General features: G+C 63.1%; 52 protein-coding genes (1 of these 52 running past the window's edge). 29 read left to right on the top strand and 23 right to left on the bottom strand.

Going from position 1 to position 57671, the window contains the following annotated elements; all coding sequences use genetic code 11:
- Positions 1-166: 166 nt before the first annotated feature.
- A complete protein-coding gene (locus tag PTE30175_RS18965) occupies positions 167-478 on the bottom strand; it encodes a hypothetical protein (protein ID WP_150698634.1) in 312 nt (103 codons plus the stop codon).
- A gap of 183 nt (positions 479-661) precedes the next feature.
- Here PTE30175_RS18965 and PTE30175_RS18970 point away from each other — a divergent pair, with 183 nt between their 5' ends.
- The 5 genes from PTE30175_RS18970 (at position 662) to PTE30175_RS18990 (ending at position 7562) form a co-directional block, all read left to right on the top strand.
- Positions 662-1972 carry an MFS family transporter gene (locus PTE30175_RS18970; RefSeq protein ID WP_150698635.1) on the top strand — a complete coding sequence of 437 codons (1311 nt, stop codon included), beginning with the start codon at positions 662-664 and terminating at the stop codon, positions 1970-1972.
- Positions 1973-2282: 310 nt separating this feature from the next.
- Positions 2283-5555, top strand: coding sequence for a bifunctional diguanylate cyclase/phosphodiesterase (locus tag PTE30175_RS18975; protein WP_150698636.1), 3273 nt, complete (start codon positions 2283-2285; stop codon positions 5553-5555).
- A gap of 172 nt (positions 5556-5727) precedes the next feature.
- On the top strand, positions 5728-6255 hold the full coding sequence (locus PTE30175_RS18980; RefSeq protein WP_150698637.1) for a DUF4142 domain-containing protein: 528 nt from the start codon (positions 5728-5730) through the stop codon (positions 6253-6255).
- Positions 6256-6263: 8 nt separating this feature from the next.
- The gene (locus PTE30175_RS18985; RefSeq protein ID WP_420819659.1) at positions 6264-6608 is read left to right on the top strand and encodes a cupredoxin domain-containing protein; all 345 of its coding nucleotides are present in this window, start codon (positions 6264-6266) and stop codon (positions 6606-6608) included.
- Positions 6609-6797: 189 nt separating this feature from the next.
- Positions 6798-7562: a ParA family protein gene (locus PTE30175_RS18990; RefSeq protein WP_150698726.1), complete on the top strand. Its 765-nt coding sequence runs from the start codon at positions 6798-6800 to the stop codon at positions 7560-7562.
- 36 nt (positions 7563-7598) lie between these two features.
- Here the strand turns inward: PTE30175_RS18990 and bluB are convergent, their stop codons facing one another.
- Both bluB and PTE30175_RS19000 read right to left on the bottom strand, forming a co-directional pair.
- Entirely contained in the window at positions 7599-8231 is a 633-nt protein-coding gene (gene bluB, locus PTE30175_RS18995; protein WP_150698638.1) for a 5,6-dimethylbenzimidazole synthase, read from the bottom strand.
- A gap of 33 nt (positions 8232-8264) precedes the next feature.
- A complete protein-coding gene (locus tag PTE30175_RS19000) occupies positions 8265-8984 on the bottom strand; it encodes a FadR/GntR family transcriptional regulator (RefSeq protein ID WP_150698639.1) in 720 nt (239 codons plus the stop codon).
- Positions 8985-9403: 419 nt separating this feature from the next.
- On the opposite strand from PTE30175_RS19000, the gene PTE30175_RS19005 reads away from it, so the two are divergent.
- From PTE30175_RS19005 to PTE30175_RS19045, 9 genes are all read left to right on the top strand, one after another.
- A complete protein-coding gene (locus PTE30175_RS19005; RefSeq protein WP_150698640.1) occupies positions 9404-10237 on the top strand; it encodes an NAD-dependent epimerase/dehydratase family protein in 834 nt (277 codons plus the stop codon).
- Complete coding sequence (locus PTE30175_RS19010; RefSeq protein WP_150698641.1) at positions 10234-11232, top strand: SMP-30/gluconolactonase/LRE family protein; 999 nt, start codon at positions 10234-10236, stop codon at positions 11230-11232. Before PTE30175_RS19005 ends, PTE30175_RS19010 begins: the two co-directional genes overlap by 4 nt.
- 55 nt (positions 11233-11287) lie before the next feature.
- Positions 11288-12466 (top strand): porin, encoded by a 1179-nt coding sequence (locus PTE30175_RS19015; protein WP_150698642.1) that lies wholly within the window; start codon positions 11288-11290, stop codon positions 12464-12466.
- A 65-nt stretch (positions 12467-12531) separates the two neighbouring features.
- Positions 12532-13686 carry a mandelate racemase family protein gene (locus tag PTE30175_RS19020; protein WP_150698643.1) on the top strand — a complete coding sequence of 385 codons (1155 nt, stop codon included), beginning with the start codon at positions 12532-12534 and terminating at the stop codon, positions 13684-13686.
- A 65-nt stretch (positions 13687-13751) separates the two neighbouring features.
- Positions 13752-15362 (top strand): ABC transporter substrate-binding protein, encoded by a 1611-nt coding sequence (locus PTE30175_RS19025; RefSeq protein ID WP_224788861.1) that lies wholly within the window; start codon positions 13752-13754, stop codon positions 15360-15362.
- A gap of 48 nt (positions 15363-15410) precedes the next feature.
- Positions 15411-16460, top strand: a complete 1050-nt coding sequence (locus PTE30175_RS19030; protein WP_150698644.1) for an ABC transporter permease — start codon at positions 15411-15413, stop codon at positions 16458-16460.
- Entirely contained in the window at positions 16457-17377 is a 921-nt protein-coding gene (locus PTE30175_RS19035; RefSeq protein ID WP_150698645.1) for an ABC transporter permease, read from the top strand. Before PTE30175_RS19030 ends, PTE30175_RS19035 begins: the two co-directional genes overlap by 4 nt.
- Positions 17378-17397: 20 nt before the next feature.
- A complete protein-coding gene (locus PTE30175_RS19040; RefSeq protein ID WP_150698728.1) occupies positions 17398-18255 on the top strand; it encodes an ABC transporter ATP-binding protein in 858 nt (285 codons plus the stop codon).
- 15 nt (positions 18256-18270) lie between these two features.
- Positions 18271-19014 carry an ABC transporter ATP-binding protein gene (locus tag PTE30175_RS19045; RefSeq protein ID WP_224788872.1) on the top strand — a complete coding sequence of 248 codons (744 nt, stop codon included), beginning with the start codon at positions 18271-18273 and terminating at the stop codon, positions 19012-19014.
- Between the two features lie 55 nt (positions 19015-19069).
- Here PTE30175_RS19045 and PTE30175_RS19050 read toward each other — a convergent pair whose 3' ends face one another.
- From PTE30175_RS19050 to glnA, 3 genes are all read right to left on the bottom strand, one after another.
- Positions 19070-21820 (bottom strand): UPF0182 family membrane protein, encoded by a 2751-nt coding sequence (locus tag PTE30175_RS19050; protein WP_150698647.1) that lies wholly within the window; start codon positions 21818-21820, stop codon positions 19070-19072.
- A gap of 10 nt (positions 21821-21830) precedes the next feature.
- On the bottom strand, positions 21831-22274 hold the full coding sequence (locus PTE30175_RS19055; protein WP_150698648.1) for a cupin domain-containing protein: 444 nt from the start codon (positions 22272-22274) through the stop codon (positions 21831-21833).
- A gap of 110 nt (positions 22275-22384) precedes the next feature.
- Complete coding sequence (gene glnA, locus PTE30175_RS19060) at positions 22385-23887, bottom strand: type I glutamate--ammonia ligase (protein ID WP_150698649.1); 1503 nt, start codon at positions 23885-23887, stop codon at positions 22385-22387.
- 423 nt (positions 23888-24310) lie between these two features.
- On the opposite strand from glnA, the gene PTE30175_RS19065 reads away from it, so the two are divergent.
- The 4 genes from PTE30175_RS19065 (at position 24311) to PTE30175_RS19080 (ending at position 28410) form a co-directional block, all read left to right on the top strand.
- Positions 24311-24838: a hypothetical protein gene (locus tag PTE30175_RS19065; RefSeq protein ID WP_150698650.1), complete on the top strand. Its 528-nt coding sequence runs from the start codon at positions 24311-24313 to the stop codon at positions 24836-24838.
- Between the two features lie 180 nt (positions 24839-25018).
- Positions 25019-25459 (top strand): archease, encoded by a 441-nt coding sequence (locus tag PTE30175_RS19070; RefSeq protein ID WP_224788862.1) that lies wholly within the window; start codon positions 25019-25021, stop codon positions 25457-25459.
- 30 nt (positions 25460-25489) lie between these two features.
- Positions 25490-26920 carry an RtcB family protein gene (locus PTE30175_RS19075; RefSeq protein WP_150698651.1) on the top strand — a complete coding sequence of 477 codons (1431 nt, stop codon included), beginning with the start codon at positions 25490-25492 and terminating at the stop codon, positions 26918-26920.
- Positions 26921-27030: 110 nt separating this feature from the next.
- Entirely contained in the window at positions 27031-28410 is a 1380-nt protein-coding gene (locus PTE30175_RS19080) for an FAD-containing oxidoreductase (protein WP_150698652.1), read from the top strand.
- Between the two features lie 51 nt (positions 28411-28461).
- Here the strand turns inward: PTE30175_RS19080 and PTE30175_RS19085 are convergent, their stop codons facing one another.
- Positions 28462-30285 (bottom strand): ABC transporter transmembrane domain-containing protein, encoded by a 1824-nt coding sequence (locus PTE30175_RS19085; RefSeq protein ID WP_150698653.1) that lies wholly within the window; start codon positions 30283-30285, stop codon positions 28462-28464.
- Between the two features lie 192 nt (positions 30286-30477).
- On the opposite strand from PTE30175_RS19085, the gene PTE30175_RS19090 reads away from it, so the two are divergent.
- Entirely contained in the window at positions 30478-31164 is a 687-nt protein-coding gene (locus PTE30175_RS19090; RefSeq protein WP_224788863.1) for an intradiol ring-cleavage dioxygenase, read from the top strand.
- A 62-nt stretch (positions 31165-31226) separates the two neighbouring features.
- On the opposite strand, the gene PTE30175_RS19095 is transcribed toward PTE30175_RS19090, so the two are convergent.
- The 4 genes from PTE30175_RS19095 to PTE30175_RS19110 all read right to left on the bottom strand — a co-directional run bounded on the left by PTE30175_RS19095 (position 31227) and on the right by PTE30175_RS19110 (position 36886).
- Positions 31227-32270 (bottom strand): lipocalin-like domain-containing protein, encoded by a 1044-nt coding sequence (locus PTE30175_RS19095; RefSeq protein WP_150698731.1) that lies wholly within the window; start codon positions 32268-32270, stop codon positions 31227-31229.
- 38 nt (positions 32271-32308) lie between these two features.
- The gene (locus tag PTE30175_RS19100) at positions 32309-34834 is read right to left on the bottom strand and encodes an FtsX-like permease family protein (protein ID WP_150698654.1); all 2526 of its coding nucleotides are present in this window, start codon (positions 34832-34834) and stop codon (positions 32309-32311) included.
- A 3-nt stretch (positions 34835-34837) separates the two neighbouring features.
- The gene (locus tag PTE30175_RS19105; RefSeq protein WP_150698655.1) at positions 34838-35551 is read right to left on the bottom strand and encodes an ABC transporter ATP-binding protein; all 714 of its coding nucleotides are present in this window, start codon (positions 35549-35551) and stop codon (positions 34838-34840) included.
- A 120-nt stretch (positions 35552-35671) separates the two neighbouring features.
- Positions 35672-36886 (bottom strand): DUF1214 domain-containing protein, encoded by a 1215-nt coding sequence (locus tag PTE30175_RS19110; protein WP_224788865.1) that lies wholly within the window; start codon positions 36884-36886, stop codon positions 35672-35674.
- Between the two features lie 385 nt (positions 36887-37271).
- Here PTE30175_RS19110 and PTE30175_RS19115 point away from each other — a divergent pair, with 385 nt between their 5' ends.
- The 3 genes from PTE30175_RS19115 to PTE30175_RS19125 are packed head-to-tail and all read left to right on the top strand — an operon-like array spanning position 37272 to position 39557.
- Positions 37272-37874, top strand: a complete 603-nt coding sequence (locus PTE30175_RS19115) for a DUF1326 domain-containing protein (protein ID WP_150698656.1) — start codon at positions 37272-37274, stop codon at positions 37872-37874.
- Positions 37871-38689, top strand: a complete 819-nt coding sequence (locus PTE30175_RS19120) for a DUF2182 domain-containing protein (protein WP_150698657.1) — start codon at positions 37871-37873, stop codon at positions 38687-38689. The genes PTE30175_RS19115 and PTE30175_RS19120 overlap by 4 nt, the downstream gene beginning before the upstream one ends.
- Positions 38682-39557, top strand: a complete 876-nt coding sequence (locus tag PTE30175_RS19125) for a DMT family transporter (protein WP_150698658.1) — start codon at positions 38682-38684, stop codon at positions 39555-39557. The genes PTE30175_RS19120 and PTE30175_RS19125 overlap by 8 nt, the downstream gene beginning before the upstream one ends.
- 99 nt (positions 39558-39656) lie before the next feature.
- Here PTE30175_RS19125 and PTE30175_RS19130 read toward each other — a convergent pair whose 3' ends face one another.
- The 4 genes from PTE30175_RS19130 to PTE30175_RS19145 all read right to left on the bottom strand — a co-directional run bounded on the left by PTE30175_RS19130 (position 39657) and on the right by PTE30175_RS19145 (position 42580).
- The gene (locus tag PTE30175_RS19130) at positions 39657-40481 is read right to left on the bottom strand and encodes an SDR family NAD(P)-dependent oxidoreductase (RefSeq protein ID WP_150698659.1); all 825 of its coding nucleotides are present in this window, start codon (positions 40479-40481) and stop codon (positions 39657-39659) included.
- Positions 40482-40483: 2 nt separating this feature from the next.
- Positions 40484-41356, bottom strand: a complete 873-nt coding sequence (locus PTE30175_RS19135; RefSeq protein ID WP_150698660.1) for an SDR family NAD(P)-dependent oxidoreductase — start codon at positions 41354-41356, stop codon at positions 40484-40486.
- Between the two features lie 301 nt (positions 41357-41657).
- Positions 41658-41846 (bottom strand): DUF4411 family protein, encoded by a 189-nt coding sequence (locus PTE30175_RS29265; RefSeq protein WP_224788866.1) that lies wholly within the window; start codon positions 41844-41846, stop codon positions 41658-41660.
- Positions 41777-42580, bottom strand: a complete 804-nt coding sequence (locus tag PTE30175_RS19145) for an XRE family transcriptional regulator (RefSeq protein ID WP_263596289.1) — start codon at positions 42578-42580, stop codon at positions 41777-41779. The genes PTE30175_RS29265 and PTE30175_RS19145 overlap by 70 nt, the downstream gene beginning before the upstream one ends.
- Before the next feature lie 299 nt (positions 42581-42879).
- On the opposite strand from PTE30175_RS19145, the gene PTE30175_RS19150 reads away from it, so the two are divergent.
- The 3 genes from PTE30175_RS19150 to PTE30175_RS19160 all read left to right on the top strand — a co-directional run bounded on the left by PTE30175_RS19150 (position 42880) and on the right by PTE30175_RS19160 (position 44577).
- Entirely contained in the window at positions 42880-43155 is a 276-nt protein-coding gene (locus tag PTE30175_RS19150; RefSeq protein WP_150698661.1) for a hypothetical protein, read from the top strand.
- Between the two features lie 413 nt (positions 43156-43568).
- Positions 43569-44183, top strand: coding sequence for a nucleotidyltransferase domain-containing protein (locus PTE30175_RS19155; RefSeq protein WP_150698662.1), 615 nt, complete (start codon positions 43569-43571; stop codon positions 44181-44183).
- Entirely contained in the window at positions 44140-44577 is a 438-nt protein-coding gene (locus PTE30175_RS19160) for a DNA-binding protein (RefSeq protein WP_150698663.1), read from the top strand. The genes PTE30175_RS19155 and PTE30175_RS19160 overlap by 44 nt, the downstream gene beginning before the upstream one ends.
- Before the next feature lie 73 nt (positions 44578-44650).
- On the opposite strand, the gene PTE30175_RS19165 is transcribed toward PTE30175_RS19160, so the two are convergent.
- From PTE30175_RS19165 to PTE30175_RS19180, 4 genes are all read right to left on the bottom strand, one after another.
- Positions 44651-45184 (bottom strand): outer membrane lipoprotein, encoded by a 534-nt coding sequence (locus tag PTE30175_RS19165; RefSeq protein WP_150698664.1) that lies wholly within the window; start codon positions 45182-45184, stop codon positions 44651-44653.
- A 711-nt stretch (positions 45185-45895) separates the two neighbouring features.
- Positions 45896-46240, bottom strand: coding sequence for a cupin domain-containing protein (locus PTE30175_RS19170; protein WP_150698665.1), 345 nt, complete (start codon positions 46238-46240; stop codon positions 45896-45898).
- Between the two features lie 22 nt (positions 46241-46262).
- Positions 46263-47735: an NAD-dependent succinate-semialdehyde dehydrogenase gene (locus PTE30175_RS19175; RefSeq protein ID WP_150698666.1), complete on the bottom strand. Its 1473-nt coding sequence runs from the start codon at positions 47733-47735 to the stop codon at positions 46263-46265.
- A gap of 2 nt (positions 47736-47737) precedes the next feature.
- Positions 47738-48826, bottom strand: coding sequence for a tartrate dehydrogenase (locus PTE30175_RS19180; RefSeq protein WP_150698667.1), 1089 nt, complete (start codon positions 48824-48826; stop codon positions 47738-47740).
- A gap of 116 nt (positions 48827-48942) precedes the next feature.
- Between PTE30175_RS19180 and PTE30175_RS19185 the strand changes: the two genes are divergently transcribed.
- Positions 48943-49857: a LysR substrate-binding domain-containing protein gene (locus PTE30175_RS19185; protein ID WP_150698668.1), complete on the top strand. Its 915-nt coding sequence runs from the start codon at positions 48943-48945 to the stop codon at positions 49855-49857.
- A 74-nt stretch (positions 49858-49931) separates the two neighbouring features.
- On the opposite strand, the gene PTE30175_RS19190 is transcribed toward PTE30175_RS19185, so the two are convergent.
- The 4 genes from PTE30175_RS19190 to PTE30175_RS19205 all read right to left on the bottom strand — a co-directional run bounded on the left by PTE30175_RS19190 (position 49932) and on the right by PTE30175_RS19205 (position 53964).
- Complete coding sequence (locus PTE30175_RS19190) at positions 49932-50426, bottom strand: Lrp/AsnC family transcriptional regulator (protein ID WP_150698669.1); 495 nt, start codon at positions 50424-50426, stop codon at positions 49932-49934.
- Positions 50427-50554: 128 nt separating this feature from the next.
- Positions 50555-51961, bottom strand: coding sequence for an aspartate aminotransferase family protein (locus PTE30175_RS19195; RefSeq protein WP_150698670.1), 1407 nt, complete (start codon positions 51959-51961; stop codon positions 50555-50557).
- A 181-nt stretch (positions 51962-52142) separates the two neighbouring features.
- Positions 52143-53069: a 2-hydroxyacid dehydrogenase gene (locus PTE30175_RS19200; protein WP_150698671.1), complete on the bottom strand. Its 927-nt coding sequence runs from the start codon at positions 53067-53069 to the stop codon at positions 52143-52145.
- A gap of 13 nt (positions 53070-53082) precedes the next feature.
- Positions 53083-53964 carry a GNAT family N-acetyltransferase gene (locus tag PTE30175_RS19205; RefSeq protein WP_150698672.1) on the bottom strand — a complete coding sequence of 294 codons (882 nt, stop codon included), beginning with the start codon at positions 53962-53964 and terminating at the stop codon, positions 53083-53085.
- A 253-nt stretch (positions 53965-54217) separates the two neighbouring features.
- Between PTE30175_RS19205 and PTE30175_RS19210 the strand changes: the two genes are divergently transcribed.
- From PTE30175_RS19210 to PTE30175_RS19220, 3 genes are all read left to right on the top strand, one after another.
- Positions 54218-55696 (top strand): aldehyde dehydrogenase family protein, encoded by a 1479-nt coding sequence (locus PTE30175_RS19210; protein ID WP_150698673.1) that lies wholly within the window; start codon positions 54218-54220, stop codon positions 55694-55696.
- A 331-nt stretch (positions 55697-56027) separates the two neighbouring features.
- Positions 56028-56696 carry a haloacid dehalogenase type II gene (locus PTE30175_RS19215; protein WP_150698674.1) on the top strand — a complete coding sequence of 223 codons (669 nt, stop codon included), beginning with the start codon at positions 56028-56030 and terminating at the stop codon, positions 56694-56696.
- 56 nt (positions 56697-56752) lie between these two features.
- Positions 56753-57671: the 5' portion of an NAD(P)/FAD-dependent oxidoreductase gene (locus PTE30175_RS19220; RefSeq protein ID WP_150698675.1), read on the top strand. 359 nt of this gene lie beyond the right edge of the window; 919 of the gene's 1278 nt are visible here — the first part of the coding sequence; the start codon lies at positions 56753-56755; its stop codon lies off the right edge, out of view.

The raw sequence follows: 57671 nt of genomic DNA on the forward strand, positions 1-57671 counted from the left end.
AGTTCAATGACGGACTGGCACCGGCTGTTGCGGAAGAAAAACTTAACGCAGTGTCCGGGATGAGTTGACCACTACACTTGCCCTTCTTTTGCAGCCGGTCGCCAAGGTGGGCAATGGCGGACAGCCGTCCCGCACCCCGTCACTGAGCAACCGCCCCAACGCTCGATCAGGCCGTCACGAAATGGCCCTTGCCCAACTCTAACTCTAACCTTGTTGGCGGCTTGCGCCTTCGTCCATTACGGACATCCGGGCCGCTAGGCGTTTCCAAAACGATGGGAGATTCCCGCTGGATGTGGGTTTTCAGAGTGTGATTTGCGGCGTTTTGGAAACGCTGGAATGATGCTAAGTGCTTGAAACAGTGGATGATTGCAAAGGCTTTGTAATCATCAGGTGGCGGGTTCGAGTCCTGCAGCCGCACCAGTAAAATCAAGGGGTTACGAGAGAAATCTTGTAACCCCTTGTTCGTTTTCAGTGCCACGTAACCCCCTATGTGCCTGAACTCGATCTACATCAATCCATCCGGGTTAGCCCGGGCTTGATGAACCGATTCCGGTGCACGTGAAAACCGGCGACTGGCGTTATCATTCAATCCCGAAGGGTAGCTGAGCTGACCAGCCCCACCATATCGAATCAGCCAACGCAGCCACATATATTGACCCCAATGACTAATCTCTCCCCATCTACTGCGGATGCTCCCCCAACAGCCGGGGAGGAGCGCAAGCGCATCTTCGCCATCGTTGCGGCCTCGTCCGGCAACCTTGTCGAATGGTTCGACTTCTACATCTACGCTTTCTGCGCTATCTATTTCGCATCGTCCTTCTTTCCAAAGTCTGACCCGACGGCACAACTCCTGAATACCGCAGGTGTGTTTGCGGCGGGATTCCTGATGCGGCCAATTGGCGGGTGGTTATTTGGCCGGTTCGCTGACAAGCATGGGCGCAAGACGTCGATGGTCATCTCGGTATCGATGATGTGCTTCGGTTCCCTGCTTATCGCCAGCCTGCCTACCTACAACAGCATCGGCGCTTGGGCACCCGCGCTTCTGTTGGTCGCGCGCCTGTTGCAAGGCCTCTCGGTGGGGGGCGAATACGGAACAACAGCAACCTATATGAGCGAAGTCGCGCTAAAGGGCAGGCGGGGTTTCTTTTCGTCGTTCCAATATGTCACCCTGATTGGCGGCCAGTTGCTTGCCGTGCTTGTGGTCGTTGTGCTCCAACAGTTGCTCGACGAACAAGAACTGAAAAGGTGGGGCTGGCGAATCCCGTTCGTTATTGGCGCCGTCACCGCCGTCGTTGCCCTTTTTCTCCGCCGCACGCTTCAAGAGACAACTTCTGCCGCTACGCGTGGCAGCAAGGGAGCGGGTAGCGTGGCCGAAATATTCCGAAATCACAAAGCGGCATTCTTTACGGTCCTTGGGTACACGGCGGGTGGTTCATTAATTTTCTATACGTTCACGACGTACATGCAGAAATACCTCGTGAACTCCGCCGGAATGTCCATCAAGACCGCCAGCTACGTGATGACGGGGTGCCTCTTCCTCTACATGTGCATGCAACCGCTTTTTGGCGCCCTCTCCGACCGCATCGGACGGCGCAGCAACATGCTCATGTTTGGCGCTTTGGGCGCAGTGTCTACCGTACCAATCCTCACAGGTCTGGGAGCGGTCAATAGCCCGCTTGCTGCGTTCGCGCTGATTACCCTTGCGCTTGCTATCGTCAGTCTCTACACATCAATCAGTGGCATTGTGAAGGCTGAGATGTTTCCGACTGAAGTGCGTGCGCTGGGTGTCGGCCTGGCGTATGCCGTTGCCAATGCTATCTTTGGCGGTTCGGCCGAGTATGTCGCGCTCGGGCTGAAATCAATCGGTCACGAATCAAACTTCTACTGGTATGTCACGGCAATGATGGTCATCGTCTTCCTGGTCAGCTTTCGCTTGCCGCGACAGGCGAAGTATCTACACCACGAACCCTGACGGGACACTTCGCGGACAGTGGCTACCCGCTACGGTTCGATCCGGCTTGTCCCGAGCAGCAGATACCCGAATATGGTTTGTTCTAACTTACACTTTGCTTTGAACGCCTATATTGGAAGCGCTGATAGCGTGCGGTAGCGAACACTTGACGCATCGACACATTAGATAGTACAACGATGTCGTTCAATGTCGCTATTTCAAGGGGGGGCGCTATCAGGCACGAGGATGTCCAAAGCGCTCGCCCGGCAACAGTCGAGCACCGTTTTGGCATGCCATTGGTCAACCAGCGTACGCATTCCGGGGGGAACGTATGCGGCTGCGCTCCCGCCTACTTTCATTGCTGCCCGCCTGGATCGTTCTGGTGCTTGCGGTGGCCTCCTCCGTCGCCCTGTACCGGGTCAGCGGCCGCCTGGTCGAACGGGAAGTGCTCCTGAAGTTCGACAACCACGCCGGCGACGTTCAGGATCTGATCGAAACGCGCGTGCGACTCTATTCCGACGTGTTGGTGTCGCTCCAGGCGTTCTTCGCTGCGCGCGAGCACGTCTCGCGGCAGGAATTTCACGATTTCTATAATGGCCTGAACCTGTCCGAGCGCTACCCCGGATTCCAGCTCGTCAACTACGCAAGGTACGTGCCCGCATCTGAATTGGAGGGTTTCCTGGCCGGCCAGCGGGACGACCCGGTGCTGCGCGCGGCAGATATTTCCTTCATCGTGAAGCCGCCGGGCGCCCGTCCGGCTTACAACATTCTTACCTATGTCGAGCCGCTTGAATCGAATCTTGCGTCGCTCGGCGTCGATGTGGCGGCCGAACCGGCACGCTTGCGCGCCCTCGAACAATCGCGCGACACTGGCCAACTGCTCAGCAGTGGGCGCACCATTCGGCCGCAAGGCCCCCGCGCGACCACCGGCATCGCCCTGCGTCTGCCTGTCTATCGTAAGGGCATGCCCATCGGAACGGTCGAGCAGCGCCGGCTCGCCTACGTGGGTTCGGTCGGCGCCGGTATCCGCGTCGACGATTTGATGCGGGGCCTGCTGGATAACGTGCAGTTGCGTGAACTGCACTTCAAGATTTACGACGTCGGTCCGCTGGAAGCTGCCCCGCAGCCGCTGGGGGAAAGTCGCCTGCTGTTCGACAGCACGAACCTGCTTCCCAAGGAAAATCCACCGCGCCAGCTCGCCCAAGGCCGAACTATCAAGCGTCAGATGCCCCTGCGCTTCGGGGGACGCAGGTGGATCATAGACTTTTCCGCCCAAGCGCCCAGCCTCATGGGGTCGGACCGCTATATACCGGATATCACGCTTGGCTGCGGCTTGGCGATCGCCATTCTGTTAAGTGTGCTGACCCACGTGCTGACACGCTCACGCGCCCGCGCCCTCGTGCTGGCCAATCAAATGACATACAGCCTGCGCGAGAGCGAGGTGGCGCTCGCCGAAGCGCAGCGTATTGCCCACTTGGGAAGCTGGAGCTATGACCCGCGCGATGGTGTCGTATCGTGGTCCGACGAATTGGCCAGGCTGCTCGGCAAGTCCAAAGGCAGAACGACGCTCGAGGATTTTCTCAGCTCGATCGATGTGGGCTATCGGACGCAACTGCTCGCGCGCATCGACGCCGCGCTATATGCGAATCAAGGGTTCGAGGTGGAAGTCCAATACCATGTCGCCAATGGCCGTGTCGGCTGGCTGCATCTGATCGGCCGCCCACCTGCGAGCGGCCAGCGTCACCTATTGCGTGGTACTGCGATGGAAATCACGCACCGAAAACTGGCCGAGCGGACATATCAGCTCGAGCACGCGGTGACGCTCCAACTCGCGATCGCCCGAACTGATACGGACATCATCGAGCCCATTGTCAAGACCTTATGCAACGGCATGCACTGGGACGCCGCGTCCTTCTGGCCCACCCGCGCGGGCGAAATCCAGGCCATGCCTCAGGCGCGTTTTACAGACCATCCGGGTCTGGGCCCGTGGTTGTCCCGAGGCCGCTCGCCGCTCGGCGATGATGCCCAGCAAATACCGGATAGCCCGAAATGGCGCAATCGCAAGACCGAACTGGCGGAATTGCCGCACGCCGAATGGCTTGCCGCGCAGGGCATCAGCACCATGCTTTCTTTCCCGCTACGCCTGGAATCGACGCTGCTCGGCGTGATGGAGTTCTATTCGCGCAAACGGTTGCCGGCTGACCGGAGCGCGCTTGCCGCTGCGGAATCCATCGTCAATCAGATCGAGCAATACATGCGCCGCCGGCGTGCCGAAGCGGACCTGCGCTATGTCGCGACCCATGACTCGCTGACCGGATTGCCGAACCGGCTGTTGTTCAACGATACATTGCAAGCCGTGTTGGCCAATGCTGCCCGGCAAGGCACGTCGTTCCACGTGATGTTCATCGATATTGATCAATTCAAGAACATCAATGACACGCTGGGCCATGATGTCGGCGACGAACTTCTGAGATCCTGCGCCGACCGCCTGCTTGGCGAGTTGCCGCACGTGGAAATGCTGGCCCGCCTGGGCGGCGACGAGTTTATCGTGCTCCTGGCGGATTCCCCCGATCGGCCTGGCCTGGTCGACACGCTCAAAGCGATCCTGGCGGTTTTCTCGGCGCCGGTCCTGATCAAAAGCACGGAAATGCAAGTCACGGTCAGCATTGGCGTCAGCACCTTCCCGCAGAACGGCACCGATGCGTCGTCGCTGCTCAAGCATGCCGATATCGCGATGTACCGCGCCAAGGAGCAAGGCAAGAATACCTACCAGATCTACGCCCAGCCGATGGGCGCCATGCTGCAGGAGCAGGTGAATCTCGAATCGCACCTGTGGCGCGCGCTGGCGAACAAGGAGTTCGAGCTGCACTATCAGCCCCGCCTGTCGCTGAAAACCGGCGAAATCACCGGCGTGGAAGCGCTGATTCGTTGGCGCCACCCGACGCTCGGCTTGGTGCCGCCGCTGCAGTTCATCCCGATCGCGGAGAAATCCGGCCTGATCGTGCCGATCGGCGCATGGGTCCTGCATGAGGCGTGCCGCCAGAACGCGGCGTGGCGTGCGCGAGGCCTGGCGCCGTTGCGGGTCGCCGTCAACCTTTCAGCGCGGCAGTTTATCCGCAACGATCTGATGCAGGGCGTGCTGTCGGCCCTGCGCGAGGCCGGCTTGCCCGCCGATGCGCTGGAGCTCGAGATCACCGAAAGCCTGATGATGAATCAGCCGGAACAAGTCAGCAAACTGCTGTCGCGCCTCAAAGCCAAGGGTGTGTCGGTCTCGGTGGACGATTTCGGCACAGGGTATTCCTCGCTGGGCTATCTGAAGCACTTCCCCGTGGACACGATCAAGATCGATCGCTCGTTCATCACGCACATCCCGGACAGTGAAAGCGACAAGCAAATCACGGCCTCCGTGATTGCGCTGGCGCATTGCCTTCATCTTGACGTGATCGCAGAGGGCGTGGAGACGGATGCCCACGTGACTTTCCTGCGCGAACACGGCTGCGACGAAATTCAGGGGTATCACTTCAGCAAACCACTGACAGCGAATGACATGACCCACCTCCTCGGGTCCCACAAAGCATCGGCCCTGAGCTCGGCCCTGGGCTGACAGGGATAAGCACCACCACGGTGCGTGTATCTCCATTGAGAAATATTCCCCATGAATGGCGCTCAATCCACGTTCGAACAGCAATGCTGCGATGTTGCGCAGACGGCTCGCCAATGTGTCAAAGTTTTCTATACTGCTTAGTGCCATCTCAATCCGAGGAGGACAACACGCCATGAAAATTGCAAGTATTGCACTCGCTAGCGCCATGCTAGTCTCGACGGGGGTAGTGCTGGCTGAGGATGCGCCTAACGATGCACAAATTGCCTCAATTGTTGTCACGGCGAATCAAGTCGATATTGACGCCGGCAAACTGGCCAAATCGAAGGCCTCCGCCAAGGACGTCAAGGCCTTTGCGCAACAGATGATCACGGACCACACCGGCGTCAACAAGTCAGCCAGTGATCTCGTGAAAAAACTCAAAGTCACGCCCGAGGACAATCCGACCAGCGCCAGTCTGAAGTCAGGGGGAGAGCAGAACCTGAAGAAGCTCAAGGGTGTCAAGGGGGCAGAGTTCGACAGTGCCTATATAGACAACGAGGTCGCGTATCACCAGGCCGTGATCGATGCCATGGATAAGACCTTGATTCCCAATGCCAAGAACGAAGAACTGAAAGCCTTGCTGGTAAAAGTGCGGCCTGCATTCGTGGCGCATCTGGAACACGCCAAGGAAATTCAGGGTTCGCTCGGCAAGAAGATGTGACTCACCGCGTGGCCGGCTCCGACATGCGATTTCGGGCTGCGACGCTGTGGATCATGGCGGGCCTGCTGCTGACGGCACCAGGTCTGCCGCCGCACGCCCGGCCCGTCATGCACACCGTGGTGATCGAGGGAACCCGTTTCGAACCCGAGACCCTTGGCATCCGGTCCGGCGACATCGTTGTGTGGGTCAACAAGGATCCCTTCCCGCACACGGTAACGGCACAAGCGGGTGAATTCGACTCGAAGAACATCGCGCCGGGCAAGTCGTGGAAGTATGTAGCCAGGAAGCGCGGCGTTTTTCCTTACATCTGCACATTACATCCAACCATGAAGGCCACCCTTCGAGTTGAATGAGCTGTTGCACCGGCCGCACCGACGGATGTTCGCGGGCGCGCAACCGCATGCCGATCCGCGTCCAGTGACGGGTGTTGCTCATCAACGACACATTTGTCCATGCCGGAAAATAACGGCTAGTATCCGCCCCGGTCCGCTGACTCAGGTATGCTGGGCGCTTTTGGACAGCTTCCGTTCGGGGGGGAGAACATGCGGCGCGTCGTGTTTAATCAGAAAGGTGGCGTAGGCAAATCGACCATCGTATGCAACCTGGCGGCCATCAGCGCCAGCGAAGGTCTGCGCACGCTGGTCATCGACCTGGATGCCCAGGCGAATTCAAGTCAATACCTGCTCGGCCCGCTGGCCAGCGATGCCCATCCCACCGTCGCCGGCTTCTTTGAAACCGCGTTGACGTTCAGCTTCAAGCCCGTAGAAGTCACGTCTTTCATCCATCCGACGCCGTTTGAGAACCTGCACGTCATGCCCGCTCATCCTGATCTGGACGCGTTGCACGGCAAACTGGAATCCCGCTACAAGATCTACAAGTTGCGTGACGCGCTCAACGAACTCGACATGTATGACGCGATTTATATCGACACGCCGCCGGCGTTGAACTTCTACACCCGCTCCGCGCTGATCGCGGTCGAGCGTTGCCTGATTCCGTTCGACTGTGATGATTTTTCCCGTCGCGCGCTTTACACGTTGCTGGAAAACGTGAAGGAGATCCAGCAGGATCACAACGTCGCGCTGGAGGTGGAAGGGATTGTCATCAACCAGTTTCAGCCTCGCGCAAGCCTGCCTCAAAAGCTGGTCGACGAACTCGTCAGTGAGGGCTTGCCGGTGCTGGCTTCGCGGCTGTCTTCGTCCGTGAAGATCCGCGAGTCGCATCAGCAGGCGACCCCCGTCATTCACCTCGATCCGGGACACAAACTTTCGCAGGAGTATCGGGCCCTGCATCGTGAACTGGCGGGATAAACGGTGCCACGCATCGTCACCTACCGGCCAATCACGTCACCAATGATTTTCGGACAGCATGGCATCCAGCGGCTGACCGCTGGCCCAGTTCTCCTGCTCAAGCATCGGCCGCTCGTAGAACGCATCGACGTGCCCCATGCAGAGCACGGCCACCGGCTTGGCGCCCGGCGGTAAACGTAACAGTTGACCCAACGGCACGGGGTCGAACAACGAAACCCAGCCCATGCCGATGCCCTCGGCGCGCGCGGCGAGCCACAGGTTCTGAATCGCGCAGGCGACCGAGGCGAGATCCATCTCCGGCAACGTGCGCCGTCCGAACACGTGCCGCTCGCGCCCGTCCATCAGCGCCGCAACCAGCACTTCGCCGCAATCGAGAATGCCCTCGACCTTCAGCCGCATGAATTCATCCTGCCGCTCGCCAAGCGCCTGGGCCGTGCGCCGGCGCTCTTCGTCGACCAGCGCGTGGATGCGGATTCGCAAGGCCGGGTCGGTGATGCGGATAAAGCGCCACGGCTGCATGTAGCCAACGCTCGGTGCCATATGCGCCGCTTGCAACAGCCGTTCGAGCAGCGCCGGCTCAATCGGGGCGGACCGGAAGTGACGCATATCGCGGCGCTCGCGGATGACGCGGTAGACGGCGGCGATTTCGTTATCGGAGTAGCGCTTCATATCTGGAACCCGGGTTTTCAGTCGCGATATCTGTCAGATCGCGTCCCCCTGACCGACGCGCCATGCCTGTTTCAGTCGTTCCCGGCTGTTCGACAGATGTGTGCGCATCGCGGCGCGGGCGCCCTCGGGGTCGCGCCGCGCGATGGCTTCGTAGATGTTGATGTGTTCGCTGTTGACCCGTGACATGTAGCTCGCCGGATCCAGGCGGGCGCGCGGTGCGATGGCAGGGTCGAGGTGCGACAGCACGTCGACGAAGTAGGGGTTGTCCGTCGCACGCGCGATCTGCAGGTGAAACTGGAAGTCGTAGGGTGCCGCGTCGTCGCCTGCGCGAGCGTGCAGGTCGATCGCGTCCAGCGCGCGCTTGATGTCCGCGAGGTCCTGTCGCGTGGCGCGCTGGGCCGCCAGGCCCGCACTCTCGGTCTCGATGCAGATGCGCAACTCCAGTATGGCGACGACATCGCGTTGTGTCTTCGCGACCGGCGACCTGAAGTCCAGCGCGGGAGCGGGACTCTGCAACACGAAGCTGCCGATGCCATGACGCGTCTCGACGAGGCCGGAGGCCTGGAGTCGCTGCAACGCCTCGCGAACAACGGTCCGGCTCACCCCTTGCGATTGCATCAAGCTGACTTCGGTCGGCAGCCTGTCGCCAGGACGCAGCGCGCCTGAACGAATCTGCTCGACGAGGAAATCAAACACGTCCTGGGCAAGGCCATGTGTGCGGCGTGCAGGAGGACTGGACGAAATCATGGACATGTTGGAGCGATTCGGGTGACGGCGGAGGTGTCCTGATTATACCGATTTGTGGGTTGTCTGATGACCGATAACGTAGGACTGCCGCAGTGTCTTTGCCGGTTCTGGGGGCGGTAAGTGTGCGAAGTCATCATACAACCTTCGGCCAAGGGAGCAAGGCGCGCTCAGGTTGGCCTGGCCTTGTATCTGTCATCCGGATTTCATCGGATGCGGACAATGTGTTGAAAGATCAATGGTATAAGCGCATATCATCCGCGGTCCCCGACAGCGAAAGGGTCTCGTTTTAAGGGTTTACTACTATAGGTCAAGTGTCGTTGAACGAATACCATGCGAATCATGTTGTATGACGACATGTTACGACGTACGATGACATGCCGGCGCACGATGCGCCGATCAATACCGATTCACGGAGCGAAGCCAGTATGACCTCGATGCGAGAAAGCGACCCCAAGCCTTTCAGGCGTTTATTGCTCACGGGCGCGGGCGGCAATCTGGGGCGGCAAGTGCGCCCCGCGCTGGGCCAGTGGGCCGAATACGTTCGGGTCAGCGACATCATCTCGCTCGGCGAAGCTGCGGCGCACGAGGAGGTGGTATTCGCCGACTTGAGCGACGAGTCGGCCGTCCAGGCGTTGATGCACGGCGTCGATGCCGTGGTTCATCTGGGCGGGATTTCCGTGGAAGCGCCATTCCCCGAACTGCTGGAAGCGAACATCCGTGGCACTTACCATCTCTATGCCGCCGCGCAGGCGGCCGGCGTGCGCCGCATTGTCTATGCAAGCTCGAATCATGTGACCGGCTTCTATCCCACGACGCAAGTCATCGATACCGAAGCGCCGGTTCGTCCGGATTGTCTGTATGGCGTCACGAAATGCTTCGGGGAGGCGTTGTCGCGCTATTACTTCGACCGCTTCGGGCTCGAGACCGTGTGCCTGCGCATCGGCTCGAGCTTCGAGGCGCCTCGCGACGCGCGCATGTTGGTCACCTATCTCAGCTTCCGGGATTTCATCGAAGCGGTCCGCTGCTCGCTGTTCGCGCCGCGCGTCGGACATTCGATCCTGTACGGCGTGTCGGACAATCGCACGAAGTGGTGGGACAACCGCCATGCGGCGCACCTGGGGTTTCGCGCGCAGGACAGTTCCATCCCGTTTGAATCGCAAGTGCCGCCGGCCCAGCCGTGCATCGGCGCCGACGATATTGCGCAACGCTACCAGGGCGGTACCTTCGTCCTGGCCGGTCCGATGGCGTCGAAGCGATGAGCTGCGCAATCGAGCATCTTCGGGTCGACCGCCTCGCGTCCGTGCCGGAGGCCGGTCCGTATGCGGTTGGCGAGAGCCCGGTGTGGCATGCGGCACAAGACGCGTTGTATTGGGTCGACATCACCGGGAAACGCATCGTGCGCCACGTGATCGAGACCGGCCGGCGGACGCATTGGGCCATCCCCGAGCAGGTCGGCTGCATCGCATTCGACGGCGCGGGTTCGGTACTTGCCGCCATGGAGTCCGGCCTGTTCGCAGTGCAGTTGTATGAGCCGCCTGCGGGCGCGCTCGAGGCCCACGCCTCGCTGCAGGCGTTGGCAAGTCCCCGTTTCCGTTGCCAGGGCATGCGCTTCAACGATGGCCGCTGCGACCGGCAGGGTCGCTTCCTTGCCGGCACGATGGTCATGGACATGTCGCTCGGCCTGGCCGCTGGCGAGTTGCTCCGCCATGACGCCGCCGCGCGGACGCTGGTCCCGGTAGTTGATGGCCTGATCGTCCAGAACGGCCTGGCGTGGTCGCCGGACGGCCGCACGATGTACCTGTCGGACTCCCATCCCTCGCGACGCCTGATCTGGACCTTCGACTACGACGTCGACGCCGGCGTACCCCATTCGCGGCGCGTGTTCGCCGACCTGAACCGGTACGTGGGACGCCCCGACGGCGCGACGGTTGACGAGGCCGGCGGGTACTGGATTTGCGCTAACGACGGCGCAGCGCTGTTGCGCTTCGCGCCCGACGGCAGGCTCGACCGCCAAATCGCACTGCCGGCCGCAAAGCCGGCGATGTGTGCGTTCGGCGGCAAGCGTCTCGACACCCTGTACGTGACGACGATCCGTCCGGCCGGCGCGAGCGCCGGCGAATACGACGGGCACGTGCTTGCGCTGCACGTCGGCATCGGCGGCATACCCGAACCGGTGCTGGGCGACTGTTTGCCGCGCACCTTGCCCGGTGACCCGATCGCCGGATCCGGCACGGCGCCCGGGCTCGACCCATGACGGCGCATGGTCTGACCGATGGTCCATTTTTCACCAGAAGAACCGAGGAGGTAGCATGATCAAGCTGGGCACCATCCCGATGGGCATGGCAGTGGCCGTTGCCGCTGCGATACCTGCGGTTTCGTCGGCACAAAGCAGCGTGACGCTGTACGGCGCCGTCGACAACGCGTTGGCCTATACCAATAACCAGAAGGGCAGTTCCAACGTGTACCTGAAGAGCGGCAGCCTGGAGTCCGCCAAGTTCGGTTTCAAGGGGCAAGAGGATCTGGGGGGCGGATCGCGGGCGTTGTTCCGGCTCGAAAGCGGCTTCAACCTCAATAACGGCATGATGAGCGACCAGGGGGCCATCTTCAGCCGCCTGGCATGGGTCGCCCTTGCCAACGACCGTTACGGTACGCTGACTTTGGGCCGGCAATACACGCCGTACCTGCTCTACGTGGGCGCGATCGGGGCTGCGCCGATGTTGACGGGCGCCACCGGCGCGCATCCGGGCGATATCGACCAACTCGACGTCGACAGCCGCGCGAGCAACGCCGTCACGTATTCCACGCCGGACATGAACGGGCTGCAGTTCAGCACCATGTATGCGTTGGGTGGCGTTGCCGGCGCGTTCTCTTCGGGCAATACCTTCAGTGCTGCCCTGAAGTACAACTACAAGACGCTCGATGCCGCGGTCGGCTACCTTCGCGTCACGAACAATGCCGTGGCCGGCACCTTCAGCACCACCGCGACGGGCACCTTCGACCAGTCGCCGATCAACGCAGGCTACGTCAGCGCGCATGCGGTCCAGTACATCGCCGCCGCGGCCCTGTATGGCTTCGGCGCGGCCAAGGTCGGGGTCAACTACGCCAACACCCAGTACAAGCCCGGCGTGGGTTCCCTGTTTACCGATACCGCCATCTTCAACAACTACGGCGTGATCGGCCAATATAGCGCCACCATCGCGTGGACGCTCGCCGCCGGCTACAGCTACACGCGGGCGACGGCATCCAACGGGGTGACCAACGCGGCGCGCTTCCACCAGTTCTCGTTCGAGCAAACGTACTCGCTGTCCAAGCGAAGCACTATCTACTTGCTCGAAGCCTATCAAATGGCCTCGGGGCAGACCCTGAGCGCTCAAGGAAAGGGCCATATCGTGAATTCGGTGGCCATGGTCGGGCGGACTTCCGAATCGACCCCGTCGTCCAACGGGCGTCAGTTCGTCGGCATGATCGGCTTTCGCCATGCCTTCTGACCGATGACGCGGTTCCCGAGCCGCACGGCTTGCAAAGACTACACACACTGATTCAGGAAAAGCATATGAAAGTTGAGCGCGTCCATGGCGTCGTATTTACGTATCCGACGCGTCGCTCGGTCGACGGCGAGGGGCATTCGCATCCCGGCGAGCAACGATTGGCCGAACTCGCCATGCTGACGATCGAGGCGGACGACGGCAGCACGGGCCACGCCTTCGCGCCGCCCGAGGTGATTCGTCCGTTTCTGCTTCAGTCGTGCATCGGCAAGTCGCTGGTCGGCCGGGACCCATTCATGCGCGAGCAAATCTGGCAGGACCTGGCGCTGCGGCAGCGCGGCAGCGCCGGGCAATTGACCGATCGTGCGCTGGCCGTGGTCGAGCAAGCCCTCTGGGACCTGGCGGGGCGAAAACTCGGCCAGCCGGTCTACAAGCTGATCGGCGGCTATCGCGACAAGGTGCCGGCCTACGGCAGCACCATGTGCGGCGACGACCTGCCCGGTGGCCTGGCGACGCCCGACGACTATGCGCGCTTCGCGCAAACGCTCGTGGCGCGCGGCTACAAGGCCATCAAGCTGCACACGTGGATGCCGCCGATCTCGTTCGCACCGGACCCCAAAATGGACGTCAAGGCTTGCGCCGCGGTACGCGAAGCGGTCGGCCCGGATATCGCCCTGATGCTTGATGGCTACCACTGGTACAGCCGCACCGACGCGCTCTACATCGGCCGGCAACTCGAGGCACTGAACTTCACCTGGTTCGAGGAGATGATGAACGAGCAAAGCATCGCCTCATACGCGTGGCTCGCCAATCAGCTCGACATTCCGATCGTCGGCCCCGAATCGATGTCAGGCAAGCACCACACGCGCGCCGACTGGGTGGCCGCGGGGGCTTGCGACATCCTGCGCGCCGGCGCGGCCGGCGTCGGCGGGATCACGCCGACGCTGAAGGTCGCGCATCTGGCCGAGTCCTTCGGCATGGATTGCGAGATCCATGGCAACGGTGCCGCCAGCCTGGCAGTGATCGCGGCCGTCAAGAATTGCCGCTGGTATGAGCGAGGCCTGTTGCATCCGTTCCTCGACTACGACGAAGTGCCCGCGTACCTGAACACACTGCCGGACCCGATGGACAGCGATGGCTTCGTGCACCTGTCGAGCGCTCCGGGGCTCGGCGAAGACATCAACTTCGACTACATCGCCGTGAATACCGTACGCACGTATTGACGTTACGATAGGACAATGCCGCCGGACCAATGATCCGGCGGCCAGCGCATGCAAGGAGACACGCGGTGAAATCACCGTATTCGTTAGCCGCCGCCATCGCCTTGTGGCTGGCGTGCGTGATGCCGCTCGCCCCGGTTCGCGCCGCGACACCGGCCGATCAGTTACTGGTCGGCATGAATATGAACAACGTGCTGACGCTCGATCCGGCCGCTGCGACCGGCAACGATGTGGTACCGGTCGCAGCGAATCTCTACGACTATGTAGTGGAGCTCGATCCACGCGATGTCACCCGGGTATTGCCCGCCGTGGCAGATCGCTGGACCATTGCCGCCGACCGTCGCAGCATCGCTTTCAAGATCCATCCGGGCATCCGCTTCCAGTCGGGCAATCCGTTGACGGCCGACGATGTCGCCTGGTCCTTGCAGCGCACGTTGAAGGTCAATCGCGCCCTGGCCTCTCCGTGGAAGAGCTACGGGTTCACCGCGAAGAATGCCGAGCGCCTGATTCGCGCCGTCGATCCTGCCACGCTGGTCATCGACCTGCCGATTGCGGTCGATCCCGGTATGGTGATCTATACGCTTGGCACGTCGATCGGCGCCGTCGTGCTGGATCGCCGCACGGTCCTGGCGCATGAGCGCAACGGCGACCTCGGCGCCGCATGGCTGACCACCCACACCGCCGGGTCCGGGCCGTTCGCGCTGGCGGACTGGAAGCCGGAGGATGTGCTGACCCTGCAGCGCTTCGACGGCTATTGGCGTGGCCCGGCCAAGCTGCGGCGCGTGGTCTTGCGGCACATCCCGGAATCGCAGTCGCTGCGCCTGATGATCGATCGCAGCGACGTTGATGTGGCGCTCGGATTGTCTGCGCCGGACCTGGTTGCGCTGCGGCGCGACGCGGCAGTGAACGTGCAGTCGGTGGCGGGCGGCTCGATGTACTATGTCGCGCTCAGCATGAAGGACGCAAGATTTGCGGACAAGCGTGTGCGCGAAGCCATTCGCAGCCTGATCGACTACGAGGGCATCAACCGGTTCGTGATGCCGGGCTATGGCGTGCCGCACCAGCGTCCCGTGCAGGCCGGACTGCCGGCCTCGCTGCCTGATCCCGGTTACCGCCTCGACGTGCCCAAGGCGCGGCGCCTGCTGGCCGAGGCGGGATATCCCGACGGCTTTGCGGTCGACATCAGGGTCCTGGCGGACGCGCCTTTCCTCAATATCGCGACGTCCTTGCAGGCCACGCTCGCGCAAGCCGGGATTCGTGCCAACGTGCTCACGGGTACCGGCAACCAGGTGTACGGCGCCATGCGCGAACGCCGCTTCGAGATCGTGGTCGGGCGCGGCGGCGGCGGCCTCGAGCCCGATCCATACTCGAACCTGCGAGCGCTCGTCTATAACCCGGACAACCGCGACGCGGCCAAACTGACGAATTTCCAGGGCTGGCGTACCGCCTTCTACGACCCGGAGATCAATCGTCTCTTCACGGCCGCGCAGGCGGCAAGCGACCCCACCGAGCAGACTGAAATGTATCGGCGCGTGCAGCAGCGCTACGCCGACGTTGTGGGGCCGATCTTCCCGATTTCGCAGACCACCAATACCGTGGTGCTGGCCAAGCGCGTGGAGGGCTACGAATTGAGCCCGGTGTGGACGACGCACCTGCGCTCCGTCAGCAAGCGGCCATGACGGCGCCCTCGCGCTGTCGAATCACGGTACTTCCATTTGCTACTCGACATGTTGACATCCCGCTTAGCCAGACGCTTTTTTCATGCAGACGCGCACTGGCGTCACCTGCGCCGCCTGGGCAAGGTCGCCGTCAGCCTTCTGGGCCTGCTGACCATGACTTTTATCATCGGCCGCGTCATGCCGATCGACCCGGTCCTGTCCGTGGTCGGCCCGGACGCCGACCAGGCGACGTATCGCGAGGTCTACCATCAGCTCGGCCTTGACCGGCCGATCTGGACCCAGTACGGCTACTACCTTTCCCATCTGCTGCACGGGGACCTCGGGCGCGCGCTGTTGACGGGACGTCCGGTCGTCGAGGACATCCTGCGGGTGTTTCCGGCGACGGTGGAGTTGGCCACCGCGGCGATCGTGCTCGGTGCCGTGCTCGGCATCCCGCTCGGTGTGCTCGCGGCAATACGGCGCGGACGATGGGTGGACCATCTGATTCGCGTGACGAGCCTGCTCGGTTACTCGACGCCGATTTTTCTCGTTGGCATGCTTGCGCTTCTGCTGTTCTATCACTACCTCGGCTGGTCGGGCGGCGTGGGGCGCATGGCGCTCGGATTCGAGGGCGTCGTCAAGCCCGTGACCGGATTCCTCCTGATCGATGCGGCGCTGGGTGGTCATTGGGACGTCTTGCGCAGCGCCGTGCGCCATCTCATGCTGCCGGCCTGCATCCTTGGCGCGCATTCGACGGCATATATCAGCAGGATGACGCGCAGCTTCATGCTGGCCCAGTTGTCGCAGGAGTACATCCTCACTGCGCGCGTCAAGGGTCTGTCGGAGATGAGCGTGGTATGGCGGCACGCGTTTCCCAACATCCTCGTGCAGTTGTTGACGGTCGTCGCGCTGGTCTATGGCTCCCTGCTCGAAGGCGCGGTGCTGATCGAAAGCGTATTCGCCTGGCCCGGCTTCGGCCAATACCTGACCAGCAGCCTGTTGCTTGGCGACATGAACGCGGTGATGGGCTGCGTGCTGTTCGTAGGCCTTGTGTTCGTTGTACTCAACCTGATTACCGACTCGCTATACCCGATCGTCGACCCCCGGACCCGCTCATGACCTCTCATTCAAACCTGATCCCCGGCACCGCGGCTGCTGCTGCGGATACCGGCGGCACGCCGCGCGACGCGAGCAAGGCGCGCCGCGCGCCGCGCCGGGCGTGGCGTCGCCTGCTGCGCAACCCGCTGACATGCGCCGGCGCGATCGTGATCGCCGTGCTGATCCTGGCAGCCATCGTGGCTCCCTGGATCGCGCCGTACGATCCGTTCGCGCAAGACCTGCGCGATGGGCTCATGGCGCCGGGGGCGTCCCATTGGCTGGGCACCGACGAGTATGGCCGGGACGAATTGAGCCGTTTGCTCTACGGCACGCGCATCACGCTGTATGTCGTCGCACTGGTGAGCGCCATTGTCGGCCCGATCGGCTTGCTGGTCGGCACCGCCTCGGGATACTTCCGCGGCTGGGTCGACGCCGTGTTCATGCGGGTTACGGACATCTTCATTTCCTTTCCGAGCCTGGTGCTGGCGCTCGCATTCGTCGCCGCCCTCGGGCCCGGCATCGAGCACGCTGTCGTTGCCATCGCGCTGACGTCGTGGCCGCCGATCGCCCGACTGGCCAGGGCCGAGACGCTTTCGTTCAGGAATGCAGATTTCATCGCGGCGGTCAGGCTGCTGGGGGCGTCGCCATGGCGCATCCTGGTGCGTCACGTCTGGCCGCTTTGCCTGTCTTCGGTCATCGTGCGCCTGACGATGAACATGGCCACCATCATCCTGACGGCGGCCGGTCTCGGCTTTCTCGGCTTGGGGGCACAGGCGCCTTCGCCTGAATGGGGTGCCATGATTTCGTCGGGCCGCCGGTACATGATCGAATGTTGGTGGCTCGTGGCAGTGCCGGGTGTCGCGATCATGCTCGTGAGCCTGGCTTTCAACCTGCTTGGTGACGGGCTGCGCGACATGCTCGATCCACGTGGTGAATGAGGAGCGCAACGATGAACGTCATGCATGCCAATGTTGCGCCGAGTCAGGCGAAGCTCGAAGTGGAGCGCTTGCGGGTCGGCTTCCGCTCAGATACCGAGGTGTTCCAGGCCGTGCGCGATGTGTCGTTCACGCTCGGCCGCGAAAAGCTCGCCATTGTCGGCGAGTCGGGTTCGGGCAAGTCGACGGTGGGGCGGGCCCTGCTGCGCCTGCTGCCGCGCAACGCGATCATCGAAGCCGACGCACTGCGCTTCGGCAACACCGACCTCCTGCGGGTCAGCGAGAAGACGATGCACGGCATCCGCGGCCGCAGGATGTCGATGATCATGCAGGATCCCAAGTATTCGCTGAACCCGGTCAAGCGGGTTGGCGAGCAGGTCGCAGAAGCCTATCGCGCGCACTTTGCGGTCACCGCCGGCGATGCCCGCGCCCGCGCGCTCGACATGTTCGCGGCGGTGAGGATTCGCGATCCGCTGCGCGTGTACGACCTGTATCCGCACCAGATCTCAGGCGGCATGGGGCAGCGGGTAATGATCGCCATGATGCTGGTCACAGAGCCTGAGGTGGTCGTCGCCGACGAGCCGACGTCGGCGCTGGACATCTCGGTGCGGATGCAGGTGCTCGAGGTGCTCGACGAGCTGGTCGAGACGCGCGGCCTTGGCCTGATCTTCATCAGCCATGATCTGAACATGGTGCGCCACTTCTGCGACAGGGTGTTGGTGATGTACTCGGGGAGCGTGGTCGAATCGATCGCCGCGGCGGAACTTCAGAATGCCCGCCATCCCTATACGCGCGGCTTGCTCGACACGCTTCCGAGCATGACGCACCGCCGCGAGCGTTTGCCGCAACTGCAACGGGATCCGAGCTGGATCAAGGCATAGGTGTCTGACATGATAATGATCAACGTCGCCGGTCTCGGCCTGACATTCGGCGCGGGCGAACAGGCGCACCAAGCTCTGCGCGACATCCATTTCGCCGTGGAAAAAGGGGAAGCGTTCGGCTTGGTGGGCGAATCGGGATGCGGCAAGAGCACGATCCTGCGTTGCCTGGCTGGCCTCTATGAGCACTGGCACGGCACGATCGAGATCGACGGGGCCGCAGTGGGGCCCAAGCTCGACCGCGCTCGCTGCCGCCGGGTGCAGATGGTGTTTCAGGACCCCTACGGTTCGCTGCATCCGCGACATACGATCGAGACGGTGTTGGCCGAGCCGCTGAAGATCCATCGCCTCGGCGACGTCGACGACCGGGTCGACCAGGCTTTGGCAAGCGTGGGCCTGGACACGTCGTTTCGCCAGCGCTTCCCGCATCAGTTGTCCGGCGGGCAACGCCAGCGCGTGGCAATCGCGCGTAGCCTGATGCTGGAGCCGCAGGTGCTCTTGCTCGATGAACCGACCGCCGCGCTCGACGTCTCGGTACAGGCCGAAATCCTCAACCTGCTGGCGGATCTGCGGCGAACGCGGGGCCTGACATACGTGCTGGTCACGCATGATCTCGGGGTCGTCGTGCATTTGTGCGATCGTCTGGCCGTGATGCGGCAAGGCGAGATTGTCGATACCTTGCCTGCGCAGCGGCTGCTCGACGGCGCAGCGAGGCATCCGTATACGACCACGCTGGTTCAAGCCTCCTTGCAGCACTGCTGATCTGGATCATACGGCGCTGAAGGTGTGAGCGCAGGTGCTTTCAATCGCACTCAGGTCATTTCTGATCGTCGGGACGGCCGACGCCGAGCGCCTCGAGCAACGGCCGGAGGGCATTGAGTTCCGCGCCGAAACCGCTCCAATCTCCTGCCTTCAGTCGCTCGATGGCGCGGTCATAGTGGGCGAGTGCCTCGCGGGCGCGCGCGTCCGCCGTGCCCCGGGGCGGTGACGGCACCGGAGCCGTCTCCTTGAAGAGCGCTGCCAACGCTTCGCCCAAGGTCTCCTCCATCACCACGCGGTCGCCATAGGCCGCGATCACCCGCTTTAACTCGGGCAACTGACCGGACGCCGCGCGCAGGTAAAGCGGGGAGACGTAGAGGATCGAGTTCTCGATCGGCACAACCAGCAGGTGGCCGCGGATGACGCGCGAGCCCATCTGGTTCCACAGCGAGATCTGCTGGGAGATCTCGGTATTTTGCTGGATGCGCGCCTCGATCTGGAACGGCCCATAGACCAGCTTGTCCTTGGGGAAGGTGTAGACGATAAGCTTGCCGTACTCGGGCGGATCGCAACGCGCCGCCAACCAGGCGATCATATTCTCGCGTTGGCTCGGCACCATCGGTAGCATCAGCACGAATTCGGCGCGCGGCGCCCCGGGAAGCCGCATGATCATGTAGTAAGGCGTCATCGTCATGCTGGGGGTATTCCCGCCATCAATGCCGGCCAATCCCCGGGGGAACGCCCAGAGATCCTCTCGATTGTAGAAGACTTCCGGCGCATCCATATGGTAGGCGCGGTAGAGTTGCGCCTGGATCAGGAACAGATCCTCGGGGTAGCGGATATGCTGTTGCAGGTCGTGTGGCATCGTGTTCAAGGGCTTGAACAGACCCGGGAAGATCTGCTGGTACGTCCGCAGGATCGGATCGGCAGGATCGCTGACATAGAAGTCGACCGTGCCGTTATAGGCATCGATGACCACCTTGACCGCGTTGCGGATGTAATTGGCGCCGTCGCCGAAACTTGGCTGCGCGTACGGGAACCAGCGGCTGGTCGTATAGGCATCCTGAATCCAGAAAAGGCGCCCGTCGCTCGCGACGATATAGGGGTCATGGTCAAGGCCGAGGAACGGGGCGATTGTACGCACCCGGTCCTGAATGTTACGGTGGAGCAGGATCCGGCTCCCGTCCGTGATGTAGCCGGTAAGCAGGATGTTGGGATCGCCGAACTCCCAGGCGAAGAGGCTGCGTCGCGCCACGCTGCCAATGGCGACACCGTCGCGCCCGCTGTATGTCGTGTAGACGTTGTCCTTCCCCTTGGGGTAGTCGAATTCGGGAATGCTGCCCTTCACGATGACGTAGTCCTGACCACCGCCGCCGAAATAGACGCGCGGTTCGTGGATGGTCGGTCCGCCGTTGGCGACGGGCGGAATATCCTGAAGAAAAAGGTAAGGCAAACCTTCCGTGGATTTCTCGGTGACCGGCGACATCACGACACCGTTGCCGTGGGTGAACAGGAGATGCAGGTTCACCCAGGTATGCGCATTCTCCGGAAGCATCGCCGGCGCCAATTCGCGCGCCGACAGCATGACCTGCCGGTAGCCGGCGTCAAGCCGGTAGCGGTCGATGTCCACGGAGAGGAATTTGTAGTAGGTCCTGATTTCCTGCAGCTGCGCGTAGGTATCCATCAGCGGCTGCACGTCCCACAGGCGGACGTTGTCGATGGTCGCGCGATTGGCCTGAAGCGAGGCGAGATTCAGCCCCTGCTCGGCCGGGAACGGCTTTACCGCGATCCGCTCCAGACCGTACGCCTCCCGGGTAAGTGCGATATTGTGCGCGATGTAGGGCGCCTCCAGCTGTAGCTCATTCGGCTTGACGTAGAAGCGCTGGAACAGCGCCGGGTAGATCAGGGCGAACACAAACGAGCTGCCGAACACCAGTAGCGCCGAGGCGGCAGGAATTCGATAGCTGCGCCAGCGCATATTGGCCAACGAGGCGATGGATGCGGCAGTGGCAAGGGCGACGAGCAGCCACAGGACCGGCAGCTCGACGTGCACGTCGGCATAGCCGGCGCCGACCACGACGCCGTTGTCGCCGTAGAGCAGCAGAAAGCGGTCAAGCCCGTAAGACCAGGCCTTCAGGACAAAGAACAAACCGAGCAGCGCCGAGCCATGCGCAACCGCGGGCGAGTGTCCGCGCGGCCACTGCTCGCGCGCGATGTCGCCGCGCACCGCGTAGATAACGCCTGCGACGACCGTGCAGCCGAAGAGCACCTGCAGCAGCCAGTTCTTGAGTGCAATGTAGGCGGGCAGCGAGAAGAGATAGAAGCCGATGTCCTTGCCGAAGATCGGATCGCGCTCGTCAAAGGGCACCTGATGAAGGAAACGAAGCGCAATGCCCCAGCTCGAGATCTCGCCGGCGGCGATAGCCAGCCCCAGGAGGACGGCGGCGCAAGCGATGCCAAAGCGCCAAGGAATGCGCGGCGCGACCTGGTCGGCCAGTTCGCTTATGACCTCCCGCGAACCTGACAAAAAGACGGTTCCCGCTCGCGAGTTACCGAGGCTCCGCGCATAACGATGCGCCAGGAACCCCGACACCCAGATAGCGCCCGCCGAAGCAGCGAACACGGTGATAAACAGGAGCGCCTGGGCGGACAGGACCGTCCAGAAAACGTCGACATAGCCGACCGAAGAAAACCACAGCCATTCGACCAGGACACCCGTAACGCGCCCAACGACGATCAGGCCGACGACGGCGACGACCGCAACCGCGATTGCATTGCGTCTCGAGCGGGCTATCCGTGCAACGCTCATCGCCTGCGATTCATTGCGGCGGTGCCGGCACCAGCCCGTACCTGGTCATGACAGCGACAAGCTTGGCGCGGTCGGGCGGCCCGCCGGCATTGACGACGGCGCCGATATCGCGGAAATATTGTGCGCCGATGTCGGGCGTAAGGACGATCAGGGCGCGGGCTGTTTCACTATGCGGGTTGCTGAAGTGATGGACCGATTCGCGCGGGGTGTGCATCCATTCTCCCGGCGCCAGGTCCCGGACTTCCCCATCGACCGAGTACCGAAGTTTGCCCTCCAGTACATAGACACACTCTTCGTTATTTGTGTGGCTATGTGGCGGTGGAACACGCGCGCCGGGAAGCACAGTCAGCTCGAATACACCCATTCCGCCGGTGGCGGTCCCATCAATCAAGTACTGAATGGTTAACCCACCCAACTTGATCGCTTCAATTGGCGCTGCGCTTGCAGAAGTCATGGTGGGATTGCCTCAAGTTAACGACCGTCGTCTGCCCCCCGGCATGGTCATTGTAGGTTAGGGGTGCAGTTCGCGACGGACTTTCTGACCGAATGTCATCGCGTTCACCGTCAAATATCGAAATAGAGATAAAACTCCCATGGATGGGGGCGGAGCTTGACGGGTTCGACCTCTCGCTTCCGCTTGTAATTCAACCAGGTTTGAATCACGTCGTCGGTAAAGACGTCGCCTTTCTTCAGGAAGGCGTGATCCATGGCCAGCGCCGATAGCGCTTCCTCCAGGGATCCCGGGACTTGCGGTATATGCTCGGCTTCGGCTGGCGACAATTCGTAGATGTTCCGGTCAAGCGGATCTCCGGGGTCGATCTTGTTTTCAATCCCGTCCAGGCCAGCCATCAACATGGCCGAAAAGGCAAGGTAGGCGTTGGCGGAAGGATCCGGGCAACGGAATTCGACCCGTCTGGCATTGGGCGCATCCGAGTACATCGGGATCCGTGCTGCGGCGGAACGGTTGCGCTGCGACATGACGAGATTAACGGGCGCTTCATACCCCGGCACAAGGCGCTTGTAGGAGTTCGTGGTCGGGGCGCAAAACGCCATCAGCGCCGGCGCGTGCTTGAGCAAGCCGCCGATGTACCAGCGGCACAACTGAGACGTCAGGGCCCAGCCCTTGGCGTCATAGAAGAGATTTTCCTCGTTTCTCCAGAGACTTTGGTGGCAATGCATGCCGCTTGCATTGTCGGCGAAGAGCGGTTTCGGCATGAACGTCGCCACCTTGCCGTGCTTGCGCGCGATATTTTTGCAGATGTATTTGTACATCATGACGTTATCCGCCATCCGGGTCAGCGGCGCGAAGCGCATGTCGATCTCGTTTTGCCCGGCCGTTGCCACCTCATGATGATGTACCTCGACCTGAATACCCACGCGCAGCAGGGTCAGTGCGATTTCTGAACGAATGTCTTGCAAGGTATCGTGTGGCGGCACCGGGAAATAGCCCTCCTTGTATCGCGGCTTATAGCCGAGGTTTCCGCCGCCGTAAGCGCCTTCATCTCGCCCCGAGTTCCATTCGCCTTCAGAGGACTCTACATAGTAGTACCCGGAGTGCTGATCCTGCCCGAAGCGGATCGAATCGAAGATGAAGAACTCCAGTTCGGGGCCGAAATAACAGGTCGTGGCGAGCCCCGTCTGACGCAGGTAATCTTCCGCCTTTCTCGCCACGTAGCGCGGATCCCGCGTATACGATTGGCGGAGGACGGGATCCATGACGTCGCAGATGATCGAGAGCGTCGGCGTGTTGAAAGCGGGATCGACAAAGGCCGTCGTGGGGTCCGGTCTGAGCAGCATGTCGGACTCATGGATCTCCTGGAAGCCACGTATCGAGGAACCATCGAAGCCGATCCCTGCGCTGAACAAATCCGCATGGACCTCGGGCAGCGTGATGGAAAAGTGGTGCCAGAGTCCCGGCAGATCGGTGAATTTAAGGTCGATGATTTGGATGTTGTGCTGCTTGATCAGTTCGATCACTTCGTCTGCGCTGCCCGGCCGTTTGATGCGATAGCTGCCCGGTTCTACGGATACGGCGACGCGTGCTTCATGGATGGGCTGACTGGACATGTTCATCTCCTCTTTTTGGGTCCTGATTCGCCTGTCGTGCCGCGTGGCGCATTACCGTAAGGAACGCAGTGGGTGCGGCTGATCTCCCGCCGCTGAGTCGCGCCGTTGCCCTCGGTCCGAGGGGGCGCAATCCGTCATCGAAAGGCCGCGTTTCGGCCCGGTTTTCCGGGGGCTTTGAGTCTAACCATAGGTTGTGCAGGCCAAAAAACAAGCCCGCGCCCGTTTGCGCATGCCAATCGTTGCCCCTGCTCCCGATGAACGCGTGCCGGCGGACAATCACGGCACACCCGGACCCACCCGGCCACCGGGACACGCAATCGGCGACTTTTCGGGCCTAAATCGCCCGATTGGGCCGTTTTCTGTGCATTTTCTACAATGGATATCGGAAGCGGTGCATTTGCGCCGCGACGACAGGAGGTCGGTATGGAACTTCACATGCATTCGCACCAATTCACACGCCGAATGCCTGACTGGCGCGCCGCCGCGATCGCCGGGTTAGTCGCAGGGGTGGTCTTCCTGGTGCTCGACCTGCTCGCTGCATGGGCGATGAGCGGGAGCCTCTGGGGGCCGCCGCAAATGATCGCCGCCATCGTAATGGGGCGCGATGTGATCACGCAACCCGCCGTTTTCGGCGCGGGCGTCCTCGTGACAGCGCTGATCGTTCACTTCGTGCTGGCGGCCGTCTTCGGCCTGATTCTGGCGGTGATCATGGCACCGTTCCACTTTGACTCCAGCATTGGCATGTCCTCGCTGGTGGGTGCCGTCTTCGGTATCGCCCTGTATTTCATCAACTTCTATGGCATGACCCAGTTCTTCCCGTGGTTTGCGGAGGCCCGTGGTTGGGTGACTGCCGTGGTGCATATCGTGTTTGGCCTGGTGGCCGCCGATATGTATCTGAGACTGGAGCGCAAGGAGGGCGAACCTGCCGCGGAATCCGGCGCCCGGCAATAAGCTGCAAGACTCGAGGGCGCGCGCGTGGCATATGGACATGAGCACGCGTGATCGCCCCCAAGACCCTCGCACGTATGACAGGGGCGCCCATGCCAGTGGCGCCGGGATCGCTCGTGCCGGACAACGCCGCCCTGGCGGGCGCCTTGATTAATAGGACATGGAGAGTCGGCACGACGGCCGGTGCCGCATGCGGGGGACGATGTGCAGGCGTACTGGGAAACCTTCGCGCACGGGGCCGACATCGGCGTGCGTGGCGTGGCACAGAGCAAAGCGGACGCCTTTGCGCAGGCAGCCAGCGCGCTGACCGCGGTGGTGGCGCCACCGCAGAGTGTCACGCCTCTGACGCCGATACCGATCCACTGCGCGGCGCCAGACGACGAGCTGTTGCTGGCGGACTGGCTGAACGCGCTGATTTTCGAGATGGCCACGCGCCAAATGCTATTTAGCCGCTTCGACTTGTCAATCGACGCCAACGGGCTCACGGCCACCGTTTGGGGGGAAGGCGTGGATCGGGTGCGGCACCAGCCGGCCGTCGAAATCAAGGGGGCAACCTATACCGAACTCGCCGTGCGCCATCACAAGGACGGATCGTGGCTGGCGCAGTGCGTGCTCGATGTCTAGTGTCCTTTGGAGAAAAGGGCAGGGGGATTCATGGATCTCAAGCGCTTTGACCGTGCGGCAGAGTGCGAATGGCGCATTGCCGCGCACGGTGCCATGCGCGTGCCAGCGGTGATCTTCGCCAGCGAGTCGCTCATGCGCGACATGGACGACAAGGTCTTCGAGCAAATCACCAACGTGGCCAGCCTGCCGGGCATCGTGACTGCCGCGTACGCGATGCCTGACGCCCACTGGGGTTATGGATTTCCGATCGGCGGTGTCGCGGCCTTCGATCCCGATGACGGCGGCGTGATTTCCGCCGGCGGCGTAGGGTTTGACATATCCTGTGGCGTGCGCACCCTGCACACCGGCGTGACGGAGAGTGACGTTCGGCGCGTGCAGGTGAGACTTGCCGACCGGCTCTTCGCGCGGATCCCCGCCGGAGTGGGCAGCACGGGAGCCCTGCGCTTCGCGCCTCGCGAACTCGATACCATTCTCGCCGGCGGCGCGCGCTGGGCGGTTGAACAGGGCTACGGCCGGCCGGATGACCTGGCGCGGATCGAAGAGCGGGGCTGTGTCGCCGACGCCGCGCCGGACGCGGTGTCCGATGCGGCCAAGCGCCGTCAGCGGGACGAAATGGGGACCCTGGGCTCGGGCAACCACTATCTCGAAGTGCAAGTCGTCACCGATACCTACGATGCGCGCCTGGCCGAAGCGTTTTCCATCGAACGGGGTGAGGTCCTGGTGAGCATCCATTGCGGCTCGCGCGGCCTGGGGCACCAGATCGGCACCGACTACCTGCGGGAAATGGCGATCTCGGCCAAGCAGCAGGGCATTACGCTGCCCGACCGCGAACTGGCCTGCGCGAGAATCGACTCCTCTCTCGGGCAGCGCTACCTCGGCGCGATGCGGGCCGCGATCAACTGCGCGTTGGCGAACCGCCAGATCCTTACCCACATTACGCGACAGGTTTTCGCAGACGTGATTCCGGATGCGGCGCTGAGCTTGCTCTACGACGTCTCGCACAACACCTGCAAGGTCGAGCAGCACGTGGTGGGTGGCGAGGCTCGGCGCGTGTTCGTTCACCGCAAGGGGGCGACACGCGCCTTCGGCCCCGGTCATCCCGATCTGCCGGAAGCGTTGCGTGATGCTGGCCAGCCGGTCCTGATTGGCGGCAGCATGGGAACGGCGTCCTACATTCTGGCGGGGTCGGCCGGGGCCATGCAGCGTTCGTTCGGTTCCGCTTGCCACGGTGCAGGCCGCGGCATGAGTCGGCATGAGGCAGCCAAACGCTGGAACGGGCGCAGCGTCATCGATGAACTGGCGGCGCGCGGCATCCTCATTCGCAGCCTCTCTGCAAGAGGTGTTGCTGAAGAAGCGCCCGGGGCTTATCACGACGTCGGTGCCGTTGTCGACGCCGCAGAGCTGGCAGGGCTCGCGCGCAAAGTCGCCAGGCTCGAACCCCTCGTTTGCGTCAAGGGCTGACCGGTCAGCCTGGGCCGGTTCAATGCCTGCGCCGTCAAGGGCAAGCGAGCCCCGCTCTCCTATACTTGAGCATGCGCTTTTGGGCGGCGCTGCCAAGCAAGGAGATCGAGATGGCTCAAGGCTTCGACGCAATCATCATCGGCACCGGACAAGCGGGCCCCGCGCTCGCCGCGCGGCTGTCCGGCGCGGGCATGAAGGTGGCCATCATCGAGCGCGCGCGGTTCGGCGGCACCTGTGTGAACACCGGCTGCATTCCCACCAAAACCCTGATTGCAAGCGCGTACGCAGCCCAAACGGCGCGACGGGCTGCCGAGTACGGCGTGACGATCGGCGGGCCGGTAACCGTCGACATGAAGCGGGTGAAAGCACGCAAGGACGAAATCTCCGGTCACTCCAGCAACGGTGTGGAACAGTGGCTGCGCGGTTTGGAGAACGGCACGGTCTACCACGGCCACGCCCGCTTTGAGAGCGCGCGAACCGTGCGGGTGAACGGCGAACTGCTGGAAGCCGACCGGATCTTTGTGAACGTGGGTGGACGCGCCTTGATTCCGCCCATGCCCGGGTTGGATAAGGTGCCGTATCTCACCAACTCGAGCATGATGGAGGTGAATTTTCTACCGGAGCACTTGATCGTCATCGGCGGGAGCTACGTGGGCCTTGAGTTTGGCCAGATGTACCGGCGCTTCGGGGCCCGCGTGACCATCGTCGAAAAGGGCCCGCGCCTGATTCAGCGCGAAGACGAGGACGTGTCACAAGCGGTGCGGGAAATCCTGGAAAGCGAGGGGATCGAAATCCGGCTCGATGCCAATTGCCTGACCGCGCGCAGCGAGGGCAGCCGCATTGTCGTCGGGCTGGATTGCAGTGCCGGGGATCGCGACGTCCATGGCTCGCATCTGCTGCTCGCGGTCGGCCGCGTGCCCAATACCGACGACCTGGGGCTCGCCAGCGCAGGGGTCGAGACCGACGCTCGCGGGTATATCACGGTGGACGAGCAACTGCGCACCAACGTAGCTGGCATCTGGGCGCTGGGCGACTGCAACGGCCGCGGCGCGTTCACGCATACCTCGTACAACGATTACGAGATCGTCGCTGCCAACCTCCTCGACAACGACGCGCGCAAGGTGTCGGATCGCATCGCGGCCTACGCCATGTTCATCGACCCGCCGCTTGGCCGCGCCGGCATGACGGCGTCGGAAGCCAGGCAAACCGGGCGCAAGGTGCTGGTCGGTACCCGCCCGATGACACGCGTTGCGCGAGCCGTGGAGAAGGGCGAGAGCCAGGGTTTCATGAAGGTGCTCGTCGATGCGCAAAGCGGGGCGATTCTCGGTGCCTCGATCCTGGGCGTGACCGGCGACGAGGTGATTCACTCGCTGCTCGACGTCATGTATGCGAAAGCGCCTTACACAACGATTAGCCGCGCGATGCACATCCATCCAACGGTTTCTGAATTGGTGCCCACGCTGCTTCAGGAGTTGCGGCCGCTGGAATAGTGGCGGCGACCCTTGCTTGCCGGTATCGGCCGCCGTAGGCTGCTCGCCCGTTCACGCCGAGCCGGCGGGGTGCGGCGCAGCGGCGCGCTGCGCCATCAGCCCAGAGGGTTCGCCGAACTGCAGGGCGGCAAACTGCGCGTAGAGCGGCGAGGTCTGCAGGAGTTCGGCGTGGCGGCCCTGCGCAACGATGCGGCCTTGCTCCAGCACGATGATGCGGTCGGCCTGCTGCACGGTCGAGAGGCGGTGCGCGATGACCAGCGTGGTGCGATTGTGTGCAGCGTTATCCAGTGCCTGTTGCACCAGCCGTTCGCTGGTGGCATCGAGCGCGCTGGTCGCCTCGTCGAGCAGCAGGATGGGCGGATTCTTCAGGATCGCGCGGGCGATCGCGATGCGCTGGCGCTGTCCGCCCGAGAGCCGTACCCCGCGCTCGCCAAGAAACGTGTCATACCGTTGCGGCAGTTCCTCGATGAACCCGGCCGCAGCGGCCATTTCGGCGGCCTGCTGCACTTGCGCGAGCGTGGCTTCGGGCGCGCCGTAGCGGATATTGTCGAGCACGCTGCCGGAAAAGATCACCGATTCCTGCAGCACCACACCGATATGCCGGCGCAACTCGGCGAGCGGCACATGCCGCGTCGGCACGCCGTTGATCAGGATGCTGCCGGCCTGCGGGTCGTAAAAGCGAAGCAGCAGTTGGAACAGTGTGGTCTTGCCGGCGCCGGACGGTCCCACCAGCGCTACATGCTCGCCCGGGCGGACGGTGAGTGAGAGACCGGAGAGCGCTGCGATACCGGGCCGTGACGGATACGAGAAGCTGAGGTTGTCGAAGCGGACGCCGTCACCGCGCGCCGGCAGCGGCTCGGCCGCCTCGGCCTGCGCAACGGGCGAGCGCGCCGCCAGCAGCTGCAGCAACCGCTCGGTGGCGCCCGCGGCCCGCTGCAGTTCGCCCCACACCTCGGCGACCGCCCCCACGGCCCCGGCGGTGACCACCGCGTAAAGGATGAACTGGGACAATTGTCCGGCGGTCATCCGCCCGCCCAGTACTGCCTGCGCGCCGAGCCACAGCACGAACACGATGGCGGCAAACACCAATACGATGACCACGACGGTTAGCCAGGCACGCGCCCGAATGCGCGCGAGCGCCGTCTCGAATGCGGCTTCCACCGCGTCCGCAAAACGCTGCCCCTCGTAGGGTTCCTGCGCAAACGACTGCACCGTCGGCATGGCATTGAGCACCTCACCGGCGAGCGCGCTCGCGTTCGCCACCTTGTCCTGGCTGGCGCGCGAGAGCCGCCGCACGCGCCGCCCGAAGACGGCGATGGGCACGACCACGACGACCAGCGTGACCAGGATGTAGCCGGACAGCAGCGGGCTGGTCACCGCCAGCATCGCCACGCCACCGACGAGCAGGAAGAAGTTGCGCAACCCCATCGACAGGCTGGTGCCCACCACGGTCTGGATCAGCGTGGTGTCGGTGGTGAGCCGCGACAGCACCTCCCCGGTCTGCGTGGTTTCGAAGAACTGCGGACTCATCCCCAGCACGTGGTCGTAGACCGCCCGCCGCAGGTCGGCCGTGACCCGCTCGCCCAGCCACGACACCAGGTAGAAGCGCAGTGCCGTGGCCCCGGCCAGCACCACCGAAACGGCGAACAGCGCCAGGAAATAGCGGTCGATATGGGCCGGATTTCCCGCGGCGAAGCCCCGGTCGATCAGGTATTTGAACGTCACCGGCAGCGCCAACGTGGCGCCCGCCGCCGTCACGAGTGCTGCGAAAGCGAGCCCCCAGCGCCCGGCGTAAGGGCGCAGGAAGGGCAACAGGGCGAACAGGGGAACGATATGTGGCGAGGGCGGCGAGGGCGGGGCGGCGGCGTCTGGCATGACGATTCCTGAGGGGGCGGCGATCATCTCGATTGTGCCAGCGCTCCAGATTCGAAGTGTTGCCGTATTGCGTGCCCGCTGCCGCGCGAGTCGTATACTTGTGCTACGCCCGCACCTCCGCCGAAGGAGAAGAACGTGAACGATACTGATGGAAAGGCAAGCTCGCTCATGCGCCGTCGCAAGGCGCTGGGGATGCTCGGCGCGGCCGCGGCCGCCGTGCTTGCGGAACGCTCGGATGCGCAGCCCGGCGCCAGCGGTTCAGCGAAGCGCAAACAGCCCGCCTGTATCCTCACGCCTGAACAGACCGAAGGTCCCTATTTTGTTGACGAGCGTCTGAACCGCTCCGACATTCGTGTCGACCCCACTGATGGACTTGCGAGGCCAGGCGTGCCACTGGCATTAGTCCTGCGTATCTCTTCGATAAGCAGCGCGGGTTGCACGCCCCTGACTGGCGCTGTCGTGGATATTTGGCATTGTGACGCGGCAGGCATTTACTCGGATGTTGCCGATCCGGGTTTCAGTTCGCTCGGCAAGAAGTTTCTGCGCGGCTATCAAGTGACGGACGCGAATGGGAACGCCCGGTTCGTCACCGTATATCCCGGATGGTATCGAGGCCGAGCGGTTCACATCCACTTCAAGGTTCGCGCCAAAGCCGGTTCAGGGCAGGGCTATGAATTTACGTCGCAGTTGTACTTCGATGACGCGATCACGGATCGAGTGCATGCGCGTAACCCCTATGCCGGCAGGGGCCAACGGAAAGTCAAAAACGAGGGGGACGCCATTTTTCGAGACGGCGGCAGTCAACTGGTGCTCTCGCTGGTCGAAGGCACCCAAGGCTACTCGGCGACGTTCGACGTTGGGCTGCGGATGCCTCGGTGAGTCGATGGCGGCAGGCGATCGTCGACAACGTGTCCAACCCTCGATGAACGGCACGCCTTGGCCTAGAGGTCGAGACGCCGGAAGTAGCCGGTCAGTTCAAGATAGCCGTGCCCGACAACCTGGGCGCCGCGCAGTGCGGTGACTGCGCCTTCCCAGTAGATCGCGCCAGTGCTGGCCCGGCTATCGAGTTCCTGGTCGTCCATCAGGGGTACGAGGTCGAGCGCGAGTTCGCCTGCGTGGACCTGCATCGATACGGGATATTCGGTACCGGTGCGCGGCGAACGCCAGCGGCGCCGGGGTACGAAGTTGACAGCGGCGGCAGGCAGGCGTGTGACGCTGCCGTCGGCATGCCGCAGCGCGCCGCCCGCCCAGAACTTTCCTCCGGATTTGTCGCGGATCTGGAAAGCCATCAACGCACCTCCGTCATCGAGATTGATGCCGATCCAATCCCAACCGACCGCCTGTTCGGCCAACAACGCAGACGACCACTCGTGATCCAGCCATGCGGTGCCCCTGACGTTCTCCCGCACACCCTGGCGGGTGAGGACTCCGCTCACGCCGAGTTGCGGTTGGCTGTAGTAGTAGCTCGCCTGCGCCGGGAGAGGCCCCTTCCGGCTGTAGCCCCGTTCACCCTGCAGCAGGGGCGGCTGGGGTGGCCGTAGCACGAGTTCGAAGGTGAAGTCGCGTGCGTCGAGCATGGTTCGATAAGTGCCGCCCGCGTCTCGCTGGAGGGACCAGGCACCGATGTGCACATCGGTGTCGCCGCGGGCCGCCTCGGCCAGTCCAAACCCGCTGCGCGCAGCGCGCTGCTCATGCTGCAGACTGCCGAGCGCGGGATCGGACACGGCCGCGTGGGCAAACAACAGTTCCGTGGGCGCAAAACGGCTGGGGTTGGTTTGATCGAGCGGCGGGCGCGAACGGAAGAAGGTCACCTGGAAGCCGAGCGGCTTGCCGCCCGCGGTTTCCAGCCACCCGGTGATGTACCACCATTCGGTGCGGAAATCCGGGTGGGCGCCATAATCACTCGGGAAGCTTAGTGCGTGGCCCGGTACGACGGGGGGATAGGCCGGCAGGTTGTCCTGCGGCCGGACGGCAGCCGACAGCATTACCCAGAGCAATGCGAGGATCAGGGAGATGCGTTTTGTCACCAGTCCTCCCGTACTGCGCGCACCGCCCCGGCCGACATCGCCCGCCGTCCGCTGGCCAGGGCGGTCAGCATGGCAGCAGCTACCAGCGTCAACGCAATGGTGGCTAGCAGGCCCCATGGCATGTGCAGCGTCATCGTCCAGTGGAATGATTGCGGGTTGACAACGTGGATCAGGATCAGCGCAATACCCCATCCGAGCGCCAGGCCGGCGCCCACGCCGAGCAGCGCCAGCAAGGCGCCCTCCAGCGCCAGCATCGCACCGATCTGCCGGCGCGTCACGCCCACATGCCGCAGCATGCCGAATTCACGCGAGCGCGCCAATGCCTGCGCACCAAAGCTGGCGCCAATGCCGGACAGGCCGATGGCGATGGCGACGCCCTCCAGCAGATAGGTCACGGCGAAGCTGCGGTCGAAGATCCGCAGACCCGCAGCGCGTATCTCGCCGGGTTCCGCGATCTCGATCTGCCCGGCACCGGGCAGGCGCTGGCGCAGGCTTTGCACTGCCTGCGTCGTGCCGACACCCGGTGCAAGCCACAGGGCGGCGTCGGTAATGCGCTGGTCGCGACTCAGGCGACGGTAATCATCGAGGTCGATCACGATCGCCCCATACTGGCGGGCGTAGTCGCGCCAGATGCCGGCTACCGTGACCGGGACCGGCCGCCCGGCGAGCGGCAGGCTGATACGTTGGCCGGGATGCATGCCATACAGGTCTGCCATCGCCTCGCTGACCCAGATTGGCGGCGGATCACCTGTGCGTGGCTGGGTGGGCATGCCGATGATTGCCAAACGGGCCGCAGGATGGTGTTTGTCGACGGGTTTGGCGATCAGCGCCACCGGCGGCAGGCGCGGATCGAGCAGGATCTGGTTTGTGCGCATGAACTCGGCCCGGGCGATGCCGGGTGCGGTGGCAATGATCTGCTGGTCGGCGCCGGAGAAATAGCCCGTATCGCCGCTCGCGGACGCGCGCAAATAAAGTTGGGCCGGCAGCACGATGTTTAGCCACTGATCGAGTGAGACACGAAAGCTCGTGACCATGATCGCCATGGCGGCCATCAGGCTGAAGCTCACCAGGATTCCTGCCAGTCCGATGGCGGCGCGCCCTGGCGCGCCGCTGAGTTGCGCCAGCGCCAGATAAGGCACGGATCGGCGCCCACGTGGCAGGATGCTGAAGATCCAATGCGCGAGGCGCGGCATCAACAGGATGGCCCCGACCAGCAACAGGCCGACCGCCACGTAGGCGAATACCGGAAGCCCGGCCACGGGTTCGGCCTTGGTCAATGCAACACCTGCCGCGACGATTGCCAGCGCCGGCCACGGCGAGCGCAGGCGCTTGAGGGGCGTTTCCTCGTCGCCCGCCTTGAGCATTTGCGCCGGCCGCGCGCGCGAAGCCTCCCATGCAGGTGCAAGACTGCCGATCAGCGCTGTGGCCACGCCGAGCGCGGCGAACGCCAGCGCGGTGCCGGCGTTGAAGTGCACCGACGGTCGTATCCCTGGAAAATATCCGCCGCCGAGATCGCCGCCCGCATAACGCAGCACCATGGCCGCCAGCGCCAAGCCGAGCGTGGTGCCGAGCAGGGCGCCCGCCAGGCCAAGCGCCGCACCTTCGGCCAGCACCAGGCGCAGCAGGGCGCCGCGGCTCATGCCCAGCGCGCGCAGCAGCGCCAGTTGCGTGCGCCGCCGGATGATCGACAGCGCCTGGGTCGAAAACACCAGGAAGGCGCCGGTAAACAGTGCCACCAGCGCCAGCACGCCCAGATTCACGCGATAGGCTCGGGACAGGTCCGAGGCGGTTCGCTGGTCGTCATCGGGCGTGGCCGCCGTCACGCCGGCCGGCAGCAGCGGCGCCAGTGTCCGGCGGAAGGCTGCCACGTCCACGCCCGGCCGCAGCCGGAGATCGATGCGCTGCAGCAAGCCGAGACGCCCGAAGTGCCATTGCGCCGCCCCGATATCGATGACGCCCAGGCGCAGCGCTTCACTGGTGACGGGTAGCGTGCCGGCAACGCGCAGCGCGAGGGTCCCCAGTCCCACTTGCACGGTAAGCATGTCGCCCGGTCTCAGGTTGAGCCAGGCCAGCGCAGCCGGTGAGAGAAATACTGCGGTGGGCGCCAGCAGGTCGAGATTGCCCGCCTGTGTTTGGGCGGGACGCCCGATAAGCCCGGGATTGACTGCTGCCACGCGGAACGCGTCGACGCCGAGCAACTTGAGCGCCTCGCGGCGTGCCGGCAAGTGTGCATCGACCTCGACCACGGGACTGGCCGCCGCCACCTGCGGCAAGCGCGCGACGCGCGCGTAAAGCGTTTCATCGAAGCCGCTGCGCGGTCCGCGGATTTCCAGATCGGCCTGGCCCGCGAGCGCGCGTGTTCCCTGTGAGAACTCGGTCAGGGCAGCATGGTTGATCAGATGCACGGCGTAGCCCATCGCCACGCCGATGGCGATCGCGATGATGCTGACGACGGACCGGCCCGCGTGAGCGCGCAGTTCTGCCATGAGCAGCGCCGGCAAAAGGGGATGAAAGACCCGCATCGTTCAAGCCTCAAGTCGAGGCGCTTGGGGTGGCCGTACGGGTGGGTACGGCGCCAGCCCTTCGGGAGTGAGCAGCAGAACGCGGTCGGCGGTTGCGGCCGCAAGTGCCGAATGCGTCACCAGCAGCCCGGCGGTGCCCGTGGCATCGTTCGCCTTGACCCGTTCGCGCAGCAGGCGCAGGATCTGCGACGCGGTTTCCGGATCGAGATTGCCGGTCGGCTCGTCGGCCAACAACAGACTGGGCCGGTGCACCAGCGCCCGCGCGATCGCTACCCGCTGCATCTCGCCGCCGGACAACTCGCGTGGGAGACTGTTGCCCCGACCCTCCAGTCCGACCCCAGCCAACATGGTGATGGCGCGTGCCTGAGCCTCGCGCCGGCCGACGCCGTTCAGCAGCAGCGGAAGCGCGACATTCTGCGCGACGCTCAAATGCGGCAGCACATGGAACGCCTGAAAGACAAAGCCCATGGCGCGCCGCCGCAGCAGTGTCGCCTGGTCGTCGTCGAGCGCACCCAAGTCCTGTCCGTCGAACAGGACGTGACCACCATCGGGCCGATCGAGGCCGGCGATCAGGTTCAACAGTGTCGATTTGCCGACGCCCGATTCGCCCATGATCGCGACATACTCGCCGGACTGGACCACGAGACTGATCGCGCGCAGTACGTTGCGCGGATGCGCACCGTCGTAGGTTTTCGTGACCGAGTCAAGTGCCAGCACGTTCGCTCCATCGGAGCAGCATTAGGCACAATGTAGCCGAATCGGTCGGGTCTGCCTATATCAATACGGTCGGACGCCCGAGTGCAACGGCTGCTTGATACGCCGGGCAAACAGAAGCGGTTACGTCTTCGGGGCGTTCGCCGCCGGAAGGCGGATCACACGAGCTTTCGGATACGGCTGCGTCTTGCCGCTGATGAGCCGATACATCATGGTGCCTACGTGGTGGCCCGCAGTGCTCAGCCAATTGGGCATACCCGGGTCACGATGCGCGAGCACCAGCGTCACGCTGCCGTCGGGATTGGCCTTGGCCGTGGATTGGTTGAGATGGATCGTGAAGTATCGATAGTCGAGGGACTCCATCCAGTAGTTGTCCACCTGGAAGTTCCAGAACTGCGCCTCAGCCTTGGGAATATCCACGACCAGCGCCTCGTCGGGCGCGAGGGTCCAGTAGCCGTGTACGTAGAAGATCGAAGGATCGCCTCCGGCCTTCTGGTAAATGCGCTGGTCCTGTGGCGCGAATGTGTTGGGTGCCGACTTGAACGTCTTCGCCCAGTCGGCAAAGAGCTTGGCCGTGCCGCCGACGAAGGTGGCCGAGGCCATCAATTGCTGCGCGAACCGTTCGGGCTGGAGTGGCGCCGGAGTCTTGGGGCCGTTCAGGCATTCGATCGTCACGGTCGCCGGCGTCTCGCGGCGCCGGTCGAGGAATGTCTGGCGGACGAGGACCGTTTCCGTCTCGGCCGTCATTGGCAGCCAATTGCCGGGATGAGGCTTGGCGCTGATAATCAGCTCGAAGGCGCCATCGGGCGAAAACTTCATGTTTTCGGAATCGAGGAATCCCGTGCCCGTGAGCGCCTGGTTCTTGCCGTAGTTGCCCGCCTTGGTGGAAAAACCGATGTAGTGTACGGTCCCGCGATGCCCCGTGATCCGGTATTCCAGGCGGCCATCAATCTGCGCGTTCTGATAAAGATTGTCCGGGTTGTCCGCGCCAATCTTCTTGTTCGTGTCCACCAAGCTGAACAACACCGGAAAATGCGGATCGGCGAACTCCACGTACTGCTCCAGCCCCGCGCGCAGCAGTCGCGTGAGGTAGCGGTAACCTTCGGCCCGGTCGAACGCGCTCGCCGGTGCCTCCGGCCGCAGTATTTGGCCGCCTGCGGCCTTCAACTGGTCGCAAAAGGCGTTCCACAATGCGCCCGAGCTCAGTGCGTCCGCACCTGGCGGTGTTGCGCCTGCCGGCGCCGGCGGTGCGGCTGCGGCACGTTGCGGCACGACCGGCCCAATGCCCAGCATGCCGCCAACGGCGCCAAACCATTTGAATAGGGTACGTCTGCTCACGGATTTGTCGCTGGAATTCACTTACGGCCCCCTGTCTCCTGACACGAATGTTTCATGATTTCACCGTGGCTGACGACGCGCCTCATCTAAACGGATGACCGTCGCCTCATGGCGGGTTCAGGCGTTTGCGCCCGCCGCCAGGACGGTGGAGCGTGCTTCAAGTTTCGTGCGTGACAGGCGACAGCCGACAGACATCCGGGTTTGTACGGACTCATACGGAACCGGCGTCCACCATACTGAAACGTGGGCGCTCGCCCACTGCATGCGCCGATTTGAATCGAGGCTTCCCCGGATTCGACGCACGGCAATCGCATGATCTGCTACCCCGTTGCCGCCACGAGATGCGGCGACAACTGAGCGTTCGCGCGCCTTCAATGGAGGTCGTATGAGCTATCACCTGGAAGGTCGGTTGCTCGAAGTTTGCAACTGCAAAGTCCTGTGCCCCTGCTGGATCGGCGAGGACCCCGACAACGGCACTTGCGACACCATTGTCGCGTGGCGCATTGACAAGGGAACGGTCGACGGGGTCGAGGTCGGCGGCAACACCATCGCCGCAGTGGCGCACGTCCCCGGCAATATCCTGGAAGGCAACTGGACGGCCGCAATCTATGTCGACGAGCAGGCCTCCAAGGAGCAGGAAGAGGCACTTTTGAAGGTATACACCGGCAAGGCCGGCGGCCCGGTCGCCGAACTCGCCAAGCTGATCGGCCAAGTCGTATCGGTGGAGCGTGCGCCGATTCGTTTCACCGTCAACGCGGGCAAGGGCGAACTTGAGATCGGCACGAACTACTACGCCGAACTCGAGCCCTATCTCGGTGCCACCGGTGGTCAGACCACCCTGTCCGACACCGTGTTCTCGACGGTACCGGGCGCGCCGGTTTTTGTCGGCAAGGCCCCCACGTATCGATCAAAGAACGCTGCCCTCGGCATCGATCTGAATATCAAGAACCACAACGCGCTGCAGAGCACATTCGTTTTTGACGCATGAACCCGACGACGGCAGGCACGACGCCGTCCAACGCCTCACGTCATACCCACGTGTTCCTGCCGGTCCTGGCCGGGCTGGTAGCGCTCGCGTGGCTGGCGTTGTGGGCGTGGGCGCGCAGCCCCTACGGACGGTATATCGATCACGGTGACTGGACTGTGTCGGGACCGGCGGCGTTCCTGTGCCGTGTCGTTCCCGCCGCAGACGTGGTCGTGCCCATGGTGCTCTACGCCGCCGCCTGGATTCTCATGACGACGGCCATGATGCTGCCGACGACGTTACCGTTGTTCAACGTCTTCGACCGGCTGACGGCCGGCCGCCCGGACCATGGGCGCCTCCTGCTGCTGCTCGGCTTGGGTTACATGACGGTGTGGGGCGCCTTCGGACTTCTGGCGCACGCCCTTCACAGCGGCGTGCTGTCTTTGGTTTCCAGCGTGCCCGCCCTGGCATGGCGTGGCTGGCTGATCGGTGCTGGCGCCATTGCATTGGCGGGCGCGTTTCAATTCAGCCGGCTCAAATACCGATGCCTCGATAAGTGCCGAACGCCGTTGGGCTTCGTCGTCGAGCACTGGCGCGGACACGCGCAAGCGCGGCAAGCGTTCGCGCTTGGCGCCCGGCATGGTTTGTTCTGCGTCGGCTGCTGCTGGGCGCTGATGCTGCTGATGTTCGTGCTCGGGACCGGCAGCCTCGGCTGGATGCTCCTGCTTGCGGCGGTGATGGCTATCGAAAAGAACGTTCGTTGGGGGCGGCGTCTGAGCGCGCCCCTCGGTGTCGCGCTGCTGTCCTGGGCCGTCGTCCTGGTGGCGACCCATGCATGACGCGCGCGTCGTCCGGCCCGACTTGCAGACGACCGCCCTCACTGCGGTGGCGATGCTCGCCTTTGCGGCCAATTCGCTGCTGTGCCGGTTGGCGTTGCAGCAAGGAAGTATCGACCCGGTCAGCTTTGGCGGCATCCGGCTGATTTCCGGCGCGATCACGCTCGCCGTCATCGTGCGAATCCGCTCTGGGCGGTCCTCACGCGGCCACGCGGACTGGCTAGCTGCGGGCATGCTGTTTGCCTACGTCGCATTCTTCTCGTTCGCGTACCTCACTTTGTCCGCAGGCACCGGCGCATTGATTTTGTTCGGCGCGGTTCAATTGACGATGTTCAGCGCGGGCTTGCGCTCAGGCGAGATGTTTGGCGCCATCGCATGGCTCGGATTTGCATTTGCCGTCGCAGGGCTGGTGTATCTGGTATCGCCGGGGGTCGCTGCGCCGCCGCTCATCGGTGCCGCGTTGATGGCGATTGCGGGGGTGGCGTGGGGCGTGTACTCATTGCGCGGACGCGGCGTGACCGACCCCCTCGTTGCGACTGCAAGCAACTTCTTACGGGCGACGGCACTTGCCGTCGCGTTGAGTCTTCTCTTTGTCGCGCACGCCCATGCGGACGCGGCCGGGGTTTCCCTGGCCATTGCGTCCGGTGCGCTCACTTCCGGCATCGGGTACGTCATCTGGTATGCCGCGCTGAGCAAACTGTCTGCCATGCGAGCCGCCACGGTACAGCTGTCGGTGCCGCTGATCGCCGCCTTTGGCGGGGTGGCGTTCCTGTCGGAGGCGATCACACCGCGCCTGGCTGTTGCCTCCGTGGCGATCCTTGGCGGTATTGCGATGGTGTTGGCCAGCAGGTCGCGGAAGTCGCGCGCGTAGTGTTTATTGTGAATGCAGCGGCGCGGCTCAGCCGGCTACCCGGGCAGGCTTCGACACGGCTGCATCGCGTCTTTGCGCGAGCAACTGCCGGGGACACCGTCAATACGCCGGCAGTTCGGGATTGCGCCGAGCCAGAATGCCCGCCACGCGTTCTCGCAAGGGTTCGTCGATCATCTCCGGTTGCGGCAGCAACCAGTAATCGCCTTCACGAATGCCGACAAACACGCGTTTGGCGAACTCGTCGGGCGTGAGTCCGTAGGCCGAGATCATCGTGTGAAGCTTGTCGACGAACTGCCGGACCTCGGGGCGCGCCGACGTATCTGCTGCAGGGGCATCGAAGATGCCGCTTTGCACCGGGCCGGGCGCGAGCAGTGACACGCCGATCGGTGCGTCAATCATCTTGAGCTCGCCATACAGCGATTCCGTCAGGGCAACGACCGCGAACTTGGTGGCCGAATATGGCGACATCAGCGGGCTTGGCAGGAAGCCCCCGATCGACGCCGTATTGACGATATGCGCCGGCGTGCCTGCTTTGAGCATCCGGGGCACGAAGCTGCGGATGCCGTTGAGCACGCCATGCACGTTCACCGCGAAACTCCGTTCGAATTCCTCGGGAGATATTTCCCAGGTGAAGCCGGTGCCCATGACGCCGGCGTTATTGAACAGCAGGTCGACGCGGCCGTATCGTTGCCAGGCGAGTTCCGCCAGTGCATCGACGTCGGATGACTTGCGGACGTCGGTGGCGACGGCCAGCACGTCGGCATCGAGCGTGGCGGCAAAGGCGTCGAGCCGGGACTGGTCAACGTCCGCAAGCACGAGGCGCATGCCCAGTGACGCTGCGTGGCGTGCAAGGCCGCTGCCAATGCCGCTGGCTGCGCCCGTAATCACGGCGGTGCCGCCGTCGAAGCGAATGGGTGCCGTCATGATCAGGCTCCGGAGGGGACGATGTGCGGATGCGCCACTTCCGGCAAGGTCGGCGGCGGCAGCAGTTCCCGTCCGTCAAGCGAGTAGACGGGCAACTGGCAGGCCAGCGGAAAATGCAAGCTGTGCGTGACGAGGCCGGTCCGCTCCTTTGCCGGCAGGTGGCAAAGGGCGAGTGCCGTTTCCGCCAAGTATTCAACGGCTTCCGTCGGATACGCCGCCGGAATGTATTGGGCGGCGCCGGGCGTGCGAATCGCCGTGCTGGGCGCCACGGAATTCACGGCAATATTGTCGGCAGCCAGCTCGGCCGCGAGGCCTTGGGTGAAGCGGCTCACCGCTGCCTTGACGGCTGCGTACACCGTTGCGCCACCGTCGCTGTCGAACACGTTATACGGACGAATCGGTGCGAGTGCGGTTACGGAGCTCAGGTTCAGGATCCAGCCGGCGCCTCGGGCACGCATCAGGGGAATGGCCGCCTGACTCAACGTGAAGGGCGTACGCAGGTAGTGATCCAGCGTGCGTTCGAACATCGACAGCGGCATCGTTTCGACGCGGCTGTATTCGGCGAGACCCGCGTTGTTCACGAGAATGTCGAGGCCACCGGCGGCGTCGGCGGCACGCGCCACCAGCGTGTCGCGCTCGTCCGGCTTCTCCAGGTCTGCGGCCAGTGCGATCGCGCGTCCTCCGGCCTGCGTGATCAATGCTACCGTTTCAGCCAGGGTGCCGGGGAGGACGACCGATTGATCAAGGCTGCGTCCGGTGACGATCACCGTTGCGCCTTCCGCGGCGAAACGCTGGGCGATGGCCCGGCCGATGCCTCGGCTTGCGCCGGTGATCAACGCGATCTTGCCATTCAGTTTTTTTGATGTATTGATCATACGGACCTCTGCGAGATGGTGAAGCGAATCAGAACGCTCGGCGCCAACGGGCAAAGGTATGGGAAGTGGCCTCCACCGTTCATACCCAACGACTGCGAAGTCCCTATCCGTCGTTTTGAGATAAGCGTGAGCAAGTGTGGCTATTGTGTCTCGCCGCATTGATGCAGACACTCACAACATCTTTCAGCAAACGATACCGTGGCGATCAAAATGGCGTCTGCAGGAAGGAAATACGGGCCATTAGCCCATGGGCGGAACGCGGACGGTTCGGTATCGAGAACGACGACAAAAACGCGCGCGCTCAGTTGGAAAGCACGAATTGAGCGTCGAGCGTGTGCAGCATTTGAAACGTGTTCATGAACGGCACGCCAAGATGTTGGCAAAGATTCGGGATCAGGAATTTTCTTCGAACGTCATGGTTCAACGATTCATGAGTGACGACCGTCGCATCGGACGCGATGGCTTTTGCGATAAGCCATGGGTCCGCCAAGCATTCCTGAATTCCATCTCCGGGGCCAGAAATTCCCCGGCGACGGCATTGCAGAAGACTTCCTCACTGCGCCTGTTATCGGTGGACACGTCCGAAATGCCGCTACTGCCGATCCAGATGTGCGCGAGTTCGTGGGCCAACGTGAACAATCGTGCCGCAGGCGCGTCGGCGCTGTTGATAAAGACGACGGGCGCGGCGGGATCACTGATCGCAAAGCCTCTGAATTCACTGACGTCCAGTTTTCGCCGCGTATTCGCACCCACAATCCCGCTTCGCATGATCAGAATGCCGATGCGCTCTGCGGACGCCACAAGATTGCGGAAAAACTCGTCGCCGTCTTGCGTGTTCATGGTTTCCCGAAGATCAGCCGCGACGGCCTTGGCGGTTGCCCGCTTGGAGAAGCGTCCCACGAATGGGAGGTTCGTTCGTTCCTGATCTTTCAAGTATTCGAGGTACCACGCCTGTTTGCGAAGCACGTCGCGAACCGTATCGAGCAAGTCAATGCTCGGCGAATGCGGTTCACTTCCGCCTACGGTACGCAGATCGGGAAGCGGCAGGGTTTCTTCTGGAGGATCCGCAAGAAACAGGAATCCGAACGGCACATGGGTAAGCGACGCCAACTTTTGCGCCTGGCGAAATGTCGGTTGACCCTCGCCGGATTCCCACGCTATGACCTGGTCCGCCCGTGTTGCCAATCCCTGCGCCAGCGCGTGCTGAGATAGCCCGGCGCGCAATCGCGCCCAGCTGATCAGTGCAGGAGTGACATGTGCCAAAGTGATCATGCGAAGAAGTTACAGGATGGCGTTCCGGACGTCATCAGCCGTTCCTCTCTGAAGTAATGGGTAATTTCCGATTCTGCTTGTCACTCATTGTGTTCATATGCCGTTGCACGTAAAGCGCGGACCTTAAGATCGATTTAAACATAGGAATGCTAATTTAATAAGATTTAGTCGCCCGTCCACCTACACGGATGCATGTCTCAACTTCGGTGGCGCGGGCACCTTGCAATGCAGTGACTGAACAGGAGCCCTCCATGGGAGACCTCAATTTCGATCCGAGCATCATCATTGCTGCAGCCGAGCGTGTTCAGAGGATGACAAGCCGTCTCGTCGCCATGTCCGTTGCCGGTATGGGCGGCGGTATCGAAGGACTCGACAAGGAAGAACTCGACGCGTATCTCGAGCAGATGGAAGAGATCGCGGGACTTGCTCACGCATCGTCGACCACCATCACCCGCGTGTTGCATTCAACGTATCCAGCGGAATATCGAGCGCGTGGCGTCGCTCCACAGCCTTCCGCTGATGCATAACGAACGTCAGCGCTGAAATGACGCATAACACTGGATACATGTCGGCTTGATCCCTCGTGGCCTCATATCGTCGGTTGGATCGTCGCGGTTCTCGTGGCACTCAATCGCACGATAGATGACCCGCAGCACATTTCGTCCGATGACGACGGACGAGTTCCCCACCCCCCGTCTTTTTTTCTCAACAGCGCATTGCATGCCGCCCATCCAGTCGCAAAAAGCGCTCGATGTCCTGACGCTGCTTGGGCTGGAAGTCATCGTTCGTCCCAAGGGGCATCGGAGTGCCTGCCGAAAGTGATATTCGTCTGATTCTTCGGCCGACTTTTTTGCGACTTGGCGTAGTGATGAACTCAATAAATCTGGGTGTAGCAAAATAGGCTACAATCGTAGCAATTTACGCTACATATTGCGCCGCCATGGCTAACTCGCTCACAGACGTGCTGTTCAGTGAATACCGCCGCCGGGTGCTGGGCCTGTTGTTGCTACGTCCTGAGGCGTCTTATCACGTGCGCGAGATTGCACGCATGACAGACACGCCCGCGGGAACCTTGCACAAAGAACTGAGCAAACTGGCAGCCACCGGCATCCTGACTCGGGAGCAGAAGGGCAATCAAGTGCAATATCGCGCTAATCGCTCCTGTCCGATATACGAGGAACTGGCGAGCATCATGCGAAAGACCTCAGGCCTTGCCGATATACTTGCTCAGGCGTTGGCACCCCTCGGTCCAAAGATCGATCTGGCATTTGTGTTTGGATCAATGGCGCGAGCGGAGGAGACGACGTATAGCGACGTGGACATTTTGGTCGTCGGCACCGTTGGCTTTGCCGAACTAGTCAAGCAACTCTATCCAGTGCAAGCGACCGTCGGTCGCGAGCTCAACCCGAAGGTGTTGACTTCGGAAGAGTTGCAAGACGGTCTTGCCCACAAAGACCCGTTTCTCCTCGACATCTTGGCAAAGCCGAAGATTTACCTGATTGGAAGCGACAATGACCTTGGCAAACTTACTGGGGATCAGTCTCGACACAGTTGAACCGACGCGTGGACAAACGCTGCGGCTGATCGCTGCCGCGAAACGGAATATTTCAGATGCGAAGCTGGAGGGACTGAGCCAGGAGAATCGGTTTGACACGGCCTACAAGGCCATTATGCAGTTGGCGATGCTTGCGCTGCATGTGAATGGGTTTAGACCGCTGACAAGCAGGCCAGGACACCATCAGACTGCAATTCAAACGCTTTCCAAGACGATCGAATTGGATATGGAGCGCGTCATCGTTCTCGACGCGCTCCGAAAACAGCGAAATTTGACGGACTACTCCGGGGAGTTGGTGCCTGCATCCGCGGCGAGAGAGTGTCTGGCAAGCGCGGAACAGCTTTTGAACGATGTGATCGCCTGGATTCGAGTGAATTGTCCAGAATTTCTGTGACGTGCGAAGTCGAGGCGGCGAGTCTCGTCTCGATCGCTCCCGACCGGTCAGGATCGGGAGCGATCAGCAACGATCAGTACGGATAAACAGTATCGTTCGCGACCTGCACGCGCTGGCCTTGCTGCACACGCAGCGGCGGCGCTTGCGTCACGGTTGCGACGCGCCCGTCGTCCAGACGCACGGTGACCCGATACAGGACGTTCGCCTGGCCCATGGTGTTCTCGATGCGGTTGCCCGCAATCGCGCCAATCACCGCGCCACCGATCGTCGTCGCCGTACGTCCGCGGCCACCGCCCATGGTGTTGCCGAGCAAGCCGCCCGCCGCGCCCCCTACGATCGTGCCAAGAAGGTTCGAGCTGTCACCGGGCTGCTGCACCGTCTCGATCGATTCCACGCGGCCGACAAGCGCGCCCTGTACCGGCGCCTGGCCATAGCCGCCTTGCTGTTGCTGGTACTGCGGCGGCTGCTGGTATTGCGGTTGTTGATACTGCGGCTGTTGATAACCCTGCTGCGGGTAGCCGCCGTATTGCGGACCCGGCGCCACGCAACCCGTCAGCGCCGCAGCCGTCAGTGCCAATGCCATTCCCGAGAGTGATTTGATGTTCATTTTGCGTCCCATTTTCGTGTGTCCGACTGGCGTGCGGCGCTTGCGCTGCTTCGCCGGTCATCGGGTCGGTGCCGAAGCCGACGTCCGTAGCCCACCCCCAATTTCCCGGCAGCTACGATCGCGCCTACACGCGCCGGAATATGAGGCTCCCCGCAACTTCCTGCTGTAAAAAACGGTAAGCATTTGTAAGGCAGTAGTGACTGAACGAGAAACAACCCGAGCCGCGCCCGCCAATGCCATGCCGCCTGCCCTGATTTGGAGCGCAAATCGCCGCCAAACGTTCCATTCACCTGGCCAGCCGGAACGGCCGCCGGCTTCCCTCAAATGACGTTGAGTCCCCATCCAATGGGAGCCGGGGGCGAGTGAGTTATGTATCTAAGCATGTAACTAAAAATCTGGTTAATTCGCGCGTACCAAGCGGTAACATCCGATCCGGAAGCGCTGAAATGCCGGGTAACACATCAAACCGCCTCGGGCAGTCGAGGGAGACGCGTCGGATGTCATGAGATGGACCGGGGCGGCCGTGTACGCACGGCTTCGAAGAAGCAAACGCGCAACGTCACATCTCATGATGCGCGTGCGGCGCAGCGCAATTGTCGGTCCGCCAGTGTAAAGAAAATCCGGTTAACGCGCCGAATATCGTCCGCGGTCATCCATGGATGAAAAAACGCCCCGCAGAGAAAACCCGGCGGGGCGCAACTGTCCAACGGCTCAGAAAATCACGTACACCTTGCGAATCGTTTCGTCGATCTTCCAGAGGCCTTCGGTATTCGCTTCGAAAAAGAGCGTGTCGCCGGCGTTGATCTGCACGGAGTCTTCACCGTCGGGCGTAAACGTTGCCCGGCCGGCTAGGAAATGCATCACTTCGGCCTGCTTGACGGAGCGGCGATACGTCCCGGGCGTGCATTCGAACACGCCGGTATCAATCGCTTCACTACCCGGAATGATTTTCTGCACGCCAGTCACCTTGGCCGCCGGCGTACCGGGCAAGCCCGCGGTGCCCCAATCCTCCAGCCCTTGCAATGCGACGCTTCGCTTGATCTGCTGCACTTTCATTCTGCATTTCCCGTAAGACGTTTCAAGACAGGCCGCCCTGACAGAGATATTTGATCGACAGGTAATCGTCGAGGCCGTATTTCGAACCCTCGCGTCCGTAGCCGGACTCCTTCACCCCGCCGAACGGCGCAGCCTCACTGGCCAGCGCCCCTTCATTGATGCCGACGATGCCCGCTTCCAAGGCGCGCGATACCCGCTCGATACGTCGCAGGTCCTGGCTGTAGAAATACGCAGCCAGGCCGAACGGCGTGTCGTTCGCCTTCTGAATCACCTCGGCTTCCGTTTCGAAACGGAACAGCGGGGCGACCGGTCCGAAGGTTTCTTCGCAGCACAGCGCCATGCTGTCGTCGGCGTCAACGAGTACCGTCGGCGCGTAATAATGCGGGCCGAGCGACGTCAGGCGTTCACCTCCCGTCAGGGCACGCGCACCGCGCGACACGGCGTCGTCGACATGCCGCGCGATCTTGTCAATCGCCTTGGCATTGATCATCGGGCCAATCTGCGCGTCGGGGTCCGTTGCGGGCGCGACCTTGAGAGCGCTCACGGCCGTCGTCAGGAGATCGGCGAAGCGGTCGTACACGCCCGACTGTACGAAGACGCGATTGGGGCACACGCACGTCTGTCCGCCATTGCGGAACTTTGCGGCCATCAATCCCGCAACGGCCGCCGGCAGATCCGCGTCGTCGAAGACGATGAAGGGAGCGTTCCCGCCGAGCTCCAGCGAGAGCTTCTTCAACGTGCCCGCCGACTCGCGTGCCAGGTGCTTGCCCACGGGGGTCGATCCGGTGAACGTGATCTTGCGCACGCGGCTGTCCGCAAGCCAGTCCGCGACCGCTTGAATGCCGTTGTCCCGCGATGTCGCGATCATGTTCAGCACGCCGTTCGGCACGCCGGCTTCCTGCGCCAGATAGGCGAGCGCAAGCGCGGTCAGCGGCGTATCTTCGGCCGGCTTGGCGACGACCGTGCAGCCTGCCGCCAGTGCCGGTGCAATCTTTCGCGCGATCATCGCCAAGGGAAAATTCCACGGCGTAATTGCCGCCACAATGCCGATCGGCTCCTTCACCGCGCTCATTTTTTTGCCGGCCTGCTGCTGCGGGATCAGGTCGCCATAGATGCGCGTGGCTTCATCCGCGAACCACGCAACGTACGAGGCCCCGTAGTTGACCTCGCCGCGCGCCTCGGCCAATGGCTTGCCCTGTTCGAGCGAGATCAGCTTCGCGAGATCTTCGCGGTTGTCGATGATCGCGGCATGCCAACGCTTGAGAATTTCCGCGCGCTCGCGTGGCAGCGTGTCGCGCCACGCAGGAAGCGCGCGGGCGGCAGCGTCGGTGGCAGCGCGCGCGTCGGCAGGCGCCGCGTCGGAAACGAGCGCCAGGGTGTGGCCAGTCGCGGGATTTGTCACCGCAAAGCGGCGCCCGGTGACAGCGTCCTGCCATTCGCCGTCGACCAGTTGCTGTGTGCGAAGCAGTTCGGTGCGTGCCAATTCGAGTGCCATGATCACGCCTCCAGCTTCGCCGCGATGGCCTGGCCGACCTCCGTGGTACTGGCTTGGCCGCCCAGATCGCCAGTGCGCGGCCCTTCCTTGATGACGGCCTCGATCGCCGCCAGCATGGCGTCATGCGCTTGTCGTTCGACGCCTTTGCCGCCGCCGAGGAAGTCGAGCATCATGGCAGCCGTCCAGATCATGCCGATCGGGTTCGCAATGTTCTTGCCCGCGATATCCGGCGCCGAGCCGTGCACCGGCTCGAACAGCGACGGAAAGTTGCCTTCCGGGTTGATGTTGCCCGACGGCGCAATGCCGATCGTGCCGGTACAGGCCGGACCGAGGTCCGAAAGAATGTCGCCGAAAAGATTCGAGGCGACGACCACGTCGAAACGGTCGGGATTCAACACGAAGCGCGCGCACAGGATATCGATGTGCTGCTTGTCCCACGTCACGTCGGGGTACTGCGCCGCCACTTCGGCCGCACGCTGGTCCCACCAGGGCATGCTGATCGAGATGCCGTTGCTTTTCGTCGCGACGGTGATCTTCTTCGCCGCGCGCCGCTGCGCCAGTTCGAAGGCGAACTTCATCACCCGTTCGGTGCCGTGGCGGGTAAAAATCGATTCCTGCACGACGAACTCGCGTTCCGTGCCTTCGAACATCACACCGCCGACGGATGAATACTCGCCTTCGGTGTTCTCGCGCACGATCAGGAAATCGATATCGCCGGCCTTGCGGTTTGCCAGCGGCGACGGCACACCATCGAACAAACGCGCCGGCCGCAAGTTGATGTATTGATCGAACTCGCGGCGGAACTTGAGCAGCGAACCCCACAGCGAGATGTGGTCCGGCACCGTGTCGGGCCAACCGACGGCGCCGAACAGAATCGCGTCGACACCTTCGAGCTGTTGCTTCCAGTCGTCCGGCATCATCTGGCCGTGCTTGGCGTAGTAGTCGCAGCTGGCCCATTCGATAGGCTGGAAGTCGAACGGAATGCCGAAGCGGCGGCTCACTGCGTCGAGCGCTCGCACACCCTCGGGCATCACTTCGCGGCCAATGCCGTCACCCGGGATCACTGCGATGCGAAATGCTTTGCGTGTCATGTCATGTCCTCCTGATGCCTGAATGAAAACTGCTTCCCGCGCCGGGAATACGACAATTTTATTTCCATTTGAAATGGATAAAATCATCGTATTGGTTAATCGACTATGCACGAATCGTGAATAAAAATCCCAGCCTCGACGACCTGCGCGTCTTCTGTGTCGTCGCCCGCAAGGCAAGCTTCAGTGCAGCAGCGGAAGCCCTGGCCGTGTCTCCAGCGTATATCAGCAAGCGTGTGGGCATGCTGGAAGCCGAATTGGGCACGCGCTTGCTGCACCGCTCCACGCGGCGCGTGGCCATTACCGAGGCCGGCGAGCGTGTTTACGCCTGGGCCGAGAAGATTCTCGACGACGTGAATCAATTGGTCGAGGACGTTTCCACCACCCGCCAGACGCCGCGCGGGACGTTGCGCGTGTCGAGCAGTTTCGGCTTCGGCAGGCATATCGTGGCGCCCGCGATGTCGCGGCTGAGCGTGCGCTATCCGCAACTGAATGTGCGGCTCGATCTGTTCGACCGGCTCGTGGACGTGGCCGCCGAGGGCTTCGACCTGGATGTGCGTATCGGCGACGATATCGCGCCGCACCTGATCGCCAAACGCCTGGCGCCGAATCATCGCGTGCTGTGCGCGTCGCCGGCCTATCTCGCAGCGCATGGCGCGCCGAAGCAACTGGCTGAGTTGTCGGGGCACGCGTGCATCGCCATCAAGGAGCGCGATCATCCGTTCGGAGTGTGGCGTTTGCAGCAGCGCGGCGAGACGGTGTCGATCAAGGTGACGGGACCGTTGTCGACGAACCACGGCGAAGTCGCCGTGCAGTGGGCGCTGGACGGCCGCGGCATTGTGTTGCGTTCGATCTGGAACGTCCGGCCGATGCTGGAGCAGGGAACGCTCGTGCAGGTCTTGCCCGACGTGACGCAGCCGGCCAATGTGTGGGCCGTCTATCCGTCGCGATTGGCCGCTTCCGCGAAAGTCCGCGCGTGCGTGGAATTCCTCGTCGAGGAGTTCACGCAGTGGGACGGCGGTCTTCGGGCGTAATACCGGAAATCGTGGCGGGAATGGTGCCGGGAGCGGCGCCGGGCATGACGCAGCCGGACACCGCTGCGGCGGTGTCAGCCGTGAGGCGGAAACAGCGTTTCGAGCGGGTAGTGCGTCTTCACGAACGGCGATTTGATGATGACGTAGCTGAAGTACTTCTCGATGCCGATGTCGCGCTCGAGTAGCCCTTCGATGATGCTCTGGTAGTGGCTGACGCTGCGCGTAACGAACTTCAGCAAATAGTCGTAGCCACCGCTGGCGAGATGGCATTCGACGATCTCGTCGACGTCGCGAATCGCATCGACGAAGCGGATGAAATCCTCGCGGCGATGATCGGCGAGCGTCACTTCCGTGAAGACGATCTGGATGTCGCCGAGTTTTTCGAGTTGAATCTGCGCGCCGTAGCCGACGATATAGCCGGCCTTCTCCAGACGCTTGACGCGAATCAGGCACGGGCTCGGGGACAGGCCGACCGCGTCGGCCAGTTCGACGTTCGTGATACGCCCCTTCTTCTGCAATTGCGAAAGAATTCGCAGGTCGATGCGATCGAGTTTGCAGTCCGTGCTCATCGTTTTCTAATGGCGCCCGCAGGGGCGAGGTCATTCGTGGATCGTCAACGATCTTATCACAGCGTGCCTGTTCCAAACGCCCCCGCGAAGCCATTCCGCATCCTTTTCCGTGCCGGCGTATCCACCGTTCAAGCGGCTTTGCGCGCACCTTCCGCGCTTCGCAACGCGGCGCGCACGGACACATCGTCCAGCACGTCGTCGAGCGTTCGCTTCAGACGTTCAAACATCAGCGCGAATTCGTCCTGCGTGAAGCACAGCGCAGGCGCGAAGCCGAGAATGTTGTCGCCGAACGCGCGGAAAATCAACTGGTTGCGATACGCCGCTGCCGAGATCTTGTCCGACAGTTGCAGCGACGCGTCGAAGCGCGCCTTACCTTCCTTGTCCGCGACCAGTTCGAGCGCGCCAAGCAGACCGCGATGGCGTGAATCGCCGACGAGCGGATGCGAACGCAGGGCGTCGAGCCCAGCTGCGAACACCGGCGCTTGCGCCTGTCCGTTCGCCAGCAGACCGCCTTCCTGATACAGGCGAATCACTTCCAGCGCGATCGCCGCGCTGACGGGGTGTGCCGAGTAAGTCTGGCCGTGGCCGACGACCGCGCCGCCGTCGCCATCCGCGATGCCCTGATAGATCTCGTCGGACATCAGCACGGCGCCCATCGGCGCATAGCCCGAGGTCAGTCCCTTGGCGACCGTCATCAAATCAGGTTCGACGTTTTCCGCTTCGCACGCGAAGAGCGGGCCCGTGCGGCCGAAACCGGTGATGACTTCGTCGGCGACGAACAGGATGCCGAGCTTACGGCACGCGTCGCGCATGGCCTTCAGCCAGCCCTTGGGCGGCACGATTACGCCGCCCGACCCCTGGATCGGCTCGCAGAAGAACGCCGCGACATGATCCGGACCGCCGAGCGCTTCGACTTTCGCTTCCAACGCGGCGACGGAGGCATCGATCAGCGCCTGTCCGTCGCGGCCTTGCGGATCGCGGTAGGCATAGGGCGACGGAATGTAATGCTGCGTCGGCAGCGGCACGTCGAAGCCGCGATGGAAGGCGGGCAGGGCGGTGAGCCCGGCACCCACGGATGAGGAACCGTGATAGCCGCGCTCCAGCGAGATGTATTGCTTCTTCTGCGGGCGGCCGGTCGCATTGAAGTAATTCGTGATGAAGCGCAGCGCCGCATCGACGGCGTCGGAGCCGCCAAGCGAGAAGTACACGTGCGTGAGCGACTTCGGTGCGAGCGAGACAAGCTTTTCTGCAAGCTCGATGGCGGGCGCCGAGCCAAAGTGGAAGTAGCCGGTGGCGTAGGGCAGACGCGTCATCTGTTCGGCTGCCGCGCGCACAATGCTCTCCTGACCGTAGCCGACGTTGACGCACCAAAGACCCGCGAAGGCGTCGAGGAGTACGTTGCCGTCGGCGTCGCGCAGATAGGCGCCCTTGCCGGATTCGAGAACGGTGACGCCGCGCTGTTCATGTGCGCGATAGCTGACGACCGGGTGAATCAGATGCCGGCGGTCGGCATCGATGAGCGCTTTGTTGGACATGGTTTCTCTCGTCAAAGAAAGGAAGACGGGCTGAAGACCATTCCATACTAAAGACGCCGGCCGGGTTGCGCGTCGCCAAATAATCGCCAAAAAAAAGCGCGCGCCTCTTTTTTTAAGCGCGCGCAGCATTTTCTGCTGTGGGCGTTTGCCGCCCCTTGTCCGATGGTCTTCCGGCCGCGGCTCAGTATCCTTGCCGACGGTCGATTTGCCCGATCATCGGCAACCCGGCGCGGTGACGGCGAACGTTCTCCAGCACCACTTCCACAGCGGTATCCGGGCGCGTGGCGCTGGCGATATGCGGCGTGAGACGCACGCGCGGGTGTGTCCAGAACGGGTGCGATTGCGGCAGCGGCTCGGGATCCGTGACGTCGAGAATGGCGTTGGCGATGTGTCCGTTGTCGAGGGCGGCAAGCAAGTCGGGCTGGTTGAGGTGACCGCCGCGGCCCACGTTGATGAGCGAAGCGCCGCGCGGCAACCTGGCGAGCAGGTTCGCGTTCAGGATGCCGCGCGTCGCATCGGTCAACGGCAGCAGGCAGATGAGGATATCGGTGCGGGAGAGGAATGCGTCGAGCGCTTCGGCGCCCGCGAAGCACGCCACGCCCTCCATCTCGCGCGGCGAACGGCTCCATCCGGCGCATGCAAAGCCGAACAGGTTCAGCCGTTCGAGCACCGCCTGGCCGAGCATGCCGAGGCCGAGCACGCCGACCCGCCGTGCCGAAGCGGGCTGCACCGGGCGCTCGATCCACTGGCGCGTTGATTGCTGTGCCGCGTAATCGAAGAGATCCCGGTGAATCGTCAGGACGGCTTGCGTCACATACTCGACCATTCCCTCGACGATGCCCGGCTCGACCATGCGCACCACCGGAATGTGTGCGGGGACGCCCGACAGATCAAACTGATCGATGCCGGCGCCGGTGGAAAACACCACTTCGACGTTCGGCAGCAGCGCGTGAAGATCTTCGGGCGGCTTCCAGGCGGCGAGATAGCGGATCTCGGCGGGGTCGCCGACGTCGGGCCAAAGCCGGAAGGGCAGGTCGGGCGCATGTATTGCGAAAAGCCGGGCCCATTGCTCGCCGCGCGCGGGGTCGGCCTTGTAGAGAAATGCCATGGTGAATAACCGATTAACCGATCGCCTGATTGATGATGGCGAACTGCCGCAGGGAAGGATCGGCAGCAGGTGTGCCGTTGCGCGCCATCTTGACGACAGTGTCCACGCGTTCGAGCCCCTGCGCTTCCAGCCAGCCGGTCAGTCCGCTGTCCGCCGGCGTGTCGATGCGCACGAAGCGTCCCGCGTGCAGCGCCAGCCAATGGGCGATCATCGCCTGTGCCCGCACGCGTGCGGCGTCGTCGCCATCCTTCGCGCTGGCGACCACCGGGCCGATCGCGAAACCCCGGCCGAAGCGCCGGAAGAGGGCGAAGCCGAGCAACTCGCCGTCGTGTTCGAGCGCAATGCCGTCCGAGACGTCGAGCAGGGCGGGCAGAATGCGGCCGCGATCCAGGTCGCTCGCACGGCTGGCGAGATCGACCAGCCGGTCGGGATCGTTCGCGCTCAACGGACGCAGCCGCTCACCCGGCGGCAGTTCGACGAGCGGCGGCTGCACCGCTGTGCCCTGGTGCTGATCGAGTTTGCCCACGGCGCGAAAGCCGAGCTTTTCATATAGCGGCTGGCCGGCTGGCGTCGCATGCAGGATCGTGAGGCGGTCGCCCAGCCGGTCGAGCAGCTTTTCCATGAGCGCGCGGCCGATGCCTCGCCCCTGCTGGTCGGGTGCGACGATGACCATGCCGAGCGAGCCGCGATCATCGCCGTATTGCCAATACAGTGCCGTGCCGACGACCTGCCCGCCGTCTTGCGCGACGAAGCCCGCGCCGTTACGGGCAACGAAGCGCCAGTCGTCGGGCTTGTGCGGCCAACGGAAGGCGCTCGACAACTGGTGCGCGGCGGCGATATCGGCCTCCGTGAAGGCACGATAAGTGAGCGCGGACTGGGGATGGGATTCGGACACGCCGAGCCTCCTTGAGCAATGGCGGATGAAACGACAACATGAGGGTCCTACTATGGCCGTGGCTTTCAGGCTTGCATAGGACGATCCTGCTGTTCCGGCACGGCGTCTCGCGGAATGCAAAAAACGCGACAAAATGCGCAGTCGTGCGACGAAAAACGCGGCCGAACTGCCAATTCCGGAATTTTATCGGTGCAATCTGCGGCACGCGTGAACCTACCATGAACGGGCCCGTCGTTCCCTACAGGATGCCCTCATGGACAGTTTCGATCCCAACGCCGTCGCCATTCGCGGCGGTCATTTCATCGGTGGCGAGTACGTCGACCGCGGCGCCGAACGTGTCGATGTCAACCGCCCGTCGGACGGCGCCGCATACGCATCGTTGCCGATGGCGGACGCCGACCTGGTCGACCGGGCTGTCGTCAATGCCTGGCAGGCGTTCCGGACCGGCGGCTGGGCTGCGTTGCCGCCGCGCGAACGCGCCCGTGTCCTGCGCCGTTTCGCCGACCTGGTCGAAGCGGATGCCGCCACGCTGGCGCCGCTCGAAGCCATCGGCTCCACGCGCCCGGTGCGCGACGTCGCCGCGTGGGATATTCCGTATACCGCCGAAGGCATTCGCTTCTACGCCGAGTACGCCGACAAGATCGGCGGCGACGTGGCGGCGACGGACCCGTCTCACCTTGGCATGACGATCGCAGAGCCCATCGGCGTCGTTGCGGCGATCGCGCCCTGGAATTTTCCGCTCGTGATGGCGTCCTGGAAGATCGCGCCGGCGCTGGCCGCCGGTAACGCCGTCGTGCTCAAGCCGTCCGAGATGACGCCGTTTTCCGCGCTGCGGCTGGCCGAGCTGGCCGTCAAGGCCGGCATTCCGCCGGGCATCTTCAATGTGATTCAGGGCGACGGACGCATTGCGGGCGACGCGTTGGTCCGTCACCCGCGCATTGGCAAGGTGACGTTCACCGGCTCCACGCGTACCGGCGCCGCGATCATGGCGGCCTGCGCCGAAACGGGCACGAAACCCGTGACGCTGGAGCTGGGCGGCAAGAGCCCGCAGGTGGTCTTCGCCGACGTGCCCGATCTCGACGTGATGGCGCGGCGCATTGCGATGGGCATCACCGGCAACGCCGGGCAGGTCTGCAATGCGGGCTCACGGCTGCTGGTGGAGCGTACGGTCGCCGATGCGCTGCTCGAACGCCTGACGCCGATCTTCGGTGCGCTGCGCGCCGGTCCGACCTGGGCGAGCGCGACCACGCTGTCGCCGATCATCTCCGAGCCGCAGGCGGCGCGCATCGACACGATCGTCGGGCGCGCCACGGCCAACGGCGCGGCGTTGCGCTGCGGCGGTGCGCGTGCGGATGCGCCGACCGCCGGCGCGTTCTATCAGCCGACGATCCTCGCCGGCGTGCCGGCCGACGCGGAAATCGTTCGCGAGGAAGTCTTCGGGCCGGTGCTCACGCTGCAAACCTTCGACGATGAAGACGAAGCGCTCGTGCTCGCGCAACACGAACAGTATGGCCTTGCGGCGGGCGTGCACACGGCCAATCTCGGCCGCGCCATGCGCATGGTGCGTGGTATCGAGGCGGGGTCCGTCTGGGTCAATCGTTACGGCCGCACTTCGGATTTCGTCATCCCGACGGGCGGTTACAAGCGCTCGGGCATCGGCAAGGATCTCGGACGGCAAGCGTACGAGGCGAATCTGCGCTTCAAGAGCGTGCTGATCGATTTGAACGGGTGACGCCGGGCGCGGATCGGCACGTCGCGATGCGGATCTGCGCACGTCTTGAAAGGCGTCTTGCATTCGGGTATGGGGCTCGGGCGGTTCCCGCCCGTTGCGCCGCTCAGCGGTAGTGTCTTCGGGTTAACGCCCGGTTCGCGAGGTGGCGAAAACGCACAAAGCAGAACGTGCTGCCGAGCCCCCCCAAAACGCATAGAAATTTGTTTTTGCCCCGTTCAATTCAACGCCATCGCGAAATTTTGTACTGATTTAATTTCCCCACAGACGAAGCATTTCTCTTTCTCGCTACTGAACTCCTGCGCGGGTTCGCATCAACGATAGGACTTTCACCATGATCGACTTCGAACCGAAATTCATCACCTTCGATTGCTACGGCACGCTGGTCAAGTTCCGCATGGCCGATATGGCGCGCGAGATCTACGGCAATCGCCTGCAGGGTGCCGAACTCGAGAACTTCGTGACGCGCTTTGCCGGTTATCGCCGCGACGAAGTGCTGGGCGCATGGAAGCCGTATCGCGACGTCGTCGTCAATGCGATCAAGCGCACGTGCGAAGTCACGGGCGTGAAGTTCATCGAGGAAGAAGCCGAACAGTTCTACACCGCCGTGCCGACGTGGGGCCCGCATCCGGACGTCCCGGAAGGTCTGTCGCGTCTGGCGAAGAAGTACAAGCTCGTCGGCCTCACCAATGCCGCGAACGCACAGATCATGAGCAACATCGAAAAACTCGGCGCGCCGTTCCACGCCGTGATCACGGCCGAGGAAGTCGGTGCTTACAAGCCGCGCATGCAAGGCTTCGAGTACATGTTCAAGAAGCTGAACGTGAAGCCGGAGGAAATCCTGCACGTGTCGTCGAGCCTGCGCTACGACCTGATGACCGCGCACGACCTGGGCATCAAGCACAAGGCGTTCGTCAAGCGCGGCCATGAGCCGGGCACGCCCTACTACGAGTACACGGAAGTTGAAGACATCATCGACCTCGCCCGGCAACTGGGTCTGTAAGCCCTGAACGACGCCCTGCGCGCCAAACCTTTCGCACAACCCTTGGGATCTCCGGCATGAAGCTCGATTCGTATTGGCTCGATACCGCACCCGAATTTCTCGGCGGCCAGGAAGGTCCGGCCGAGGGGCGTGCCGACGTCGTTGTCATCGGCGCGGGCTTCACGGGGTTGTCGGCGGCGCTGGCGCTGGCCAAGCGCGGGGCCACGGTCGCCGTGCTCGATGCGGGCCGCGTCGGCGGCGGCGCATCGGGCCGCAACGGCGGCCAGTGCAATACCGGGGTGGCGCAGGATTACGCTGCGCTCTACGCGCAACTCGGCCCGGAGCGGGCGCGCGGCTGCTATCAGGCCTATGCCGCGGCGGTCTCGACCGTCGAACGTCTGATTCGGGAGGAGAACATTGCATGCGATTACGCCGCCACGGGCAAGCTCAAGCTCGCCTCGAAGCCGCATCATCTCGCACACCTCGAGCGCACGGCCGAATTGATCGCACGTGAAGTCGATCCCGACGTCCAGATCATCGGGCGCGCGGGCATCCGTGACGAAGTCGCGTCCGACAAGTTCTACGGCGGACTGCTGCAAAAGCATGGCGGCCAGATGCACATGGGAAAGTTCGCCGTGGGCCTCGCGGCGTCGGCGGCACGTCATGGCGCGAAGATTTACGAACACGCGCCGGTCACGTCGATCGCGCGTGCCGAGGGCGGCATGTGTCGCGTGACATGCGCGCGCGGCGAGATCACCGCGCGCCAGGTGCTGATTGCGACGGGCCCGTCGCGCCAGGGACCGTTCGGCTGGTACCGCCGCCGCATGGCCCCGGTGGGGTCGTTCATCGTAGTAACGGAACCGTTGTCCGAGGACGTGCTTGCCCGCCTGCTGCCCCGGCGCCGCGCGTACGTCACGAGCCGCCTGATGCACAACTACTTCCGCGTGACGCCCGACGCACGCCTGCTGTTCGGCGGCCGTGCGCGCTTCACGGCGT

Source organism: Pandoraea terrae (genome assembly GCF_902459695.1).
Taxonomy (GTDB): domain Bacteria; phylum Pseudomonadota; class Gammaproteobacteria; order Burkholderiales; family Burkholderiaceae; genus Pandoraea; species Pandoraea terrae.

What these genes read in the sequence shown, in the direction of transcription:
- PTE30175_RS19085 (WP_150698653.1), bottom strand. Translation starts at nt 30,285, where the DNA reads ATGCCAGACGCCGCCGCCCCGCCCTCGCCGCCCTCGCCACATATCGTT.
- PTE30175_RS19095 (WP_150698731.1), bottom strand. Translation starts at nt 32,270, where the DNA reads ATGCTGTCGGCTGCCGTCCGGCCGCAGGACAACCTGCCGGCCTATCCC.
- PTE30175_RS19045 (WP_224788872.1), top strand. Translation starts at nt 18,271, where the DNA reads ATGATCAACGTCGCCGGTCTCGGCCTGACATTCGGCGCGGGCGAACAG.
- PTE30175_RS18975 (WP_150698636.1), top strand. Translation starts at nt 2,283, where the DNA reads ATGCGGCTGCGCTCCCGCCTACTTTCATTGCTGCCCGCCTGGATCGTT.
- PTE30175_RS19055 (WP_150698648.1), bottom strand. Translation starts at nt 22,274, where the DNA reads ATGACTTCTGCAAGCGCAGCGCCAATTGAAGCGATCAAGTTGGGTGGG.
- PTE30175_RS19190 (WP_150698669.1), bottom strand. Translation starts at nt 50,426, where the DNA reads ATGAGCACGGACTGCAAACTCGATCGCATCGACCTGCGAATTCTTTCG.
- PTE30175_RS18970 (WP_150698635.1), top strand. Translation starts at nt 662, where the DNA reads ATGACTAATCTCTCCCCATCTACTGCGGATGCTCCCCCAACAGCCGGG.
- PTE30175_RS19075 (WP_150698651.1), top strand. Translation starts at nt 25,490, where the DNA reads ATGGATCTCAAGCGCTTTGACCGTGCGGCAGAGTGCGAATGGCGCATT.
- PTE30175_RS19210 (WP_150698673.1), top strand. Translation starts at nt 54,218, where the DNA reads ATGGACAGTTTCGATCCCAACGCCGTCGCCATTCGCGGCGGTCATTTC.
- PTE30175_RS19135 (WP_150698660.1), bottom strand. Translation starts at nt 41,356, where the DNA reads ATGATCAATACATCAAAAAAACTGAATGGCAAGATCGCGTTGATCACC.
- PTE30175_RS19200 (WP_150698671.1), bottom strand. Translation starts at nt 53,069, where the DNA reads ATGGCATTTCTCTACAAGGCCGACCCCGCGCGCGGCGAGCAATGGGCC.
- PTE30175_RS19020 (WP_150698643.1), top strand. Translation starts at nt 12,532, where the DNA reads ATGAAAGTTGAGCGCGTCCATGGCGTCGTATTTACGTATCCGACGCGT.
- PTE30175_RS19155 (WP_150698662.1), top strand. Translation starts at nt 43,569, where the DNA reads ATGGCTAACTCGCTCACAGACGTGCTGTTCAGTGAATACCGCCGCCGG.
- PTE30175_RS19170 (WP_150698665.1), bottom strand. Translation starts at nt 46,240, where the DNA reads ATGAAAGTGCAGCAGATCAAGCGAAGCGTCGCATTGCAAGGGCTGGAG.
- PTE30175_RS18980 (WP_150698637.1), top strand. Translation starts at nt 5,728, where the DNA reads ATGAAAATTGCAAGTATTGCACTCGCTAGCGCCATGCTAGTCTCGACG.
- PTE30175_RS19125 (WP_150698658.1), top strand. Translation starts at nt 38,682, where the DNA reads ATGCATGACGCGCGCGTCGTCCGGCCCGACTTGCAGACGACCGCCCTC.
- PTE30175_RS19080 (WP_150698652.1), top strand. Translation starts at nt 27,031, where the DNA reads ATGGCTCAAGGCTTCGACGCAATCATCATCGGCACCGGACAAGCGGGC.
- PTE30175_RS19130 (WP_150698659.1), bottom strand. Translation starts at nt 40,481, where the DNA reads ATGACGGCACCCATTCGCTTCGACGGCGGCACCGCCGTGATTACGGGC.
- PTE30175_RS19160 (WP_150698663.1), top strand. Translation starts at nt 44,140, where the DNA reads ATGACCTTGGCAAACTTACTGGGGATCAGTCTCGACACAGTTGAACCG.
- PTE30175_RS19050 (WP_150698647.1), bottom strand. Translation starts at nt 21,820, where the DNA reads ATGAGCGTTGCACGGATAGCCCGCTCGAGACGCAATGCAATCGCGGTT.
- bluB (WP_150698638.1), bottom strand. Translation starts at nt 8,231, where the DNA reads ATGAAGCGCTACTCCGATAACGAAATCGCCGCCGTCTACCGCGTCATC.
- PTE30175_RS19120 (WP_150698657.1), top strand. Translation starts at nt 37,871, where the DNA reads ATGAACCCGACGACGGCAGGCACGACGCCGTCCAACGCCTCACGTCAT.
- PTE30175_RS19180 (WP_150698667.1), bottom strand. Translation starts at nt 48,826, where the DNA reads ATGACACGCAAAGCATTTCGCATCGCAGTGATCCCGGGTGACGGCATT.
- PTE30175_RS19065 (WP_150698650.1), top strand. Translation starts at nt 24,311, where the DNA reads ATGGAACTTCACATGCATTCGCACCAATTCACACGCCGAATGCCTGAC.
- PTE30175_RS19090 (WP_224788863.1), top strand. Translation starts at nt 30,478, where the DNA reads ATGCTCGGCGCGGCCGCGGCCGCCGTGCTTGCGGAACGCTCGGATGCG.
- PTE30175_RS19215 (WP_150698674.1), top strand. Translation starts at nt 56,028, where the DNA reads ATGATCGACTTCGAACCGAAATTCATCACCTTCGATTGCTACGGCACG.
- PTE30175_RS19100 (WP_150698654.1), bottom strand. Translation starts at nt 34,834, where the DNA reads ATGCGGGTCTTTCATCCCCTTTTGCCGGCGCTGCTCATGGCAGAACTG.
- PTE30175_RS19150 (WP_150698661.1), top strand. Translation starts at nt 42,880, where the DNA reads ATGGGAGACCTCAATTTCGATCCGAGCATCATCATTGCTGCAGCCGAG.
- PTE30175_RS19165 (WP_150698664.1), bottom strand. Translation starts at nt 45,184, where the DNA reads ATGAACATCAAATCACTCTCGGGAATGGCATTGGCACTGACGGCTGCG.
- PTE30175_RS19035 (WP_150698645.1), top strand. Translation starts at nt 16,457, where the DNA reads ATGACCTCTCATTCAAACCTGATCCCCGGCACCGCGGCTGCTGCTGCG.
- PTE30175_RS19000 (WP_150698639.1), bottom strand. Translation starts at nt 8,984, where the DNA reads ATGTCCATGATTTCGTCCAGTCCTCCTGCACGCCGCACACATGGCCTT.
- PTE30175_RS19195 (WP_150698670.1), bottom strand. Translation starts at nt 51,961, where the DNA reads ATGTCCAACAAAGCGCTCATCGATGCCGACCGCCGGCATCTGATTCAC.
- PTE30175_RS18990 (WP_150698726.1), top strand. Translation starts at nt 6,798, where the DNA reads ATGCGGCGCGTCGTGTTTAATCAGAAAGGTGGCGTAGGCAAATCGACC.
- PTE30175_RS19005 (WP_150698640.1), top strand. Translation starts at nt 9,404, where the DNA reads ATGACCTCGATGCGAGAAAGCGACCCCAAGCCTTTCAGGCGTTTATTG.
- glnA (WP_150698649.1), bottom strand. Translation starts at nt 23,887, where the DNA reads ATGTCCAGTCAGCCCATCCATGAAGCACGCGTCGCCGTATCCGTAGAA.
- PTE30175_RS19030 (WP_150698644.1), top strand. Translation starts at nt 15,411, where the DNA reads ATGTTGACATCCCGCTTAGCCAGACGCTTTTTTCATGCAGACGCGCAC.
- PTE30175_RS19010 (WP_150698641.1), top strand. Translation starts at nt 10,234, where the DNA reads ATGAGCTGCGCAATCGAGCATCTTCGGGTCGACCGCCTCGCGTCCGTG.
- PTE30175_RS19175 (WP_150698666.1), bottom strand. Translation starts at nt 47,735, where the DNA reads ATGGCACTCGAATTGGCACGCACCGAACTGCTTCGCACACAGCAACTG.
- PTE30175_RS19040 (WP_150698728.1), top strand. Translation starts at nt 17,398, where the DNA reads ATGCATGCCAATGTTGCGCCGAGTCAGGCGAAGCTCGAAGTGGAGCGC.
- PTE30175_RS19115 (WP_150698656.1), top strand. Translation starts at nt 37,272, where the DNA reads ATGAGCTATCACCTGGAAGGTCGGTTGCTCGAAGTTTGCAACTGCAAA.
- PTE30175_RS19015 (WP_150698642.1), top strand. Translation starts at nt 11,288, where the DNA reads ATGATCAAGCTGGGCACCATCCCGATGGGCATGGCAGTGGCCGTTGCC.